This window comes from Lentibacillus cibarius, from assembly GCF_005887555.1.
Lineage (GTDB): Bacteria > Bacillota > Bacilli > Bacillales > Amphibacillaceae > Lentibacillus > Lentibacillus cibarius.
Window position 1 is genome coordinate 1,499,453 of sequence record NZ_VCIA01000001.1, and the last position, 57,671, is coordinate 1,557,123.

Sequence of the window (57,671 nt, forward strand, 5' to 3'; positions counted from 1 at the left end):
ATTAAGAGTATCATATAAAAGTGAACCCTCAAAAATCAGGGTCCACTTATTCATTATCATACTCTTCAGTTATAAAATCTTGTTTTTCTGCCATTGCACCTACATTAATTGGCGGTAATATGATTGGTAAATCGCCGCCTTTTGAACTTACATCAGATACTAATGATCTCATATATGGGTAAAGGATTGCTAAGGAATTTTTCTTATACAAATGATCAACAAATTCCTCATTAGTATCATCAATATTTCCTATACTAAATACACCCAAAATTGTGGCTTTTAAATAAAAAGAGTTTTCTTCAAAACTTTTATCTCCTAACTCAATTGAAAAAAAGAGAGCAGCCTCTGTTCTTTCCTTATCACCATATTTAATATTCAACTTAAAATCAGGGGAAACATTTTCTGACTCTAGATCTATATAAGGATTGTGATAATAAATTGATTCTATTACATCGTAATCATCAAATGATAAAATTGATTCCATATTATGCAACCTCGTCTTTTTTTTCGTCAAAATTAAAATCAAAGTCTTTTGTAAGGTTTTTGTATCTAAGCTTACCACTTGTTTTTTTTATTTCTACATCCATACTTATTAATTCCTGTATTGGTATTTCCTCAGCACTAAAATCTTCAAATAGGTGTGCATACAAACCATCCACATCAAACTTTTCGCCTTTAATATAAAACCCAGGAGTTTCGCTTTTTTTGACAGAAAGGCCATATTTTTTTGCAGTTTCTAATACCCGTTCTTCGGTTAATTTAATATCCATTTCTAATCACACTCTTTCTATTCACTTAAAGTTAACTTCTCTTCTCTTGCGTTTTTTAAAAGGCTTTTTTTTAGACTCAAATATTTCAATTGTGTCTCTACTAATAATTGACGAATCTCTTACACATACTTGTGCACTTTGCATGCTAATACCCATTCTTCCCATTTCAGGCGTATTTAAAACAAACTGTGGCTGCGTAGAAATATAAAAATTTTTTTGTATTGCTTTTATATTGTCTGGAAGCAAATCCATTATAAAACACCTTAATTTAGTATTCCCTACTTGATCGTCCGAATATGACTCAATGCTATACTCGCTACCAAGTTTATTTATTAATTTCTTTAAAGTAAAAATTCCACTTCTACTATTTAAATTCAAAAAAGACGATGAATTAACCACTATTTTTGTGAATAAAACCGTTGCTGTATCGCCCTGTTTTGTTTGATTCATAGCCCAACTCATAGCTTGCTCAGGATCTTCACTAAAGAAGTATATCCCTTGACCCAGCCAATGATCAGATCGTTTTGAATATGTATATGTTTTTTCTTGCTCAATTGCTACTGCTACTTTATTATCTGTACCATGAAAACCATTTATGACAACATCATAATCCATATAATCTTCCTTTAATTATGTGTATTATAAAAGTCGCAAAATTAGAACTAATTTTAAATACAACAATCCTACGATGATACTGAGTAAGTTAAATAATAACATAAAATATTGTAAGTATGTGCCAAACTGTTATATTTGTTATTAAATTGTAATATTCTTTTAACAAGAATGTGATTGACTAATACAATAATTTTAATTCCTATTCGAACTAACTAAACTCCTAGACAAGTTTTGCACGTAATGCGTCTTGCGAGTATTTCCAATTACGGTTGTCTAAATTACGGGAATCCTGCCTTTGTATGCATTATTTTTTCATAAGGAGGTAATGCAAAATCGGAATACCGGGTAACCATTTACCAATATAGGCTTGGCAACACCACCTGGATAAAGTGAGAGCAACTTACGAACCTCAGCATCTACGTCTTTATTTTTTTCATTTTCGAATACGCCCCAGCGATACACAAGTCTCTTTCAGTGTATCAAGATCCCTAATTAGTCTTTCTAAACCTTCTTGTATTCCCACATTCAAATCCCTCCAAAATATTATTTGTCAGACGTGGTTTTGCTATTTGAGAACTATCACAGCAGCGTTTTCCAAATCAAACGTCTGACAAATTATTTACTATCATAATTTGAATTATTGAACGTCAGTATTATAATATGAAAAATTGTCATGGAATTGGATTTTAGGTAACACCAATTCAAAATTTCACTATCCGTTTGTTTATATAATCGTTCATCAACTGTTAAATTTTTATCAGAAAGGTTCTTCTGTGCACTTTCATCTGAATTCAAAACAACATTATAAAATATGAAGCCACCCACTATTAAAAATGCTATCATTCCAATTAGTATTAAGCTGAAAATTTTCTTCTTACCCTACATGATATCCTCCTATTTTATTGTCCCTTTCTCAGTTTTCACATCACTGTCTTACTTTACTAGCAATGGAAAATCGTCTGTTCATTTCACCTGATAATAATCCACATACCAATCAGCAAACTTTTGCAACCCGTCTTCAATGGATGTTTCCGGTTTAAATCCTACCTCGTTATAAAGCAGATCTGTTGAAGCATACGTTGCTGGTACATCACCAGGTTTAATAGGCTCATAGACTTTATTAAACTCCACTTCACGACCTAATGCATTGCTCAACGCTTTTTCCAGGGCGCCAATGAACGTCATAAGCCTCTCCGGGCTGTTGTTGCCGATGTTAAAGACACGGTGCGGTGCTCCCTCTGCCTCCTCAGGCGGATTGCCCAATAGTCGTTGCATCCCATTAACGATATCGTCAATATATGTAAAGTCACGATACAAATCATTATCAAAATCGCCATTGTTAAAGACCTTAATCGGCTCCCCTGCAAAATACTTATCCGTGAAACCGAAGTAAGCCATATCCGGACGTCCCATTGGTCCGAAAACCGTAAAGAAACGAAGACCTGTTGCCGGGATGCTATAAAGGTGGCTGTACGTATGCGCCATTAATTCATTAGACTTCTTCGTTGATGCATACAGCGACACTGGATTGTCAACAAAATCCGATTCTTCAAATGGCACTTTTTTATTCGCCCCATACACCGAACTAGATGACGCATAGACCAGATGATCGACCGGAAAGTGTCTGCAGGCTTCTAGGATATTGTAGAAACCAATGAGATTGCTCTGGATATAGACGTCCGGGTTCTCAATCGAATAACGTACACCAGCCTGTGCAGCCATGTTCACGACAATATCAGGTTTATGTCCTTCAAACGTCTCCATTAGTTTGGATTTATCTGCAATATCCCCTTTAATAAAGGTGAATGTCTCATAGGGCTGCAGCTGATCCAGCCGTGTTTGTTTCAAATTAACGTCATAATAATCATTCAGGTTATCAATGCCAATGACCTTGCAGCCTTGATCCAACAGTTTCTTGGAAAAATAGAATCCTATGAAGCCAGCAGCTCCGGTAACTAGGTAGGTTTTTGCGTTTGGTGAGTGGGAAGTCATATCATTATCTCCTTTCTGTTATAGATTGAATAAACCGGTAGCATATAACACTTAATTACGTTATTTTCTCCGGTAAATCAATCATGTCGCCTAGTTCCCTTAAAAAACTTTCTTTATAACGTGTTGCGAGTCCTGCATCCGGGGTAAACGTCATCTCGCCCAATATAGTCCGACCATTGTAATCATAAAAATCCACCCTTACAAATGGAAAGGGATTTGATAACTTTTCTGCATAAAATATCATTTCTTGTAAAGAATCAGGCTTTTTTGGGGTTATCATGCCATCACTCGTTCTATTTTTTAAAAAATCTATACTATTCCATTCGTTATCAAACATAAATCTTTTTACCCCTATCTCTCTTTCAGTTACTACTAGAATATATTTAGGATTACCATTAAAGCAAAAAATTTTATAATCAATTGGAAGATTACCTTCTTCAGTTTCCATGAATTCCTCACAAATTATTCTCGGTTTCATACTCTGGTAATTTATCTCCCCGACTTTTAAAGCAAAATTTGTTTTAATCCATTTATTTAATTTCTTTTCGACTTTTCTACGATTAATTTTATTTTTATCTTTACATACAATATTAAATCCAGAACCACTTGTTACTTTAAGCACAAATTTATCTGGAAGGGTATTCCACTCAATATTCGATGCATCATCATAAACAGAATGTATATTATTTAGTATATTGGACAACCCCATATCATTTACATAATTTCTCATCTCAAATTTGTCTCCACATTTTGAGACCAGAGGATGTTTCCAATACAACTTCAACCAATGTATTTTCTCATTAAAATTCTTTGGGTTTGTTAAATCTATACTTTTACCCATTGCTCTTTTATATAAATATTTCGTTGCGAGATAGGGTGATATTTTTACAAGTAAAGCCACAAAAAAAGAATGCAATTTACGATAAAATTTTTTAATCAATGTTAACATAAGAATTCCTGCCTTCCTTACATATAACAAATATAAACGAACTAATTGCTTTTATATAATTTCTTACTTATTTTTATTGTACTTAAAATTAACACCGCGTTTAATAAAGCACCTGTAATTCCAAATAAAGCAATTGCAATTACATCACTATCAAAAACCACAAAACCTACAATAAGTGCAGACGATCGAATGATTAATCTTATTATCGAAAAGAATAGGTACAGCCTCTGTAATGCTAAAACAGGTATAGCTCTTACACTAGGCTTGTTCATAAATACTGAAAAGGACGCTAATGAGATCCATCTTGAATACTCACCAGCAACGTTCCATCCTTCCCCAAACACAAATTCAAAAAGCCAGGGACCAAACATAATAACCGTTCCGAAGGGAATGATACCTATAGCACCAAGTGCTAAAGTGGCTTTTATTATAAGTCGATTCAAACTCTCTCCATTGTTTGCTGCTTCTGAAATACGGGGATAGAAAACATCACCTATTGATTGTCCTATCAACCTAGAAGGTAAAGATAGAACTGTCTTACCTATGTTGTAAAACCCTGCAGCTGCTGGTCCAAAAAAAGATGTTAAAAATAATATCGGTATATTCTGTGATATTGCACTAAAAAATTCCTCCGGCGCCCTATATAAAGGAAAGTCTCTATGTTTTTTAGCTAGTTTTTTAACTGAATCACCTCTCTCTTGCGGCTGCATTTCTCCTTTATAATCTGACCTTTTAGCAAAAATTATCATCATAAGGGCCTTTATACCATTTCCAGTTGCTTGTAAAGCGACTAAAACAGTTGCTGTTGGATAAATTAAGCCAATTCCAACTTTACCCCCATTTACAACAACCGATTGCATGAAATTTGCCTTAGCATTTATTGAAAATTGATTTGTCCGAATAAGCCATTGTTCGGATACTTGCATTAGACCAGCAAATATTATAACAAGCGGTATTAAATATAAGAAGGAAGATATTCCCTCTATTTGAAATGCTTCTAGAATACTATTTTTAAAAAATAATAAGATGATTGTTGTAAGAAAAGCTATGATTAAAGTAACAAATATCGACAGTTTTATTAAACCTTTAGCATTTTTATCACTTTTAGGTAATACTATCGCTATAGGGTAAGTCAATGCTGCAACTGGAATAATGATGCTTGTTAAAGCAGTAAATGTACCCATAATGCCAAAAGCTTCAGGGCCATACAACCTTGTTATAATTGGAGATAAAGCGATGGTGATAGCCTGTGCTCCGGCAGCCCCAGTAGCCATAACAGTAACATTTCTTACAAAGTGTGATTTACTTAATTTATTAATGTTTTTTTTCATTTATTGACCTCACAAATCATACAATACACCTAATTATTGACGAGTACGATTTTTCTAAATTTCAGTTTGAAGCAGTAATTTATTGAAATAACTTTCTACAGCAGCTTTAAATAGATCTAAAGCTATACAAAATCAATTTTACTAAGTTCTTCAAAATAGCACTATGATATGGATAAATCTTTACAGCTTCCCACCATTTTTTCATAGCAAATTTACAGCCATATTTAACTGCATAAAATGGTACAACCGTTAATTTTCTTTTACTATGAATTATTGGATGTAATTTAAGATAATCTATATTTAATTCATTAATTTTTTCTTTACCTTGTATTTTATTATCAACATTTTCAGATATCCTTTCGCCTTCATGTATATAATAATTGACTAAAGGGATATCAACATAATTGACTTTATACCCTTTTGAAATTCTTAACCACAAATCATAATCCTGTGATGATTTCAAATCATTATTAAAATACCCACACTGGTCTAGTGCTTCCTTTTTAAGTATGACAAAGGAAGTAGAACCGATAAAATTTTTTTCAATCAATTTATCATATACCATCCCTGAGACTCTATTACTTATGACATTTTTACTTATTTGTTTATTATCTTTTATTGTTATAATATACGCAAAACAATAAACTAATCCAACTTTTTCATCGGAAAATTTTCTTATTTGATATTCTAGTTTATTCGGAAGCCACTCATCATCATCATCCAAAAAGGCTATATAATTACCTCTAGAATTATTAATTCCAGTATTTCTTGCTACACAAGCGCCTTGGTTATTTTCATGTTGTATATAGTTCACACGATTATCATTAAGTGCTTTTAGATTAGACTGAATATCCACTTTATGACTGGATTTTTCAGGATTATCATCAACTATAATTAACTCTAGATTATTATATGTTTGTGTTAAGACACTATTAATTGCCTTTGACAATGTATCAAATGATCTTTTATAAGTTGTTATAATAACACTTACTAACCCCTCCAAATTATTCACACCCTCAAATCTTTTATTATTCTACAGAAATGTGCGCATTCACTTTACCAACAACTAACTCAACTTGTCCGTTACTGTTCTCTGTTATAGATAGCTAAATAATAGTCGTGGTTACACACCAATATAAATATCCCCTTAACTCAACATTCATATTGGATAAGCCCTCTTATTTTTATTATTTTCCAAGCTTAATACGAAGATTAAAAATACTACGCCTATAAATCTTGAACTAAGTATATTTGGTATTAACATAGCCCCAAATAAAATTAAAATGAAAAGATAAAAGTATTTAGAATTGTTATTTAAACATGTCAATAATAAAGTAATAATGAAAATAAAAAGCGGTACAAAATAAATGATTCCACCCTGTGCAAGTGCTTGGAAAAATAAATTATGTGGTAACATACCTCCTATATGACTGTAAGTTGTACTTCCAAACCCTACTCCCATAATTGGATTGTCTTGGAAGATATTAAATGCTATTTCATTTAGTTTTAAACGACCTGAACCACTTAATGATGCTTTGCCCCTTATAGAAAATATTAAAAAAACACTTCCTATAAGTAGTCCAATGTTCATCAAAAGTAATAACAACCCTTTAGGGCTACCCTTATATAAGTACTTATAAAGTTGAAGAAAATTGTAAATACTAAATACTACTAAAAAAGATACAATTCCAGTTCTAGCAGAAGTAATTAAACTCGTTATTAACAAGAACCCTAATATGATGTAATGTAAGTTATTTTTACGAGATAAATACAATATAAATGCGCCTGAAACGAGATACAACGATAAAAGCTATAATCCGAAAATAAATAACCATATGCCTCTCTATAGCCACCTAAAAATTGATAAGTGCCTATTTCAATACCTACAGTCTTTTTTAAAATAAATTGGATAAATACACCAATGCCTGCAATTATTGTAGTAAACACATAATCCTTTTCTAATACATTTGTCTGTTTTTTTGTTATATTTTCTTTTATATAAAAACCAAATAATGCCAAGATAAACGGAACACTATTATTCACTAAGTCATTAAAGCTTTCTATATAGTCCTCACTCGAAATGAAGACAATAGAGGTTATAAGTATCATTATTATAGATATTAATGATAAAGGAGTTTTAAGAATATATCCCTTAAATAAAAAATAAATAGCATTTAAAAATAATACAATTACTACAATAATGTTAAACCATGATATTGGTAATTCACCATAGTCACCACCAAATATATTTATGAAAGAGAATGGTAGAGATAATATTAGAACTCTTGTAATTGCGAAATAAAAACTGTATTTTTTTATCGAATAGGCAAATACAGATGTATAAAATAATAAACATAAAACAAATGTTACAATTACATTATTTATCGTCAAGATATATATAGATAATAAAATAAATAAAATGTAATAGATTATTATTTGCAAAAAAAACATCCTATCTCTGATTGGGTTAAATATAATTAAATTTATTTTATAGATGAATAATGAACTAGTTATTCTAAGGCTAAACACGTTTGTTATACTTCCATACAGACAAAAAGCCAATAGTATAATTTGAGTAAGCCACCATTAAATTCTAGGTTAAATATTGGAGTTAATAGACATTACTTTTATAATAATTATGGAATACCTTAACCGCTTCAATTGTAAATAATATTATTTAATGAATTTAAAAACGTCTTTACCATATATTATTTTTCTATACATCCAAAAAGGAAATAAGCACCTAATTAGTACATCAATCTTCTCTTTTAAATTTAGTTTACCTAAATATTTGATAGCTTCATTTTTGTTCCCGTTTGCAATACATACTTTTGACAATTTATAATTATAGTTTTCACCTAAGTTACTACGTACACTATTAGGGTTTATCCTATAATACAATAAATTTTTATTTAAGTAATAAAATCGACCTTTATTCCTTATGATCCTTAGCCACAGCTCGTGGTCTTGTCCTGTTATATAGTTTTCATCATATAACCCAACATTATAAATCGTTTCTTTTTTTATCATTGTTGATGGGTGAATAATATAGTTGAAATACGGCATTAATTTGATCATTTCATCACTGTTATTCGGCCTCCATGCGTCACACACATGGTTCGATTTATCATTTATTATACATGCATTAGTAAAAACCACATCTACATCTTTGTTCTGTTCAAATACATGTATTTGATTTAAAAACCTGTCTTTACAAGCAATGTCATCGGCATCCATTCTAGCTATTACTTCTCCTGATGATAATGAAATCATTTTATTTAGATTTTTAGTAAGACCTTTGTTTTCGTGATTTTTAAAATATTTTATTCTAGTATCTTTGGGTATAAATTTATATATTATTTCTTCAGTTTTATCAGTCGAACAGTCGTTAACAATTAATAATTCAAAGTTTGAATAAGATTGATTTAATATACTTCTTAGGCATTCATTTAAGTATTTTTCACCATTATAAACTGACATAATTACACTAATTTTCATTTAAATAACTCCTGGTATTTATAGATCATATATTGAATTATCCAAAATATAATAAATTCTAAGTGTTTATTAGAGTATTATATTCCTGTTCCAATCTGTTTACCATTGATTCAATCGAAAACTCCTTAGCACGATTCAAACCATAATTAATTATTTTTGGTGATTTTTCCTCATCTATTAATATGGATCTTACCTTCTTGGCTAACATTTCTGGGTCTCCTTGAGAGAAGATCATATCTTTTCGCTCTACTACATCTCGTAAACCCGTGACGTCACTAACTAAAACAGGAATACCACTCGCCATTGCTTCCACTGCTACTAACCCAAAACCTTCCCAATGTGAAGATAAAACAAAAATGTCGGCAGTTTTTAAAATTTGAGGAATATCTTTTCGAAATCCCAAAAAGGAGACTCTATGGTGTACGCCTTCACTGATGGTGATTAATTTAATATTTTCTGTCCATCCCCCATCTCCAACGAGTATCAATTTGAATGAGTCATCTAAATAACTTAAACTCTTTATCAAAGTTTCGTGATCTTTTTGATGATCAAATCTTGCTATCATAACAATTAATTTATCATTTTTTTTGATGTTAGCGAATAAGTATGATCTATCATAGGGCTTTGCATCAGTATAATCAGATAGATTTATACCATTAGGAATAATTCTTGCTTTCTTATCGGTTGATGGAATCCATTGAATAAGGTTTTGTTTAGTTCCTTCACTTATGCAAAAAATACGTTGATATCTTTTATAGATAATAGATTCAATATGTCTGAAGTAAGACTTATCACGACGACGGTTATGGGTGCTGTGTTCTGTATACACGAGTTTGAAATCTTTATTAACAAATAAACTGCAAAGTGCTACCCAGTAGAGAGCAGGAAATAAATGAACATGAACAATATCATAATCACCTTTCGCAATAACCTTCTTCAATTCATTGATTTGACTGGGGGAATGTAGAGACCTACTATTTGATACATAAACTTGTATGCCTTTAGATTTCACAGTATCTAAATAATGGTTATTTTGTTGGCTCAAAACCATTACTTCCACATCTGCCCCACGTTCTTTCTGACTAAGAACCGTATCATGTAATAGCTTTTCCGCTCCTCCACCCGTAAAGGCATTTATCACGTGCAAAACTCTCATACAATCCCCTATCTTTCCATCATTCAGGTTGTTCTCTTAGTTTAGAATAATTTTTCTCAACCTATTTCCTTTTGTATTTCTTCCATATAAGCATCAACAACAATCTGACGATCAAATTCTTCTTCAATTTTTTTCCGTGCGGCTATTCCCATTTGTCTCTTTTCTTCATGAGAAAGATTTAAAAACATTTCAATCTTGTCTATAAGATTCTGACTGTTCTCTTGTTCAACAACATATCCATTAATGCCGTCATCAACTATTTCCCTGCACCCGCTGCGGTTAGTTGTAATAATCGGACGACCGCTTGCGGCGCTTTCTAATAAAACGTTGGACATACCCTCAGGATAATAAGTAGGATGAATTGTGCAATGAGAGATTTTGTGAAACTCTCTTACATCACTTTGCATACCGTGATACTGGATAATATCCTCGTTTTGTAATTTATTAAGTTCACCTTGATATGCTTCTTCGCAGAATCCTAGTACATGGAACCTGGTATTAGGATACTTTTCCCGTATGAATCTTGCCGCTTTTAGGTATTCGTCAATTCCTTTTTTTTGCATAACACGAGATACAAATAGAAAGTGTATTGGATCATCTTTTGGATAGTCTAATAATCTATAGTGTTTCAAATTCACACCTGAACCCGGTATTAATCTATCGTTACCACTCACAACTGATTTTTCCTTAAAGATATGTTCATTTTCCTTATTTTGAAAAAACACACAGTCGGATCTTTTTAACCCAACCTTATATAAAAGTAAAGTAATTTTCTGCAACAAACCGTTTCCTTCGGCAGCAGTACCAAGTCCTGTAATATTGGTTATATATGGGATTCCTTTCACCCTACAAGCTAGGCCACCATAAACATTGGGTTTTATCGTATATGTTAGAACAGCATCAGGATTAACATTGTTAATGATTTGTAAATAATTAAAGAATAATTTTATGTCAGAAATGGGATTGGTTCCTCGTCTGCTCATAGGGGTATTAATATACTTACAACCCATCTCCTCTAGATCAGGAACTAAATCACCATGGGGTGATGAGACATAAACCTCATAATCCACGAGTAAAGCTTCAATAACTTCCTTTCTAAACTTATATAATCCAACATCATTATTAGCTAGTATTAGAATCCTTGCCATCATTTGCTCCCCTAACTTAAACCTAGAAGTAAATCCCGTAGTGACTACCTAAACGGCTTCCCAAACTACTTTTTATCTAAGTAATAATAGAATTTAATTCATTTAAAGTGTGGATTGAATAATCTTCTTTGATATTACTCAAATAGTTTTTATCTTTATAAACTCCATCTCGGTAAATTCTTATTGTCTTTATGGGGTACATACTGCCTATATAAAAATCTTTTTCAGGATTATCACCAATATATATCATATCATTGAATTTAACATTCAGTTTTTCTTTCATTACTTCAAATGATTTAGGATGCGGCTTCCAGTATTCTTTTCCTAATTCATCTGTTACAATAATTTCATTAAAATAATTAACTGCTTTTACAGCCTTTAGCTTTTGACGTTGTGCACTTGCATAACCATCAGTAATAATACCAATTTTAATGTTTTTTTCCTTTAGTAGTCCCAAGCATGGTAATACGTCATCAAAGAAATCTATATTTGGTAAATGGTTACGGTAGTCTTTTACTAGCTCCATTATATCGCTTTGAGAGTAGGCAACGCCCAGTTTATCAAATAACCTATTAAAAACTTTCTTAGGGCTATCTTTATAAAGATCAATTAACAAATTATATAGTTCTTCTTCATCTTTGCCATAGCTTTTTTTTATTATCTTAGCTATGTGTAGATAACCACTTTCTACATACTTTCTTTCTGAAATTAACGTATCATCCAAATCAAATATAACTGCTCTCGTCATTTACTATAACTCCAAATCCTCATTTAAACAAATGCTGCTATCAAATCTTAAAAAAGTAAGTTTATCCTTGTAATTCTCGTTATACTCTAACTTTTCTCCCATCAGAAGACGAAAAAGATTTTCACAAGAGTCAGCGCCACTCATAATACTCATAGGTGCTCCTCCCCCAAACCTAGGATTTATTTCAATATAATTTATGCCTTTTCTTGTCTTCATTAGTTGAACAGTTATATGCCCAATGGGCTTTAGTACATTCATTAAATCAGTAACATTATCAATGATCTCCCTATCCCTAACAACCTTTCCCTTAGAAATTTCACCGCTACGAGTAGCTATCCTTAAACGGGGAACAATTGAGATAATATTACTTTCAAAATCTAAAAATACATCTACAGTAAACTCTTCGCCTTCCATAAAATCTTGAATTATGGGATCTTTAACAATCCCCTTATATATGTTTAATTCACTAAGGTTATTCACTTTGAAGGTGTTTACACTAGAACTGCCAGATTTAGGTTTTATAAAAATTGGAAATTGCAGATTGCCATCCGCAACCTCTTCGTCCGTATACATCTTGGGGATTCCAAAACTATTCTGCTCTAAATATTTTTGCGTATTGATTTTATCTCTGCATACCTCAACAACCTTATAATCCGAAATCAATACCCTTGCACTTGTTTGTTTCTCAATCAAGTCTTTATTTTCTGCAAGAAGTAACAAATCTGTATCAATGGTTGGAATAACTAAAGAAATTTTTTCATTATTGCATGCATCAATGATAGAATTAATATAATTAGGTTCACTAATACGAGGTAATTCATAAGTTCTATCTGCAAAGTATAAAGCAGGTGCTGTATTGGAGCAGTCACCGGCTACAATATTACTTTTAACATTTAATTTTTCCGCTGCTTGCTGGAAACACTGTACCAGTTCTACGCGTCTTCCTGCACTTAAAATTAATATGTTTATCTCATTCATTTATTGTCCCCTGCCTTACTACCTTCAAAGTATTCCATTGTTGCTGCAGACTCTGAATTAATTCCTTCCCTAACAAAAACCTTTTTTATAGTTAAAAAAATAATTCTCCAATCTCCAACAAAGCTTAAATTATCCACATATTCAACGTCGAAATTAAATCTTTCTTCCCAGCTAATGCCATTCCTGCCGTTCACCTGTGCCAAACCAGATAAGCCAGGTCTAACTTCGTGACGTCGTTTTTGATGAGCATTATAAAGTGGCAAATACTGAACCAATAAAGGCCTTGGTCCAATAACCGACATATCCCCCTTAAGAATATTAAACAACTCCGGCAATTCATCAAGGGATGTAGAACGTAGCAACCTGCCAAATTTCGTTAGTCTAACATTATCAGGTAACAGCTTTCCATTGCTGTCTTTTTGGTCTGTCATTGTCTTAAATTTATACATCGTAAATATTTTCTCATTGAGACCTGGTCTTTCTTGTTTAAATAGAATTGGCTTACCCAATTTAATTCTTACAAGGATAGAAACCATCAAAAAGACTGGGCTGAGAATTATAATAGCAATCAATGAAAGTATGAAATCCATAGGCCTTTTTATAAACTTTTTATAAATACCTACCTTTGATTTCTCCATCACCTTGACCACAATCTTTTAATAATTTCTACAATCCTCTTCAATTCTTTGTCTGTCATTTTCGTATCAGATGGAAGGCAAACACCGTTCTCAAACAACTCTTCCGATACGCCTTCACCAATAAAGTCATACTTCTCAAAAAAAGGTTGCAAATGGAGTGGCTTCCAAACAGGTCTTGATTCAATGTTTTCATGTTCAAGTGCTTCTATTACATCAATCGGTCTAACCCGGCCATTCAAAGTTAGCGAACTAAGCCAACGATTAGGTTCATCCCAATCGTTAGAAGGCATGAATTGAACACCATCTAATCCACCTAACTCTTTTTGGTAATAGTCAAATATATACCGCTTTTTCTCAACTCTTTGATCAAGCACCTTAAGCTGACCTCTACCAATACCAGCGACCACATTGCTCATTCTGTAATTATAACCTAGTTCACTATGCTGATAATGCCTTGCTTGATCCCGTGATTGTGTCGCCCAAAATCTTGCTTTTGAAATACGTTCTTCTTTATTGGAAGTGAGTGCTCCTCCACCGGATGTCGTAATGATCTTATTTCCATTAAAGGAAAAGATGCCATAGTCACCAAACGTTCCTGTGTGTTGACCTTTATAATAAGTACCTAAAGACTCAGCAGCATCTTCTATTAAAGTAACATCATGCTTATTACAAATATTGACGATTTCATCCATATCAGCAGATAGCCCATACAAATGAACAACAATAATTGCTTTTACCTCAGGATATTTTTCAAAAGCTTCTTCTAAGGCTTCCGGAGACATATTCCAAGTTTCTTTATTACTGTCTATAAAAACTGGAATCGCATTTTGATAAATGATTGGATTCGCCGTTGCAGAGAATGTTAGCGTCGGACAAAAAACAATATCTTCTTCGCCAACACCGATCGCTTTTAATGCCAGATGAATTGCTGCTGTCCCGGAACTTAATGCCGCTGCATGTTTACTGCCTACCTTAAGTGCTAGCTCGTTTTCAAACTCATTAACATTCTTACCTAATGGAGCAATCCAATTTGTATCAAATGCTTCTTTAACGTATTCTCTTTCATAGCCTTCATCACTCATATGTGGAGATGAAAGATAAATTTTTTCTCCCACTCTATAAGACGCCCTTTCTTTGTACGCTGTTTTAGTAACATGTTAGTTGCTTAGTACTTCATTGGAATTAATCTCTTTTTCCAACAAACTACTAACCTACTAAATCAAATGATATGGCCGAAACCTCCATTAATAGTTCAGGAGGTTTATCGGCTTTTATTTTATGTTTATAATCCAGATTAACCCTGCAATATCACGTTGCCTTCTTTGGTCTTCTCTAATGGCCTTCCAACTGAGTGATATTCAATGCCAGCTTCTTTCATCTCATCCAATCCAAAACAATTTCGGCCATCAATTACTAAAGGATATGTCATTGATCTAAATACTTCCAAGTCAACATGCTTCACGTCATCCCACTCGGTTACAATCAACGTTGCATCACTATCTTCGACTGCTGCATCCACACTATCAGCATAGAACATACCATCACTCAGGACTGTTTTGGCATTATCCATTGCAATCGGATCATAGCCGACGACTTCAGCACCCTGCTCAATAAGTTTTTCCGTTAGTACAATAGAAGCAGCCTCTCGCATATCATCTGTATTCGGTTTAAAGGCTAATCCGAGCACCGCAATTCGCTTACCTTTCAATGAGGTGAATCGCTCGTATAATTTATCTAATAATAAGGCCTGCTGTTTCTGATTGACTTTCACAACACCTTTTAGCAGTTCAAAATCATAATCAACGTTACCGGCAATCTGAATGAGTGCTTTGGTATCTTTAGGGAAGCAGGAGCCACCATAACCGATGCCGGCATTCAAGAATTTATCGCCGATACGTTTATCCATACCCATTCCTTTGGCAACATCGTCCACATTCGCGTTGACACGATCACAGATATTCGCTATTTCATTGATAAAGCTTATTTTTGTGGCCAGGAAAGCATTTGAAGCATATTTAATCATTTCTGCACTTCTGACATCTGTCTTATATATTGGAACACCAAAGGGCTCGTTAATGTCTTCAATAATTTTTGCTGCAGCGTCACTATCGGAACCAATGACGATACGATCGCCATTGAATGAATCATGAATGGCTGATCCTTCTTTTAGAAATTCCGGGTTTGATACAACGTCAATGTTGACGTCTTTAGACAAATTATTAGTTATGACATCCCTGATTTTATCATTTGTACCAACTGGAACGGTGCTTTTTGTCACAACAACTGTATCTTTTTGGACATGTCCTGCAATGTCAAATGCTACCTGTTTAACAAATGATAAGTCGGCCGTGCCATCTTCCATCTCCGGTGTCCCAACCGCAATATAGGTAACATCGGTATTATTAAGTCCGGTTGTATAATCCGTTGTAAAGTGCAAGCGACTTTCCTCGATGTTATTCGTCATCATTTCAGACAGGCCAGGTTCATAGATGGGTGAAATGCCCTGTTTCATCTGCTCGACTTTCGTCTCATCTATATCTATACATGTTACATAATGGCCTATTTCAGACAGACTGACGCCGGTAACTAATCCGACATAACCAGTACCAACAACAGAAATATTCATGTTATACCACCTGCCTTGTTATATGTTTGCTTTTTCCGTTAATAAGTCTTTCATCATTTGTTCAACATCGTCACTATACGCTTCGTTTTGCAGTGCAAATTCCAGGTTTGTCCGTATGAAACCTAATTTCTCACCAACATCATAGCGCTTACCCTCGAAATCATAGGCATAGACCTGTTGTAACGCATTAATTTTTTGAATGGCATCGGTCAGCTGAATTTCACCGCCGGCACCTAATTCCTGCTTATCCAAATAGGTGAAAATCTCAGGGGTCAACACATAACGACCCATAATCGCCAAGTTAGAAGGGGCATTGCCCTGTTGTGGCTTTTCGACAAAGTTATTCACCTGATACCGGCGGCCTTCCACTGTATTCGGATCAACAATGCCATAACGGTGTGTCTGTTCAAATGGTACTTGCTGAACACCGACGACAGAACTCTCGGTATCTTCATATTGCTGAATAAGCTGTCTGAGTCCTGGTGTCTCAGCTTGAACAATATCATCACCTAACAGAACGGCAAATGGCTCATCACCAATGAACTTACGTGCACACCAGACGGCGTGGCCCAGTCCTTTCGGATCCTTTTGCCGTATATAGTGGATATCGACATTTGAAGCGTAGTTCACTTTCTCAAGCATGTCGAACTTTTCTTTTTTCATCAGGTTATCTTCTAATTCAAAATTGTGATCGAAATGGTCCTCAATCGCACGCTTACCTTTACCGGTCACAATAATGATATCTTCAATTCCGGATTCAATGGCTTCTTCAACGATGTATTGAATGGTTGGTTTATCAACGATTGGCAGCATTTCTTTCGGCATTGCCTTGGTTACCGGCAGAAACCGGGTTCCAAGACCTGCTGCTGGAATGATAGCTTTTTTGACTGTTTGCATCCAATTACCTCATTTCTATATATCTTTTACTTCATAATGAGCCATTAATGTGATTTATTCGCTTCTTCATCCTTCATATATTCTCTCAGGAACACAACACCGACACCGATCATTAATCCCAGTACAACCGAGATTGCTAGATTCAGCAATTTACTCGGGGCGATAGGTGCTTCTGGTACGAATGTATCCGATACAACATCCATGCTAAGATCCATGATGTTCATTGTGCTGACACTGCTTATGTCGTCGTGTTTGCTGTTGTAGAAGTTATAGAGTTCTGTCAGATTCGCGATATTTTCATTGATTTTTTCATACTCGATTTTAGTCTGCTTATCGAGGCTCTGGATGTCGTTCAGTAATGCTTCACTCATTTCAAAGACATATTGGCCGTCGGAATTTGTGTTCTGCTGAAATTGAATTAAGGCTGGGATACCATCATCTGCGCCCATCTCATTGAATTCCTGTACAGCAGTGGTTATTTTCTCGTCTTCCTCTGTCATCTTTTGCTGGTATTCTTCTTCAAGTGATGTTAAGCGTGTTTGAATTTTGTCGCCGATAGCTGCTTTTGTTGTGGACACAGCACTATCAATGATGGATGCGATTTTTTCTCTGTCAGTGCCTTCCATGGAAATCGTTATGATTGAACTGGTGTTTTCGCTGTCTGATGGCAGCTCAATTTGTAAGCCTGATTGGAGACTGCTGACAGTTGTATCCAAATTATTTTCCTCAATAACGTCTGACAAGACATCAGGAGAGGTCATGGTTTGTTGAAATAATTCTGGCTTGGTCATCTCATCTATGTAGGGCTGGATACTCTCAGGTACAGTCGCTACTTTATGGATGGTTACTTCCGATTTCCCCTTATAGACAGGGTCAGCGATGACGAAGCTGTATAGTGAACTAATTAATAGCGCAATAATCGTGATAACTGCTACAATCCATTTGCCTTGCCATAGTGTATTTATAATTTCTTTCAAGCTGATTTCCTCTTCCACTGAACTCACCCCGTGTTTTCTCTATGATTTTGTTTAACTGCCTATCGTTTCGATTGTTTTATGGGTACTTGCTGCTTCTAATAATCTATCTCTTAACGCATCATCAGAGAGGTCGTTAAGTTGTTGGGTGATACGGTTAACCGTTGTGATGTCAACTTCATTTGTTTTGCCGATATAAATCTTTTCAAATACTTGCTCAGGATAAACTTCATCCTCACCAAGCATTTCTTCAAACATCTTCTCACCCGGACGGATGCCACTAAACTGAATCGCGATATCATCTTCGGAATACCCGGACAGATAGATCAGGTTCTTGGCCAGGTCAACAATTTTCACTGGATCTCCCATATCCAGGACAAAAATCTCGCCGCCTCTGGCTAATACGCCTGCCTGGATAACAAGGCGTGATGCTTCCGGGATGGTCATGAAGTAGCGTGTCATCTCCGGATCGGTGACAGTTATCGGGCCACCCTGTTCGATTTGGCGTTTGAATAATGGAATCACACTGCCGCGGCTGCCAAGAACATTGCCAAAGCGGACAGCTACAAATTTGGTGCTGCTTTGCGTGCCTAAGTTCTGAACGACCATTTCAGCAGCACGTTTCGTCGCTCCCATGATATTGGTTGGATTGACTGCCTTGTCAGACGACACGAGGACAAACGTATTCACGCCAAATGAATCGGCTGCCTCAGCCACATTCCGTGTCCCGATGACATTGTTCTTCACAGCCTCGTGCGGGTTATATTCCATTAAAGGGACGTGTTTATGAGCCGCTGCATGATAGATGATCGTTGGTCGATATGTCTCAACGATCTCGAACATCCGCTTACGGTCTTGCACATCGCCAATAACTGGTATGATCTCGACATCATTGGCAGGGTTATTTTGCTTAAATTCCATTTCGATTGTATAAATGCTGAATTCGCCGTGACCGACGAGAATCAGTCTGCTTGGATTAAACCGGATTAACTGCCGGCATATTTCTGAACCGATCGACCCCCCTGCTCCGGTGACCATCATCGTATTGTCTGTCACATAATCGGATATGGTGTTCATATCCATCTCAACAGGGTTACGTCCCAAGAGATCCTCGACTTCAACATTTTTCAGGCTGCTGACAGACACCTTACCGGTCATGATGTCCTCAATTTTGGGAATCATTTGTACCTTGGCATTGGCTTTATGGCATTCCCTGACAAGATCATTCAAAGCGCCATTGGTCAATGACGGAATTGCAATCACAATATGATCAATCGCATGATTATCAACAATCGCTGTGATATCTTGTGCTTTCCCTAGCACAGGAATGCCATAAATTTGCATTCTCTGTTTTGCCGAGTCATCATCAACGAATGCAACAGGCAATAACTCACTACTGCCGGGATTATGTTTTAATTGGCGGACAATCATGCTGCCTGCCGCACCGGCGCCAACGATGAGCGTGCGTTTTTTGTTTTTGCCTGATGTTATGTACCGGTCACGGAATATGCGCCAGATAAACCGGGAACCACCGATTAATATAATATGTAGCATCCATGTGACAACGAGTGCGCGCCGGAAAATCGTGAAATCATTAACAATATATTGAACGGCACCAGCTGCTAAAACCGACAGCGTCACCGCCTTAACAATCGCCATTAACTCACCAACACTGGCATAGGACCAGACTTTGTTATATAGCTTATAGAGTGACGCGAACAGGTGATGAAAAAGTAATAGCGCCACGGCACTTATGAACAATGGTTCTGTATCGACGATGTCCATGTTCGGATAGACGATCCAGGCTGCTGCGAAAATGGCAGCACTTACGATAATAGAGTCTAATGCGATTAATAGGGTTAATCGCGTTCGGAAGGTCATATTGGTAATCCTCCTTTCGTTCGACATATTCCCCGGGAAATACGTGATAAAATCTTTAAAATTATTTGGTATAAATTCAAACTTCAAGCGTTTTCTACAAATTTCGCCATAATGGTAATAATTGAACCATGATTTTCCCATGTATTAGTTTAAACCTCTCCCCGTATATGTGCAACAGGTCCGCAATGGAAAATTCATGAAAATACCATTGTTAGCGAATCGGGCGTCTTGCTGTACGGACCCCCGATTCTGCTAACTTAGTAAATTGCCTGTTCATAGGCTTGTATATAGCTTTGAAGCGTGTTCTGTTTATCTTTGTACTCAGCCAGTTTCGCCTCGTATTTGTCAGATTTGCCCATACGCTCAAGGCTCAACAGCTGCATGGCTGCCACTCTCATCTGTAATTCTTCGTCACCGGAAATTGTTTTCAGTAATTCAATTGCTTTTTGATCATTTTCTAAGATGACGTAGGACTGAGCTGCCAGGAACAGATCGCTGCTATTCATGTTCAGTGTTTTATAATTACCTTTACGGTTGTTTTTATAATACGTGAACCGGTCTTCATACTGCTCGTAATAGCCAGTTGACATCTCAGCATATTCTGTTGCCTGTTCCGGCGCGTTTTGTTGTGCCATTTGAACCGCTTCGCCGGAAGTCAGTCTGATCATCCGTTCATACGTTGACACATTAAACCTGTCGAGTTCAATTGAGCGCTCATAATAGTCCAATGCTTCCTCAACTTCGCCGAATGATGCATGCGCATTACCAGCCTGAGCGATTGCCTGCGGGTTGTATGGTTCTGTATCCAATATACGTTCGCCCAAATCCATCACAGCCTGCTGTTTATTCAGACCGACATTAATCGACGCCAATTGCACCATATAGTCGGTATTATACGGATTATACGCCAAGGCCTGTTCATAAATGGCAGCTGTATCTTCACGTGAGAGATTTTGCTGCTGTTCGGCATCCTCGACGGTTTGATCAGCCAAATAGAAGCGACCCGCATAGATAGTTGAAACTAATACCATCGCAAGCACCGGTATGCTGATGAGCCACTTTCTGTATGACGTGATTTTTTGGACCCATTTCATACGAATGTCGGGCGCCTCTTTCGGTTTCACACCGATGACAAGGAACCAGAGCAACAGAAACCAGGTGGTCCCAAACGTTAAGTCGAAATCCACAGACGCATGCAACAACAGCATCACTGTTGCCGGTACAACAGCTGTCACCCATTTGGAAGCACCTCTTCTCAACTGCTGACCTATGTTGAAATAAAAGTAAGCAAAGACAAGCACGAATACCGCAAATCCTAACAGCCCGACATGGAGCAGTTGTTCAAACAAAACACTATGTACCTGATTACTGATATAAGGCTCACTCTGATATACGTGATACAGGTTTGTCCAGCCTTCACCGCCCCAGCCAACAATAGGTGATGATGCCATTAAATCGACTGAATCCTGATAAAAGGTAAAGCGTCGCTCATCAAAAATCGTCTCCGCTTCAATCGAATCTAAACGATTTTGAAACTGATCCGGCAGTTCCCCGTAGATCATACCCTCATTCAATAAATCGAGTAATAATCCCAGAGATACAACAAGCATTGCTACCGGTACTGCCCAGCGAAGTTTACGCTTTTGCAGCAATGGCTTATCAGTCAGTCGGTGCATGTATTTAACGGCGATAGCAGCCAGTGACATCATTGCAAGTGAACTGATGACTAAAGCTACCCAGAAGCCGTTCGATGCATCCTCCGACGCCCCGGCCATCTGCGTGTAGACGATTAACGATAACCCAAAAGCAGCACCCGTCAACACAATATATTTAAGCTGTTCCTTAAACGTCAGCAGTATCAATCCAATAAACCAGGCCGCCGGAAGTAAAATCAGCGTTGCCCGTGAATAGGATAGAAACAACGTCGACGCATATAGAACCAGTGGCGCTGCATACACAATACTGACCCATAATTGCTGCTTATCCAGCCTGGCTAAAGCAGTCAGATTAAACAGGAGGAAAGCCATCCCCACTGCCGCATATGTATTCGGGTATTGAAACACACTCGAAAAACGATTGCCTAGTATCGCATCTTTATAATCTACTAACCCGCTATACTGAAGAAACGGAAAAAGGATAATCATAAATCCAATTACCTGCAGCATGTGCGGGACAGTCTTCTTAATTGATGGATTATAGTGTTGCAGATTCAACAGCATAAAGAAGAAGACAGCATATGTCGTGTATCTGAACAACTGATTAAAGTTACCATTCACCGTCACCGCATTGATGAAAGCCAGAACATACATGAGCGGCAACAGAAAAATCACATAATCCAATATCCGAAACGGTTCCTTAATAAAAATCAGGCGATAGCCCATATACAAGATAAATAGAATACCGAACACCACATGCCATATGTAAAAGGCCTCATCAAAAAACAGCCCCTGATAAAAGGCCGAAACAATAACAGAACCCGATATAATAATTAATAAAAACCAATGTATAACCTTATGAATCAATCAACTTCCCTCCAACCGAATACAATCCTTGATGTTTAATTATAACATAGAACTATGTCGAATCATGAGGATGACGTAAAATAGTTTAAGGAAATTATCTCAGACAAAAAGAGGTTGGTTATCCTCAGAATTGGACAGAAAACATAGAAAGGAGAACCCTACCATGTCTATACATATAACGGATAATGACTTCATGAATAAACTAAACGGTCTTGTACGTGATTTTGTCAAAAATCAACTTGAAACAATTATGGAGGAAGAAAGGGAGCAGTTCTTTAAGGTGGAACACCCTGAATTGGAACAAGTGAAAAACCGTTATTATACTCGGACGCTTGATACCAAGCACGGTCATATCGACGACCTTGCCTTTCCCCGGGACCGCAACGGTGAATTTCAGACCGAGTTGTTTTATGCCCTACCAGCGTAACCCGTAACTGGGTTGATTTCCATGTAGTAGTTTACCCATTTCCTGTAATGTGCGCAAGCTGTGGCATTAGTCATTTCCTCCTTCAATAACCCAAGTCATTAGAACCTAATAAACGGCAAACATAAATAGTATCTCCATCCTCGTCCACGGTCACCACTCCTAAGTAGTCATCCCCTTCATCTTTAGAGCCGGCCTTCGAAAACCGTATTACTTCCTATGTAGATGGCCTGTTTATGGAAAAATAGAAGTACATTATTCGGCAGTTTGAAAATACACAAACGCCATTATAAAAAAGCCTTACCAGTCGCCCGAAATTCTAGTAACCCCTGCATGGATCTTAGCCCCAATTGTGCTGAAGCTATTCCCTTTTATGATACTAAAATCTTATATATAAAGCAGATATAATCATGTTTATTGCATAACAGTCTGACGGACTGCCCAACCTTTCCTTCCTATATACAGGCTAGAGATTATGACGATTAGGAGACAGGTCTTAATGAAAACCATATACGACTGTCGTAACCGTCGGCACCGTATTTTTAATATCCCATAAATGTACATAATTTCACAGCATTAATTGGGCTGTGACCTGCTCAACACAGCCTGTCCCATATTTTACGACGGTTACGACGGCTGATTAGAACTTTTTAGATATAGGCTACGGATAGTGACAACTACCGGAAAAGACACTAAAAGCCCTGCAGAGCTTTCTCTCTACAGAGCATTTCATTCTTTCTAAGAAGCATGAGAACCGTCCCCATGCTTCCACGAGTAACTCATACGCTTTCACGTCAAAATTGTTAAGCCTAAAAAAGGCTGGCAAGATTCTGCAGTTTTTATTGCATTCTTTATTATTTTTTACTTGAAAATACATTACATTTCAGCTGAAGTGCAAGAGGTTAACCCCCTAAATAATGAACCTTTATGTATTTAAAAATAGAAGAGAATCAGCTGATTTGGTCAACTGATTCTACTCTTCTACTACAAAATCACCCTTAACGGTTTGATCTTTATACTTTACTTCTAATTGATAAGCGCCCGGTCCAAGCTGTTCAAAGATGCTGCCATCAAGCCCATTCATAATTTGATTAGATTCAGGATTCGTGGGAAGCGAGCTACTTGTAACCTTCTCCCACTCGCTTTTATCTGGATTCATAATATTTAACTGAACATCCACCTGCTCTACACCTAAGTTTGATTCAGTTTCAACTAGGAAATTTACTTTCTCTCCTAATTCAAACACATTTATCGCCTCTAGCTCATTTTCACCAACGATTTCTCCAAAGACAATTCCAGCCGTTTTTTCTTCATTTGAACTAGAGCAAGCAGTCATAGTAAATATAAGTATGAGTAAAACTATTAACCTTTTCATCTATGTTTCTCCTTACTTAGTAAAAAAGAGTGAGCGCTAGGCCCACTCTTTTTTTAAAATAAATTACTCTGCATCGTAAACGTCAACAGTTACTTCTTCTTCGGTATCTATATTAACGCTGAATGCATCAACATGGTTAGAATCACCGTAAGAGAAATAGTTATTATTAGTAAAGTCGATTGTTAGTTCTTCTTGACCTTCATCATAACCATATACATAAACACTCACTGTACTTGTTCCATTAAATGCTACACCAGCTTCGTCTTCTGTACCATAAGTAGCATTAGTTACTGATAGTGGTTCACCACCTAAAGTAACTTTAAATTGATCAGCTAAATCACCTGTTTCTGATACCTCTTCAGTAAATGTTAGATCAATTTTATCAACATTATCATCACCAGCAGCTGTATGAGTCGCACTTACACTTGAATTAACAGTAGTAGTAATTCGAAGATCATCTACTGCTATTTCTTTACCACCATTAAGTGTTACTTTTTCAATTGTAAGGGTAGCACTGCCACCAACAACTTCTAATACATCCTCATCGCTTTGAAGTGTGAAGGAAGTAGCACCCCCATCGTTAGCAACACTTTTATTGTTTGATATTACATCAAAAGATTGAATGTTGTCTTTGACCTCACCGTCTTGAGTAACTTCAATGATTTCTTTAATCTTAGTAAAGAGATCATCTTGACTATTAAGTTCTAAGTCACTTTGTGTTTGGCTAACTTCAAACGGAGCTTCAGTGTTAGCGACTTCGATAGTTTCTGTAGCTACTACAAGGGAACCAACTGTAGCTTCAAGAGTGTACGTACCAGTTTTAGTGATGTCTATGTTGCTTCCTTCACCTACAGTCACAGAAGCACTACCTGAAACCTTACTTCCAACTTGATTACCATCTTCGTCATAAAGCTTCCAATCAGCCTCAGTAGCTCCAGCAACTTTTACACCATTTTTATCCACAGGGAATACTTTTACAGTCGTTTCATGGTTTGTAGTGTTTTTATCGTTATCATCATTTGCATAAAGGTCAAGTTCTTGTACACCTTCTAAACTATAACCAGTAATTGTTCCAGCTTCTACAACATTTACTTCGAAAGATTTAGAAATAGAGCCATCATCGTTAGAAACTGTAACCGTAGAAGTACCGAACTCTCCATCAACCGCATTAAGTGTAATGTCTTCAGTGCCTGAAGTTGTAGTTATCTCAGAAGAGCCGCTTGCAAGTTCGATGGAGTCTCCAGCTACTTCAACTGTAAGGGGCTCACTTCCAGAGAAGTCATCATCATACTGGTCTTGAAGCTGTACAGTTACATCAGCACTACCATCAACGGCTGAGTTAAGTGTTAGTGATCCATCTTCTAAGTTATTGTGGTCGAAAGCTAGTCCAGCAAATTCTGCTGCAGCGACTACTTCGATAGTTACAATTTCAGATACATCGCCATTCGTTACTCTAACATCCGCAGTACCTTCTGCACGTGGTGTTAATTGACCACTAGTTTCATCCACAATAAGGACGCTTGGAGTAAGAGATTCGTAAGTAACGTTACTGTTAGAAGCCTTTTCTCCATATTGGTCAAAGAATTGAACATCTAGTTCTTGGCTACTATCCCCAATTGCGATATCGTGATCTACTTCAAAATCTTCAGCTCCCCAATCAGCAACATTTCCAACATTATAAGCTGAAAATTCTGTTGCTTCACTTGCGTTTGCCGTAACTGTAAAGCGATCACTAGTTACTTCACCTGCTGAAATCGTTACAAATGCAGTATCACCATTATTAGGTAATTTGATTGTACCATTTGCAACAGTACCTGTAGTAGTATTAATGGTTGGTTCTGTTACTTCAGTAACATCTAGACCAGTAGTAGTCGTAATTGTATAATCAATTTCTGTAGCTTGACCAGGTTTGATTACTTGGTCTTGAACAGAAATTTCAGCAATATCACCTACTAAGTAATCGAAAGAGTCTGTAAGAGTTTCTTCACCAGCATTGATTGTTACATCATAAGTAGTTTCATCAGTAAGTTCATTGTAAAGATTAAGTGTTGCGGATTGACCATCTTCAGCTAACTCTACAGAGCTAACGAATTCACGGTCTCCATTGCCAGCAGCAACAGTTACGTCATTGCGATCAAAGTCTGCTACTTCGCCGTCAAATGTTACTTCAACACTTGTAGGGGTAATCGCACTTACACTTTCAACCTGCAATTCTGAAGTTGGTAGTTCATTGCCTTGTTCAATAAATTCATTAATGTTTTTCGCACCAGATGCTGACATTTTATCTGCAAGTGCATTATAGTCAACATTTTTGTTATTTACCTCAACTGATGTTGGCAACTTTTTAAAATTACCCTCATCATTGAAGTATGTACTGTAATCAGAATGTGATGAACCTATTGATTTAATATTTGCAAGCTCAGAATTAGAAATGGCTTCTAATTCATCAAAGTGAACATCACCATAACTGACGTCTGCAGCATTTGCAAAGGCTGGCACAGAAACCGCAGAAACTGATAGCGCAGCAGCTAGTGCTCCCGTTGATAAAACCTTGTATGGGACTTTACTCATGATTTTGCCTCCTGTAATTTAGGATTTTAGATGCCCCCCTCTAGTAATCCTGAGTTCTAAGAAAACAAGATTACTAGCAGGGTGCAAATTATTTGTTATTCTACGATTACTTCTGCATTTTCCAATACTTCTTGACTATAAACATTGCTATCAATTTCATTGTTGGTAAATGCATTATCTCCATTGAAACTTAAAGCAACTTGATCGCCATCTTCTGTTTCAAGATATACCGTTGATTCAGAAGTTGCATCTTCATTTATTTTTTGTGCATTATCCAATGTTATTGCAACTGTGTAGTATCCAGTGTTGATTGGGTCCACTACACTTGCACCAAGATCACTTACTGTAGTCACACCATCATCCTCATTTACAGTCACTACAAATTCAACATCCGTAGTTGTTTCACCGTCACTTACTTCGACAGTGAGTGTTGTTTCACCAGCTTCTTCAGCTGTCAGTTCTAGTTCACCGTCAACTACTTCAGCAGAAACAGTTGAGCCGGCTCCTTCTACTGATTCAACAGTCAATTCGTCACCGTCTTCATCAGTTGCAAGGTCGCTGCCTGAAAGTGTTAGTGATCCATCAAGATTCAGCTCTTGATCTTCAGCATCTGCTTCAGGTGCATTGTTAGCCTCTTCTTCATAATCTTCTGGATCCTCAGCATCTTCAACCTTAAGCTGTAGCGCTTCAGCAAAGCGGCTGTTCTTTCCAGTCAATGTTAGGCTAACTTCATCGCCTGCATCGATGTCGCGCAATGATTCAACAGACCAATCGTCTTTGTCATCGTCAGTTGCATCATATACTGCATCAGATGATTGAAGTTCATAAACAGTGCTGTCACCGAAGAACTCAATTTCACGAGCTCCGACACGAACGTCTTTAACGATCATATCTTCAAGTACAGGTTTTTGATCGTCTGATTTACCAGTAACAACTGTTCCAGCATCGTTAACCTCTAGTGTATAGAATTCTCCTTCTTCGACATCAAGGTCAGAATCATCTACATCATAGGTTACTTTCTCACCTTCAACTAGAGCGTCAATGCGTACAACATCGCCATCTTGTACAGCAACGTCAGTAATTAATGCAACAACGTCATTTTCATCAGCAACGACATTTTCGTAGGAGACGATTTGTGTAATATCTCCATCTTCATCATAGTAGATAACTGCATTGCCTTTGTTGATGTCGATTCCGTTCTCTTTTAGGTCGCCCCAAGTAGCTACATCAACATCATCTGTATCAGGGTCTTTTAAGTCATCTGCATCAGAAAGGTCATATACGAGTGTATTGTTATTGATGCGCTGACCATTTGCAAAGTCATCATCTTCATCGATATCTTCATCAAGTAATTCAGAGTTTAGGTTGAATTCTAACTCGTCAACATTACCGTCATCGTCTTCGATTACGTTAAGAATATTTCTGACTTGACCGTCGCCATGGTCTTTAATGTAGTCAATAACATTTACAACTTCTCCAATGACTTCATCATTGTCATCTACTGCAACGATAGATACGATGTTATCTCTTTCTTTAGTTACTACATTACCATCTTCATCAGCAAATTCGAAGTCATCAATTTCTACGTCAGTTCCTGGGAAATCTTTATCTATTTCATACTCAGTTTCTGAGTCATTTCCGTTTTCACCTTTAAGAACTGTGATTTGATCTAATTGACTAAGACCAAAGTCGTAAAGTTTGTTGTTACCGTCTTTGTTTACGCCTTCGATTTCAAAACGTGGGTTATCTAGATTATCGAAGTAGCCTTCAACGCCATCTTGCAAGTATAGATAGTTATCGTTAGTGTCAATACCTTCACGATCACCTTTAACGTATACTGCCTCGCCTCTCTGGTTTAGGTATACTGTTACATCTCCACCTGCCTGAAGTTCAAGCGCTTCATCTTCATCTAATGTTTCAAAGTCCCCATCATCTAGATATCTTGTAACTATATTGCTATTGATAGGTTCATAGTAGAATTTCTCTCCATCAATTTCAAAGCTGTCTTCAAATACATTTTCGATTTCACCAGACAATGTATTGTTGTATACAACAGCCAAACCGTCATCATGAGCATCTTCATTGAAGAAGATTAGATCGCCTTTTTCAATGTCATCAATGGAAATTTGTTTACCGTCTTTTACGATAACATAATCTTCAAGGTCAAGCTCATTATCATCCGCACCGATAGCAATGTCGCCGTCAACTTCGTCTACTAAGACAGGGTCTGCAGCTAAGTCATACGCATAAACACGCGCTACATCGCCATTATCGTCAAAGATGAGTTTTGCGTAGTCATATTTGTTACCTTCCAAATCTTCAACTTCATCATGACCTTTTTTAGTTACTTCGTCATTTTTAGAACCAGCTTCATTGTTAACGAAGAACTGAACATCATCTGCAAGGTCATAATCAATTTCTTCATCGATTGTCTCTACTTCATCTTTATCAGTTACTTCGATAGCATCATAGACTACTTCTTCATGAGTGATTAGGTTGAAGTCTGTAATGTTATCATCTTCATCATACCAGACAGCAATTTCTTGACCCAATGCTTCTTGGAAGTTGAAGTCGCTATCTTCTGGTACGTCTAATGTAACGGATTTTTCCCGATTATTATCATCGACATAAGAAATAGTGGCTTTACGATCTTCAGAATCAACGTCTGTTACACGTGCATCGTCATCATCATCTAAGAATTCTTCACGGACGAATGTCGTTTCAAGATCACCAATTTGCATTGTATATTGAACTAAACGCTCAATTTCATCTTTAGCATTTTCATTCGTGTTGTCATAAAGCAAGATTTCAGCAGACTTGCCATTAGCTGCAAGTTCGACACTTTCAACACCTACACGCTCAAGGCTAGCAGTTTTGTAAATGCTGATGTCAGCCTTATCAATAGAACTCATTGGTTTGTTAAAATCAACAGATAGCACGTGACCATCATCCGTAAGCGCACTTACATCTGTAATTGCTTGCTTAGCAGAATCCGGGTTCAGCGCACCATGAAGCATGGTTGCGAATGCACCACGAGAGATTTCTTCTTTTGGACGGAAATCATCCGTTGCAACTGTTAGGCCAAGATTAGCCAATACTTGTACGTTGGCTTCATGGGATGGACTAACGTTGTCTAAGTTAATGTCTACATCCTCACCATCATCGTACTCGTCAAGGCCAAGTCCGCTTACAAGTACGGAAGCCATTTGTTCACGAGTGATGTCTGCACTCGGATTGAATTCGCCATTGTTACCAACAAAAGCGCCTGCTTCTGTTACGGCAGCAATTTGTTCAGCGTACAGGCTGTCTGCATCAACGTCGTCATATACGGACAGTACACTGTCAACGTCAGCTGGTGTATCAAGTTCCAGCGCATTAGCAAGCATAACGGCTACTTGCTGGCGAGTAACGTTGTCGTAAACGCCGAATGAGCCGTCTTCATAGCCGGCAACGATGCCTTGCTCTGCTAGGGCCATAATCCCTTCGTAGTGTGAGTCACCTTCCTGAACGTCAGTAAAAGATACTGAATCTGCTGATACAGCAGGTGCAACTACTGCTACTGCAGCTGTTGCCGCCAAAGATGACGCAGCAAACTTGCGATAATTTTTCTGGTCTGCCATAAAAATTTATCCTCCCTTTAATTGATCACATTATTAATACTATTTCCCGGATCATATGGAGAAGCATATGTAATACAAGGAAATAGAATTTCACCTAGCAATCTATTGATTCCATTTCAGTATAGGCATTTCCGCGATTTTTGTCAACTATATACTAGGACTTTTTTTAGCTGTTTTGTGCCTCTGATCTGCTATGATTATTGCGTTGTATTAACTAGGTCTGACTGTAAGTTTACTAGAAATGACCTACTAAATGCAAGCTTGTTTCACGCTTTTCATTATTTACCTTCTCTACCATATTTATTATCCTTTTCCAGCGGTCACGGGCTACTTTAACGCTACATTCGTACACTGCCAATCCTTGGGAAGTAGTCAATAAAAAACGAACCACACGATGGGAATATATGTGGTCCGTTCATTGGTTATGACTAATTCTTATTTCGTTTTCGAATGACTTTTAAAAGGAAGGTTGGCAGTACTAACTGCCGTTTCCACCGCCATGGTTCGACAATTAGCCGGTACAGCCACTCCAGGCCAAGTTTGCGCGTCCAGGCGGGGGCTCGTTTTGTATTGCCGGCGATGACATCGAACGAGCCGCCGACGCCTTGGAATACGGACACGTGCAGGCGGGATTGGTTTTTCCTGATCCATTCCTCTTGCCTCGGGCTGCCCATCGCTACAAACAGAATGTCTGCCTGTGACTGGTTAATGGTATCAATGATGTATTCGTTGGATTCGGTATAGCCATGCAGTACACCGGCGACTTGCAAATTCGGATAGTCCTGGATTAGTTGCGCTTTTGCTGCCTCTGCTACACCCGGTTTGGCACCGTACAGGAAGATCCGCTTCTCTTGTTTGGCTGCTTCGCGGACGATTTCCATCATTAAATCAATGCCGGTAATCCGGTTGGTGATTTGTCCGCCCTTCAGTTTGGAGGCAAGCAGCACGCCGACACCATCCGGTATTTGGTAATCGGCTGTGTTGATCAAGTCCCGTAATTCGGGGTTTTGCTCGGCCTTCATGATCTTTTCCGGATTGACGGCAACGATAAAGGCTTGCTGTTTTTCCTTGATACGATGGAACAGTTGCCGGATTAAGCTATCATAGGTTTCATTTGATACATCCACGTTCAATATGGTTTCTTTGTTCGCCATTTTCCGTTCACCTGTTCTTTGTATCTCCTAAACGGATAAAGTCAAATCCGGCTGCGCGCCATTCCGCTTCAGGGAGACAGTTTTTCGTATCGAGAACAATCTTATGCTGCATCGCCCTGGCTATTTCTGCCGGGTTATAGGCCTTGAATTCATCATGGTCGGTTAAGATAACGACGATTGCTGCATCCGCTATAGCTTCGTCAAGGTCGGTCACTTGATGCGGGACGCGGATATCTTGCATATGCGGGTCGTACACTGTATAGTCCATGTGAATCTGATTTAAGTGTTCCATGATTTTCAGTGACGGGCTTTCCCGCATGTCGTCGACGTTTCCTTTAAACGATAGACCGAGAAGCGCGACCTTAGGCTGGGCGAGCTTATATGTTTCATGAAGGATGTGCCAGATTTTATCCGCTGTGTATACCGGCATATCATCATTTGTACGTCGTGCCAGTGCAATCATTCGGGCGATGTCCGGCTGCTGTTCGGCCAGGAACCACGGATCAACCGCGATACAGTGGCCGCCGACACCAGGGCCCGGCTGATGAATGTTGACCCGGGGGTGGTAGTTCGCCAAACGGATCGCTTCCCACACGTTAATGCCTATCTCCTCACTCAGCTTAGCCAGCTCGTTCGCGAAGGCGATGTTGACATCCCGATACGTATTCTCCATCACTTTCGCCATTTCGGCGGTGGTGGCGTCTGTCAGGTGGATGTTTCCTTGCACAAATGTTTGATAAATGGCTTTCGTTCGTTTGCCTGATTCTTCATTAACTCCGCCAACAATCCGGTCATTGGCTTCCAGTTCTTTAAAGATTTTGCCCGGTATCACCCGTTCAGGGGAATGGGCAACGTATAGTTCGCTGCCAATGGACAAGCCTGTCTCCTCCAGTACCGGCAGCATGACATCTTCTACAGTCCTTGGCGGTACGGTGGATTCCAGCACAACGAGATTGCCCGCTTGGACATACGGCACGATGCTTTCGGTAGCGGCTTTTACATAATCGAGATTCGCGGTTTTATTGTCCGTAATCGGTGATGGTACGGCAATAATGAACACGTCTGCTTCGACCGGTGCTGTTGCAAATGTCAGATGGCCACTGTCCACGACTTCGGTAAGTGCTTCCTGGAGCCCCGGTTCCTCGATATGCAATTGTTTATGATTAAGGTTACGGACGACATCCGCATTGACGTCCATCCCATGCACTTGAAAACCATGTTTAGCAAATATAATCGATGTTGGCAGACCGATGTATCCTAACCCTATTACACAGATTTTTTTCACGATGTCTCTTCCTTTCTGTTCGCTGCGGCGGATAGCGATTCACTCCGGCCGCGCTTTACTGTTTCCATCCAGGCAAGTAGTATAAAGAAGAACATAGGGAATACCTGGTTCTCCCACACATTATACACGACACCAACCAATCCGATGAATAACCAGAAAAACAAGGTGACGTGCGCGATAGTCGGATCTGTCTTGCGCATCCGGCCCATCCGGTACGCCATGTTCAGCATAAATATCGCAAACAGGATGGTCCCGATTGCACCGGTCTGGACGATAATCTGAATGTACTGGTTGTCCGAGTAGAAGTCAGTCCCCATATAATCATAAATATCGTTCAGCCCATAGTCATCATAAATCGGTGACGAATAAACCAATGCCGCCGAGTCGCCGAATGTGCCAAAGCCCGTTCCAATCACGGGATAATCCGTCCAGATATCCAAGCCGACTTTAACGAAGAAGATACGGCCGGTGTTCAAGCTCCTCTCGAATTGCTCCTGATCAAACGACGAGCTGAACCTGTCCCCGAGTGTGCCGCTTCCACCTTGCTGCTGCTGACTGCTATCGCCCCACATATCTACAACGAAGCGGTCCAATTGATGCACAGGGGTAAATACAAGCAAGAACCCGGCTAAAGCAGTGATGATTACTTGTTTCGTTATTTGTTTATCTTTTGCCAGGAACAAATAAATGATTCCTGCAATGGCGATACCAAGAATACTGCCTCGGGAATACGTCAAGAGCAGTGTACCGGCCTCTAATACGAGCGGTATGTACCATGCCTTGTTTTTGGTCACCCGGAGCAGCGTGAAGCTGGCTGCTAACGCTACGACCATGTACATGCTCATAGAGTTCGGATTGGACAGCAAGCCATAAATCCGTTCGAAATTGGCCGGCGAAATAAACATCTCTTTCCAAGCCTGCGGAATTAGCCATTGCCGCTGGGATAGTTTTTCCACAAACCCGTGAGCAACCAGCACCATAGCGACACCGGTAATTAACTTCAGCGCGTTCAGCATGTCCGCCCGGTTCCAAGCTAAGCGTTTCACCCCATAATATAGTAGGTACATGGTGAGAAATTTACGCAGCTGAAACACAATAGCGACGAGCGACACCCCGGTTGTCAGCGCCGCAACCGCGCCAACCAGACAGAATAAAAGATACGCCCATTCATACCATTCGAGCCGGAAGATGGATCGATAATCCTTTTGCTTGATCGCATCGGTAAGGACCTTAATGACCAATACGAGGATACCGACATCACCTGCAAATTTCAGCCCATCATTGATCTCCACAAGAAATGGCCTGAACGGGAAATAAAGAATGAGCAGTGGAATGAGCAGCTTTGGTTTATACCACGTCACCGCCGCAAAATAGATTACCGACAGCGCAATGGCAAGACTATCGGGCAAGAATAAGCCAATCGTTAATACTAAAATCGTTGCTATTGTAAATTGAATGATTTGTTTTTGATCGTTCATCGACGTTCAACCCCACAAGTTTTTTAAATTCGTTGCAACCTATACCCCTGTTATCATAAAGGGTGGCAATCTAGTAATGCAAGAGTAAAATTTACGCATTCATTAATCGGCACCCCCATCATTCTACCATAAACAGTCAAAAACAGGGGAGAATCGACAGGAATATGTGGGGAAAAGTATGATTTGTGGGGGCGGGGCTGTCGTGCGGGGGCGGGGCTGTCGTGCGGGGCGAGGCTCTCGTGCGGGGTGGGCCGCGGGACTTTTGGCTCGGGCCGCGTGAGTTTCCTGATTTTCGCGCGACTTTCGGCTTGGACATTCTAAATAAAAAAACCGGCTCGGGGCCGGTTTTTTCAGAGTCTTTTTTTGGTAACGTTCATGAGCTTCAATAGCGGCCGGTAATTTTCACTGATCAGGCCGGTTACTTCGACGACAAGCTCGACAAGGATAATCAGGCCGAATAGAATCAGCGTTGATCCCCATATGGTAGCTTCCGTAAATACAATCGCGGCGGTGCTAAATATTCCGCTTAGCGCGTAAATCATAATGACCGTTTGCCGGTGCGAGAAGCCGAGCCGCAATAAACAATGGTGCAGGTGCAGTTTATCAGGTGCCGATAATGGTTTCTTGTGCAGAAAGCGGCGGATAATCGCAAACAGCGTATCAAGAATTGGTACACCCAAAATCATAATTGGCACAATCAATGAAAAGATGGCGACGTTTTTAAACAGTCCCATTACCGCGAGCACACTGATCATGTAACCGAGAAACAATGCGCCGGTATCACCCATGAATATTTTTGCCGGGTGAAAGTTATAAGCAAGAAATCCGAGGGTGCTTCCAAGCAGCAGGAAGCCTAATAGCGCTACGAGCGGATTGCCCATGGCGATACCGAGCCCGGAAATGGTCAGAAGAACAATGGCAGATACACCTGCAGCAAGTCCGTCCAAGCCATCAATCAGATTAATCGCATTGGTGATGCCGACAATCCATAGAATCGTAATCGGGATGGCGAAGAGACCAAAATCGATACGATCGCCAAATATACCGAATGGCAGCGTGACAAAGTCGATCTGGACGCCGCCTAACACGGTGATAATCGCGGCAACCAGTTGTCCGCCGAATTTAGCTTTTGCCGATAGTTCATATAAATCATCCAACACGCCGACGCCAGTAATGATGATTGCTCCTGCTAGCACCGGCCAAGCATTCATGGTCTCCGGCAGAAATAGGAGAAACCCGAGCAGGAAACTGAAAAATATCGCCAGCCCTCCCAGACGGGGCATGATTTTTTGATGAACTTTCCGATCATTTGGCTGGTCAACCGCCCCAATACGGATGGCTAACTTTTTAACAAGTGGTGTTATGAACAGTGATACAATTATACAGACTGATAGAGCAGCGTATACCATGTCAAGATCCTCCCACCATTTCCCATTAACATCATTGGTACTATTGGTTTAATAATTTTTGCTATTCTTATAGACGTCATAAAAGGTTTACAAGTTTCATTAATTCATATAATTACCCTTTTACATTATACCGTTTATATAAAAGAAATCAATATGTATCATGTTACAATTTTTGTACAAGTATATAACAAAAGCGTCACCGATGTGTTGATGGCCGGTGCTATTCCGTCGATGTTCGCCGATATTCCGTTGATGTTCATCGCTATTCCGTTGATGTCTGCCTCTATTCCGTCGATGCCAGCCGCTATTCCGTTGATGTTCATCACTATTCCGTTGATGTTCACCGCTATTCCGTTGATGTCCGCTGCTATTCCGTTGATGTTCATCGCTATTCCGTTGATGTTCACCGCTATTCCGTCGATGCCCACCGCTATTCCGTCGATGCCCAGCGCTATTCCGTCGATACCCACCACCGCCGCACACCGGCCGACATACGTCGCTATTCCGTCGACGCCCGCCGCCGCTGCACACCGGTCGACGTGCCCTGCTGTATGTTAAAACGAGTCCACGTCGCCTTGGGTGAGCCACCAGTCGCTGTGGTGAATGCCGGTGTTTGCGTCTAGGTCGTGCACGACTAATGGCATCGGGCGGTCTGTTTCCTTCAGGCCGTGGCGTGTGAACATTTGTGCTGCGGTTGTTTCCGGGGTGGTCCACAGCTGGATGATATCTGCGTCGGTGAGGTTGGCCAGTGCGCCTTTGGTAAGAAGTTGCCAAATGGATGCGTCGTCGTCAGCTGCTAGGAAATCTACTATATTTCCGATTACGGCTTGTCCTTTTTTGAATGGTACGGTTTCTGTCTTTAGCACGACGTAGCCTTGTAATTGTCCTTGCTTGGTTAGGGCGAACAATCGGTATGTCTTTTCCGGGTGATGGAGGTAGCGCCATTCCAGATAGGCGGCGTCTCGCTTCAGTATGACTGGTTTCAAGGTTTGCGATGCTACTGCTAGCTCGTCAAATTGTTCATCGCATGTGGTTACTTCGTGAAATTCCCAGCCCTCCGGCAAGAAGTCTCGCTTCGCATGACGCAGTTTCCAGTTTTTCAACCATTTTCCCACCGCTCTGGCTGGTTGAAGCTTTGGGAAGACGGATGCAGCCAGTGCGGCGGGGTCCACAATCATTCGGTGGCGTGCGACATCGCCTGCATGCACGGCATTAGTCGTTCGCAGCAGCAGTTCTTTGGCCCGTACTGCCGGGAATCCGTACAGCAGGTTGACGCCTTGTTCGTTCGCGGTGGTCAGCATGGCGTCGTTCAACTGGCGATAGATGCCTTGGCCTTGTGCATCAGGGTCAACCATCGTATCGACGCGCAAGGCTATTTTTTCTGTGACACCACTGATATACGCGTCCGCTACCCATAATGCAAGATGGCCGAGCAATGTTCCCTTGTCTTCGTATACTAGAATGAAAGGATTTAGCGTGTTCGGATGGGCTTGGAACTTCCATTCCCAAGTCTTGTGCGACCGTTTTTTTCGGAATACCTTTTCATATAGATCTTGTATTTGCTGTTCATCACCGTTCTGATAGGTTCGAACTGTCATCGTTTAAGCTCCTTACCGTTTGCAAACTCTGTGCATACAGTTCCCTTTTCCGCTTTAAGTTTTTATAGATGGCCCATAATAATGTATCGGTCCGGTTGGCCTGTTTAAATAGACTAGGAAACAAGTCTTTATATATTTCAAGGTTGTCACAATGCTGAATAAATGTTGAAATAGATGGTTCGAAAAAGATTTCTGCCGATTGGATGTCCGCGTTCGTCAGGTTTGTTTTTAGCCTGTTCAGCTCCAGAAAGCCGTCAAATGCAATTGCCTGGGATGAGAACTCGCTGATGGCTTGTTCTTTTTCCGGTAAAGTCGCTGATATATCCATGACACAATTAATATAATCAGGAGGAATCGGGCAATTAATTTCATATAATCGGATGGTAATATCGGGCATGTCGTTCTCTTTCAGCACATCGGCTAAGATCTGTGCCGTTTCCGTATGGTCCGGGTGGGCATCAATGAACGATGGGCAATAAATGATGTCCGGTTGCAACGAATTGATTTGTTCATAAAATTTATCTTTTGCTTCACCGTTGCTTGTGACCTTTCCATCGGGCAGTCCTAAATAATGAATTCGGTTGATACCTAGAATGTCTTGCACTTGCTCCATTTCCTGCATACGCAGCGTCATGAGGTCTTCTTTACTCAGTTCACTGACACTATTGGAACCGTCTGTCACAAATACACAGTGTACATCGGCGCCTTCATTAGCGTGCAGCCGAATGGCGCCCCCCGGTCCAATGGTTTCATCATCCATGTGGGGCGCCAGTACGAGTACACGTTTGGCCTGTTTTGTATCGGACAGTGTTTTCGAGCCGCTGTAATGGCGCCGCAACAGCAATCGTGTCAGCGGAATGTTTATTGGTTTCAGGATTGTCATCAATAATTCTTTTGCCTTCATTTAAGAGACCCCTTTATGCCTTTCTCTTTTTCTTAAACAGATGATTAAGAAGAAACCGCAAAGCCTGGGAATGGAGCACATATGCACTGATAAAATAGACGATGGCGCCCGTGAGCGCAATAACGATGATCTGTAACATATCATGCCAGCCGCCAATCAGTTGCAGTATTGGGTAAACAACAGCGGCCATGATGCCGGTAGCTGCCGTTATTTTGATACATTCGACGGCGAGATATTTTAATTGCAAGCCGTTTACCAATTTGTAGAACACGACAAACTGTGCACCGACATAGCCAAACGCCATCAAGGAAGCAGCGAGCGGGATACCACGATAGCCGATCCAAGCTGTCAGGATAAAGTTAAGGACCATATTCAATAAGATGGACAGGCTGCTGATTATCAGGATAAGGTGTCCCTTCTTCAAGGAATAAAAGCCTTTGTTGATAATATTATTCAGACTAAAGCATAAAACAGATCCAACATACATGTAAGCAACTTGGGTCGTCGCCATCGTCGCACCGGCTGTAAATTCCCCGCGTTCATACAAGAGCGAAATGATATTCGGCATCAAGACGAGCATACCGATCACTGATGGCAAGAGAATCAGATACATCGACGTCAGCCCTTGTTCAATACCGCGTTTAAATAATTTCCGGTCATCCGTCGTAATCGCTTTGGAAAGCAATGGAAAAATAATCGTTCCAATCGTTACGCCGAATATCCCCTGCGGCATGTGGACAAGATTTTTAGCATAGTTAATGTAGGTAACCGCACCTTCCTGAAAATGACTGGCAAACATCGTACCGACCATTAGATTGATTTGACCAACCGCTACCGTCAGCCCAACCGGAATAAACACCCAGTAAAATTGCCTTACCTCCAGCCAATCCAATTTGCGCCGGAATGTCATCACTTTCTGCGGTATGACGGAAAACAGCATCACGAACAAGGCAATAACCGCACCGGCAACATAACCGATGGCCAAGGAATAAGCACCAATCCGATTCGCAAACAAAAACGCACTCCCGATGGACGTCACGATCACAATGATTTGCGATATCATCGACATGGTGAAGCGGTTTTGCGAATCAAAGAAAGCCTCGAGCACCGCATTCATGCCGATAAATAGGATGGCCGCAAAGAAAATAGCGGAAATGCGGATGGCGATGTCAGTTGCTTGCCCGCTAAACTCCGGATAAAACAACGGAATATAAACAGGCGCCAGTGCCACGCCAAGCAGCGCAATCACCAGACTAATGACGATGGTCCCTTTGAATACTTGTCCAAAATGCCACTCGCCCCGCTGTTTGTCTAAAGCTTCTATATAACTTGGTACAAAGGCATTCTTCATACCATTTCTCATAAACAAGATAAACATATTCGGAATAATGAATGCAGCCAGATACGCATCCGCTACAAAACTATCACCGAAATAATATGCAATCACCATGTCCCGGATAAGCCCGGACACTTTTAACAAAAGCGATGCCCCGATAAAAAGAACACTTGCTAATCCCAGTTTCGACTTCAAACAACATACCTCTTTTTAGGTTATAGTCATATAACAATTATTCTACCATATTTTTTAGCGATTCATAAGAGAAAATGAACAAGTAAAAAGCGGAAGCACTCTTATATGGGGGAACCGCGACGTCCTGGCCGGGTGCGGTGGTGCAGGCCGGGTGCGGTGCGTGGGCCGGGGTGCGGTGCGTGAGGTGGCCCAGGGGGACAGGCTCCTCGCCGGGCGTGCGGTGCGTGGGGTGGCCCAGGGGGACAGGTTCCTCGCCGGGCGTGCGGTGCGTGGGGTGGCCCAGGGGGACAGGTTCCTCGCCGGGCGTGCGGTGCGTGGGGTGGCCCAGGGGGACAGGCTCCTCGCCGGGCGTGCGGTGCGGGTGCGTCCTGGCTGGGTAGGTGAGCAGGCCCGGGGTGCGGGTGCGCGGGCCCGGGTGCGGTGCGTGGGGTGGCCCAGGGGGACAGGCTCCTCGCCGGGCGTGCGGTGCGGGCGCGTCCTGGCTGGGCGGGGCGGTGATCCGCGGGGGTGGTCCTGGCCGAGCGCCCGCGCGCCGCGAGTGGGGTAGCGACGTGTGGGGGGTGCCGCTGATGTGTCGATGTTCCACGCTATTCCGTCGATGACCGCTGCTATTCCGTCGATGTTCGTCACTATTCCGTTGATGTTCGTCACTATTCCGTCGATATCCGCCACTATTCCGTCGATGTCCGCCACTATTCCGTCGATGTCCTCCTCTATTCCGTCGATGACCGACACTATTCCGTTGATGTCCGCCACTATTCCGTCGATGTCCTCCTCTATTCCGTCGAAGACCGACGCTATTCCGTCGATGTCCTCCTCTATTCCGTTGATGTTCCTCGCTATTCCGTCGATGGCCGACACTATTCCGTTGATGCCAGCCACTATTCCGTCGATGTCCGCTGCTATTCCGTTGATGTCCGCCACTATTCCGTCGATGCCCACCTCTATTCCGTCGATGTCCTCCTCTATTCCGTCGATGACCGACGCTATTCCGTCGATGTCCACCTCTATTCCGTTGATGTTCCTCGCTATTCCGTTGATGTCCGACGCTATTCCGTCGATGCCAGCCACTATTCCGTTGATGTCCCGCTGCTATTCCGTTGATGTTCACCGCTATTCCGTTGATGCCAGCCACTATTCCGTCGATATCCGCTGCTATTCCGTTGATGTTCACCGCTATTCCGTCGAGGCCACCGCCGCACTCCGGTCGATATCCGCTGCTATCCAATCGATACGCGCGGCTATTGTGTGGATGTTCACCTCATACCGGGTGCCGGCTTTTTATTCCACAAAAAAGCAGGGGGCATATCCACATGGACTGCCTCCCTGCTCATTCGGGACGCCTGTTCGGGGTATGTTAGCGGCTTAGGCTCCCGAAGTAGGCATCCGACCATTCGTATAATTGCAGTATATGTTCATAGTCGTCTTCGAAATATTCCATTGGGTCGGATAAGTCGTCAAACTGTCCTCCCCCTTCCATGTCATAGATTCGGACGTCGTGCCTCACTGTTTCCGGAATAAACAGGACATCATTATTGAAAAAGGCGCCGGACGATAGATAGTACCGCATGCCGAGCAAGTTGCTGTCATATTGCAGCAGGTCGTGGCCGAAATACAGTCCTTTTGGCTTGACGCCCAGCATATTCAGAAGTGTCGGCATCATGTCGAGTTGTCCGCCGACTGTATCAATCCGCTCGCCGTTCTCCGCTGTTATGCCGGGGGCTTCGATGATGAACGGAATATTGAACCGATTAAGCAGTGAATAAGGATGGCCGAGAAGATCATGCAGCAGCTGCACGTCTTCGTCCTTGACAAGCTGCCCGTGCACACCGGAGTGATCGCCATACAATGCGATAACCGATTTATCCCAAATACCTGCTTGCTTGAGGTCATCGAAAAATTTTCCAAGTACTTTATCCGCATAATGGACAGATTGTAAATAGTTACCTGTCAGTGTGCCTTGGAATTTTTCCGGGAGATCGAGCCCACGCCTAGCTTCCGGCATTTTAAATGGGGTATGACTGGTCAACGATACTACGTGTGCATAAAATGGCTGCTCCTGCTCCGCGAATGCGTTTAATTTTTCCATCGTTTTATCATAAAAATACCCATCAGAGGGGCCAAACCCGACAACATCTTTTTCCTCATAAAAGTTATCCAGGCTGTAGTAATCGTCAAAGCCTAATACCGGATACATCGTACTTCGATTCCAATAATCGATGTCACCAGCATGAAAGGTTGCTGTCCGGTACCCCTGTTCATTCAACAACTTAGGCAGGGAGGGAATGGCTTTGTCCGCTAATTGATCCGATGTCGGTGTATCGCCAACCGGGTAGATCGATGTATTCATCATGAACTCGGCATCGGATGTATTCCCAGCGCCAATCTGCTGATACACATTGTCGAAATAAAGGCTCTCGTCCAGCCAAGCATTGATATTAGGCGTGATCTCCTGGCCATTTACTTCTAAATTAATAACAAAATCCTGTAGTGACTCAATTTGCAACACGATTAAGTTCCGATCTTTGGCAACGTTATAATGCGTATGCTCCGAAAATGGGACCGGTTCATTCCCTTTCATTTGAATGATGTCGTCGACTGTGACATCATTTAACACTTCGCCAGGATCAACCTCACCGACCGTATCCGAATATAGTTTAATCGCTTGTGCGTTCAGCACACCATGGTCCTCGGAAAACAGCGTCTGATCCAATATACGCTTATCTTTGTTCGTTACGAAATCGACGGAAACGATCATTAGACAAGCTACGAGCACAGGAAGCAGAAACTTTTTCGGAAGCCGGACATTTGCCGGATAGATAAAACCTTTTCGGAATAAAAGCAACACACCCAGAATAAGAAAGTCCACAAAATATAGCATGTCCTGGCGTTCCAGGAGCATTATAATACTATCACTAACCGAACCAACCTGATTCATCTGCCCCAAATCATGATATGTTGGAACAGTTCCGAAATAGCGTTCATAGACGGTCATACTGAAAAACAGGACGGATAATAACAAGTCCAGTACCACATATCCAAGTAATTTACCTTTACCACATACCAAGTCAATGAAAATGAAAAGGATAAAAACAACACTCAGTTCATACCAAAATGTGTGGAGTATATTCGAGTCACCAAATAAATGATAGCGAAGAAAGAAAAATTTCAAAGCAATCACAACGGCGAAAAAAACAAAATATGATTTCAAAACCTTTTTTACCTGCACCATGTCAAAAGTCACCTCTACTGAATCATAATAGCACGTAACAGATTTGTAAAGCCGCATATGAGTCCCAGGCACGGGGGCGGGGCGGTCCGCGGGGACAGGCTCGTTGGTCCAGCTTCCTCCCGGTTGCGGGGACGCTGTCGCTCGACTTTGGGGGCGTGTCGCTCGAGTTTGGGGGCGTGTCGCTCGAGGATTGGATGGTGCCAGGCACGCACACAATTCAGAATTGTCTCGGTGCCTGGCACCCCGCACACGAAGTTTCAGGATGTGCTACAATCGGGTTGATTATGTAAGCCCTATCAATTTAGCGAGGGGGATTTTTGATGAATAAAATCAGCTTAGGTAATAGTGATTTTGAAGTAAAGAGGTGGATAATATGACTGAATCAAAATGGAAGGTACTCATTCAAGGTGTGCCAGCCTATTACCAATACCCGGAGCTGCCAACCGGATGTGAGGCGACGTCACTAGCGATGCTGTTGAGTTGGGGACTTGGTCGGGATGTGAGTAAATATGACGTAGCGGATACATTACGCAAGGGTGCCAAAGTTCGATTAGTCGATGGCGAGCGTACAGGAGCGAATCCGAATAAATCGTTTGTCGGCGATCCGTACACCGACTCGGATGATGGTAGTTATGGTGTGTTTGAAAGGCCAATTTTAGAAGCGCTTGATGTGTTCATGTCCGGCCGCGGTGTTGACTTGACCGGTACGTCGTTTGATGCGCTGCTTGATGTCATTCGTTCCGGGAAACCGGTGCTCGCATGGACGACGCTTGAGCAGCGGGAAACATTTTACGGATTGTCGTGGACCGATGCTGATGGCGACGTGATTGACTGGTATGAAAATGAGCATGCCGTAGTGATTATCGGGATTGACGGGGATGATGTCATTGCACATGATCCGCATACCGGGAAAGCGGAACATTACGAACGGGACCTTTTTGAACGGAATTGGCGCTCGATGGGCAAGCGTGCCGTGACATTGGACGCGTAAGGATCTATAGTTGCAAATTTAGGAGCAGAGCCGAGCGCTTCGTATGGTCGCGGAAATACATGCAGGCGTGCGGCTTAGGATGCGCGAGCTCGGTCCAGGCTGGGCTGCGCGACTTTTCCATTCTCGCGAGCGTTTCACTCCGGGCCGCGCGACTTTTCCTGTTTTCGCGTGAAATTGAGAAAGTAAACCTGTCCCCATGTCCATTTACTTCAATAGCTTTTTTAAATTCTCAAGTTCTTCTTCAGTCATTGTGATGCCTTTGCCCATTTTTTCCTTATCTGGGGACCAGTCTCGTAAATCATATTTGGGTTCCCGGTCATTCCAGCTGACGATATTCAGTTCTTTCGTCCAGCCTTTAGGTGATTCGGATAGAACGCCAATCGTTTCTTTGATTTCATAGTTAATGTTAGCCATGTTTCTGTCTCCTTTTATCGATTATACTTTTTCGGAACCGTTCAATGAATGCTTTCTGATATATAGAACCCACCATCAATTTTCCTGCCTTAACCTCTCAATTTCTTCTTCACTTAGCTGTGTTACCTTTGCAATAAATGCTGTTGACGCTCCTTCGCTTATCATGGCAAGTGCCATTTCCTTGATCGCTTTTTCTTTTCCGATTTCCTTTCCAATTTCCTTTCCCTTTTCCTCATATGAAATTGGCAGCTCCATGATTTTCTCCACATCGGGGGATTTTTTAACCTCTTTCATCAAGGTTGCTTCCTCCTCTTCATTTAATGCGAGATACCTTTCGAAAAAGCCGTAAATGACAAAATGACATGGAACCCACCATCAATTTTTCTGCCTCAACCTATCAATTTCTTCTTCACTTAGCTGTGTTACCTTTGCAATAAATGCTGTTGACGCTCCTTCGCTTATCATGGCAAGTGCCATTTCCTTGATCGCTTTTTCTTTTCCTTTTTCCTTTCCCTTTTCCTCATACGAAATTGGCAGCTCCATGATTTTCTCCACATCGGGCGATTTTTTAACCTCTTTCATCAAGGTTGCTTCCTCCTCTTAATTTAATGCGAGATACCTTTCGAAAAAGCCGTAAATGACAAAATGACATGAAACCCACCATCAATTTTTCTGCCTCAACCTCTCAATTTCTTCTTCACTTAGCTGTGTTACCTTTGCAATAAATGCTGTTGACGCTCCTTCGCTTATCATAGCAAGCGCCATTTCCTTGATCGCTTTTTCTTTTCCGATTTCTTTTCCTTTTTCCTTTCCGATTTCTTTTCCGATTTCCTTTCCAATTTCTTTTCCTTTTTCCTTCCCTTTTTCCTCATACGAAATTGGCAGCTCCATGATTTTCTCCGCATCGGGCGATTTTTTAACCTCTTTCATCAAGGTTGCTTCCTCCTCTTCATTTAATGTGAGATACCTTTCGAAAAAGCCGTAAATGAGTCTTGTTCTAGCCGGGTCAAGTTCCATTCGGGCCATCATCCGCAAAAATTCTAGTTTCACCTGCACCTTTTCCTTTTCCGTGTAGCCCATTTTACTTAACAGGGCTGCTGCCGCCGGATTGTCGGATAGAATATAGTCGCGCCAGTGTTTTTTTCGCAATTCGAGCATGAGAAAGTTAAATGTCAATACATGAAAGAAAGGAAAAGACATTTCAAACGTGTGTTGTTCGTGTCGTTTTTCATCGTAACTAAACACAGCAATCGGGATAATTGGTTTTCTATACTTATTATAAAGCATGCTGAAATAGTGATACATTCGTTCATGGAAATGGGGCTGGCTTGAGCTTTGTGGTTCGACATGGATGATTAGAACTGCATCCTCATCTTTGCCTTTTGTTTCCATAACGATATCGAGTCTTTTTGCCTCTCCCTCATGCATGTCGGAAAAAACTTCTTCGGACAGCGGTTTGATGTGTTGAAAATCAATATGTTCATGCACCTCCGGGAAGAAGGCACGCAAAAATTCCTCGAAAAATGTGTGGATCAATTCCTTGAATAAGTGATCGTGGTGAATATACGTGGTTGTGTTTGATTCTTCTCGTACAAGTGTAGCTGCTTGCATTTTAACACATCCTTTATGGGGGAATGAAGAGAGTCAGGATGTATGGTCTAATGATAATATAACACAAAAGAACATCAGGAACAAGTGTTCTAGTAAAATTTTTTTATAATTTTTCGAGCCTGCTCTACAAATGAACCCCCGGCGCCACTGTACCGGGGATTCCTTCTAATTATATTTGGTTTTTTGCTCGGATTTGTTTGTTTCCAGTGATGAGATAGTTGAGTTCTTCTTTTGGTATATTGCTCAGTTCGGTCCGGTTGGAGAGATAAAACGCGACACCAAGTACAATCCAGATGACGAGTGCGATTATTGATTCCACGCCGAGTGCTGCCGGTGATCCTGGAATTAACAAGAGGCCCAAGAACGTGATACTAGCCAGCATTCCTAATCCGGCAAATGCTTTCTTTAATGGTGCGACAACTTGTGTATCTGGATTGAACTTTTTTGTCCGCGACCAAGTAAACAACGTGAATGCTGTGTAGCATGTATAAAAATATGCAATCGTTACACCAATGGATGACATATCAACCACCCACGTGAGCGCTTGCCGTCCGAACCATGGCGCGATAGCTGCAACAATGACTGTAAACAGGATGCCGATATATGGCGTCTTATATGTCGGGTGTAATTTGGAAAAGATTTCCGGAATAATTTTTGCCCGTGACATGGCGAATAGCAGACGGCTCGATGAAATAATGAATCCGTTCAATCCGGTGAAAATTCCCATCGTTAGTGCGGTCACAAGAATAACGAGTCCGATCGTGCCGAGCAAGCCTTGGATGGCGGCTCCGGTACCCCATGTCTTTTCTTGGGCGACGAGCTGTTCCCATGGCGCAATCATGGAGGTTGCAACGATCATCATGCTGTACAAGACAGCTGCGAAAAAAATAGCTAGGATAATGAGCGTAAATGCTTTTCTGGAGGAAAAATGAAATTCCTCCGCTGCCTGTGGAACATTATCAAAACCGACATAAGCCCACGGCGCGATGGCCACGATCGAAATAATCGCGGCAAATGCAGGTGTGTCAGTCGGAAAAAGCGGTGCGACATTGGAAAGCCCTGAACCAGGATGCACCCCTACCATCGACGTAATAACGACAACACCAATGACCATGATAGTGCAAAATATAAACTGCATGCGGCCGGAAAGTCCGGTCCCTCTCATATTAAAATAACCAAAAATGCCTAGAATGGCGGATGCAATGATCACTTCCATCAAATACACATTCCAGCCGGCAATTGTGTATAAATGGAATGTTTCGAGAATCGTCGGGAAAACAAATTTAACCATTAATGCGAAGGCGGACGCGTTCAAGGCAACAATGCACAAATAGCCGAGTGTCAAAAACCACCCGCAGATGAATGCGTGTACGCGTCCGAGGCTGATATACGAATAAGCGAACTCGCCGCCTGAAACGGGAAAGCTTTTAATGAGGAATCCATAGCTGATGGCAATCAGCATCATTAAAAGCGCGCCGATGCTGAGTCCAATCATCACACCTAAAGGGCCGGCTGTAGACATCCAAGTTGTCGGCTGCACAAACGCCCCCCAGCCAATCGATGATCCAAGCGCAATTGCCCAGACCCAATGCGGCTTCAATGTTTGCTTCAATGTCGTACGTTCTTCCATGCTTCGTCTCCTTTTTGCAATGGGGTGGCCCGCGGGGACAGGCTCTTTGGGCCAGGTGGTCGCGCGGGTTTCCTGATTTTCGCGCGAATTCCACCCCGGGCCGCGCGACTTTTCCCGTTTTCGCGCGACTCTCACCCCGGGCCGCGCGACTTTCACCATATTCCCCGCGTTCCTTATTGTGAAACTTCTTTAGGTAATTTTTGGTTTAGTTCATTTAAATATTCCACTAGTGGTCCGCGCAGGTCGTCGCGTGTGAGGGCGATTTCAATTGTTGTCTGGATGAAGCTGAGCCGCTCGCCGACGTCATAACGATTCCCCTCAATCTCTAGGGCGAACACACGCTGATTTTTATTCAATTCCTGAATGGCGTCAGTCAGCTGTATTTCACCACCGGCACCAACTTTTTGTCCTTCCAGAAAGTCAAAAATTTCTGGTGTCAAAATATACCGTCCGATGATCGCCATATTGGATGGTGCGGTTCCTTGTTCAGGTTTCTCCACAAAATTTTTCACCTGGTGTAGCTTATCGGCTGTCCCGGTGGGGTCGATGATTCCGTAACGATGTGTTTCGTCGTCCGGAACACTTTTCACGCCAATAATGGAGGATTTTGTTTTGTCGTGTTCAGCTATCATTTGCTGCAGGCCCGGTGTTTCGCTCTGAATAATATCGTCACCAAGCAAGATGGCAAATGGATCGTCCCCGATAAATTTTCGGGCGCACCAGACGGCATGTCCGAGGCCTTTTGGTTCTTTTTGTCGAATGTAATGAATATCGACATTGGCTGATTTGCGGATCCGCTCGAGCTGTTCAAATTTTTCCTTTTGCATCAGGTTGTCTTCCAGTTCGAGGGAGTGGTCGAAATGGTCTTCAATTGCTCGCTTCCCTTTTCCAGTGACAATGATGATGTCCTCAATGCCCGATTTAATCGCTTCATCAACGATATATTCAATCGTCGGCTTGTCCACAATCGGGAGCATCTCTTTTGGCATCGCCTTTGTCGCGGGTAGAAATCGTGTGCCAAGACCGGCTGCTGGTATAATTGCTTTCTTAATAGGTTGCATAAGTCCCCTCCTCTATTCTTTATTGTATATGAAATTAGTTTCGGATGCATCGATTGATTGTAGCTGGATAGTATCCGTGAGTTTTGCAGGTTACATTATAGCGGACCGATAGTAGGCAGAGCAAATCGGGATGGTATGAATTGTGCGGTCCTTGTCCTGAAAATGAGAGCATGAATGTTTTTCCACGAACATATATATGAATGGGATCTATTGTTAATCGGGAGGCTAGGACATGCAATTTTATTACGGAAACCAGATGCCGCTTCGGGTGCTGGATGAGGCCGAATTTTGGAAGGAAAATGGAGCAGAACATACGGTTGTCATGCGCGAGTTGGTGACAAATTTAGAAGAATCGTTTGCCGAGACGCTGAAACAATGGGAAAATGTGCTGGAGACGACGCATCAGCATGTGAAACGATTTATCGAATCGGTCGTCAGGAGCAACAACCACGTATCTCCCGCGCTTTATAAGCAAGTGCTGGATCTTGTGTCCTTTTGTTTGCAGGAATCTCAAGCATTTATCCAATTTTGCAGGCAGCTAAAACGAGAAAGTGCGGCGATTTCGGGTAACCATACCGCAAAAGTCGTGATTGACCACATTATTGACGAATCTGAATATTTTATCGGCGTCGCACAGACCATTTTGTACGAGCAATACTAATGATAAAGATACCCTCGCCCAGGGTGTCTTTTTTATTGGATAAACTTGGTACGGGGCGGGCGCGTCGCTCGAGTGCGGGCGCGTGTCGCTCGAGTTGAGGGTGCTGTCGCTCGAGTGCGGCGGGCTGTCGCTCGAGTTGGAGGGCGCGTCGCTCGAGTTGGACGGGCTGTCGCTCGAGTGCGGCGGGCTGTCGCTCGAGTTGGCGGGGGCGTCGCTCGAGTGCGGGCGCGTGTCGCTCGAGTGCGGCGGGCTGTCGCTCGAGTTGAGGCCGCTGTCGCTCGAGTGCGGCGCGTTGTCGCTCAAGTTGACTTTGTCGCCTTAATCCTACCTTTGTGTCGCGCTGCTTCCCAAAATCATTTGGACGCTTTATAATGTGATAGGAAGGTGGTGCGGTTATGATGGATCGGGTTCTGATTGCGAGGGTGAGCATGCTTGCTGGTAAGATTATGCTGGAGAGTGGTGCGGAGACGTATCGTGTGGAGGATACGATGAATCGTATTGCGTCTGCATTCGGGCTGGAAAATGTCCAGAGCTATGCGACGCCGACCGGTATACATTTTTCGGTAGATTTTGCAGAGGTAACGAACTTTATCCGTATCCAAAACCGGGCAACGGACTTGCATAAAATTGCGGAAGTTAATAGTATCTCTCGTGATATAACGTCTGCGAAAATTTCAATTAACGAGGCGCTGGTGAAACTGAATGACGTCGATCGGGCGCGGCTGGCGTTTCCGTTTTGGATGCAAATCATTGCGGCGGCGCTTGCAAGCGGAAGTTTTGCCATTATGTTTGGTGGAGACTGGCCCGATCTTTTCCCAGCCACGATTGCAGGTGGGGTGGGATATGCTGCGATGCTTGGTGCGGCAGCTTTGGTTGAAGTCAGTTTCGTTGCACATTTTGCCGCATCGTTCATTTTGGGGATTTTGGCCGTGCTATTTATCTCGAATGGGTTCGGTGCGAATGTGGATAAAGTGATTATTGGCGCCGTCATGCCGCTCGTGCCGGGACTGCATATCACCAATGCTGTGCGCGATCTGATGGCAGGGCACCTCGTCGCCGGCGTTTCCAAAGGGGTTGAATCCGTGCTGACCGCGTTTGCCATTGGTGCTGGCGTGGCAGTTGTGTTTGCGTTTTAAATCGGTAAAATCGCTTGTCAAATGTCGTCTGATTTTTGAAAGGAAGAATGCTTATGTTATTCACACAAATGGTGACGAGTTTCATTGCCGCAGCAGGTTTTGGGGTGATTTTCAACGCACCAAGACGGGTAATCATTCAGTGCGGCGCTGTCGGTATGGCCGGCTGGATTTTATACTATTTGCTATCGGATGGCGGGATGGATGTCGTTCCCGCGACGTTATTCGGGGCGATGCTTGCGGGAATTCTCAGCCAAATTTGCGCCAAGCTATTCAAAGTACCGGTCATCACGATTAGCGTATCCGGGATTATTCCGCTCGTACCAGGCGGGGCGTCCTATGATGCGATGCGGCATTTTGTTGAAAATGATTACCATATGGCTGTGCAGCTATCGGCCAAAGTCATGCTGCTGGCTGGAGCGATTGGCATGGGACTCATGTTTTCAGAAGTTGCCAATCAAACGATTAAAAAAATCCACGCAGCACGATCCCGGTCTACCTGACTTATAACCGCAGTCAAGCCCGGCCGTTTAGGCGAAAAATTGCCTGCTATTCCTCATGGGTAATGGCATCAATCAGCAGAACAATTGCCGTAATAATATGCATGGTTATACCGACGAATGGAATGACAGCAATAAATGACGTCACCATGCCTAAGATGCTTCCCGCCATACTTCCCTTGGCGTTGCGCGCAATCAGCAATGTAATAAAATGAGCAATGAACATGACAAACAAAATGCCCCAGGACGTGCTGAAAACAAACGCAGCACCAACGAATGGGATGCCCAGAAAAGCCTCACTACCGCCAGTAATAAACTTCATGATTCGTGATAATGACATGAATTCACCCCCCAATGAACAATCCTTTCCCTAAGCATAGCATATTTTTATGCAAAAAAACGAATGCTTTTGGCTACGCTCGCCACCGGGCCGCGCGACTTTTCCCGTTTTCGTGCGACTTCCACCCCGGACCCGGAAAACTACAAATGATTCCAGGGAAAAGTGTTTCCTCCAAAGAAAAACGGGCGGCTCAGCTTGGCAATCAGCTCACCCGTCCGCTTATATTGCATATCGAATGTTTGCCGGGATGTATTGACATATAACCCTGTTCCATCATGGAAGGAAACGTATGTTCTATCATCACGCTGTTCATAATAATCGATGTGATAAAACGACAGCCAGACATTATCTTTTTTCTTGGACGAGGCTGTTGGCAGCATGTAAACGCCTTGTTCTTGGATAACCGGTACAGGTACTTTACTGCATACATTCAACAGCCTCTTTACCGATCCACGCCTGCCTTCCAGCGTCGCGCCATTTAGCACGCACGTATTATCAATGATTCTCTCCGGGTGGTACACCGAATGTCGCCGTCGGGAAACCTCCAAAATGAGTGAGCGATAATACGATGCGTCTTTCGCTAAAATAGCCTTCGTCTGCTGTGAGATAATATAAACCATGTGTCTTCCCCCTGGCTGGTGTGGTTAATGAGAAAATAGCCGCTTCCTTTAAAACAATTAAGCCTATTGTACTACGATTCCCATGGATAATCTATTCTCATTTTGAAAAATGCATCAATTTTTTACAGCAGACAGCTGAGAATGTCCATATAAAAAATCCCCTCGTACTGAAGGGGATTTTTGCCAAACGTGTACTATTGATTGTTATTATTATCGTTGTCGTCATTACCCAGGTTGACGTCATTCTCGTTATCATTATCATCTTCATTCAGATCGACGTCATTATCATTCATGTCGGCGTCATCATCATTATCAAGCTGTGGATCGTCCTGATTCTCACCATTCATATCAGGATTATCTTCCTCCTGATTCAGTGGTGCTTCATCATCACCATCAACCGGGTCATCTTGGTCATCAGTCCCACACGCAGCCATCAGTGACAATGCCAAAATTGGTGCACCGATTTTAAAGAGCCATTTTTGTCCCATGTGCAAATTCCCTCCTTTGTATTTATTATCGCTTATAGCTTTACCATCAACGGAACAAGTGATACTTAAATTTTTATAATAAAGAAGTCTCTGCTCCTTTGCTCAGCCGCCCCGGGAAAAGGTCCATTAGACAATAAAAAATCCGAACCGGTGCAACATCTAGCGTGAGCATGTTGCATCGTCGTTCGGATTTTTCTTAAGCCTTTGTCCCAGTTTCATTTTTACATGGTGGTTGAACGGTAGCGGGGGTCCTGTACATACGTTTATTTTATCGCGAACGTAATCTCTGCTTCACAGGCCACCTCGCCATCAACGGTCGCAACGCCTTTCCCTTTGCCAACCGAACCTTTTACCCGGACAATGTCCACCTCCAGCTGCAACTGATCTCCAGGTTTAACTTGACGCTTGAAGCGGCATTTATCGAGCCCGGCCAGAAAGCCAATTTTTCCTTGGTTTTCTTCCATCCCGAGTACGCCAATCGCCCCGGTTTGTGCAAGTGCTTCAACAATAAGGACACCTGGCATCACCGGATAATCTGGGAAATGCCCTTGAAAATAAGGTTCATTTGCCGTTACATTTTTCACTGCGGTCACACGCTTGCCTTCTTCCATCTCCGTCACTTTATCGACAAGCAAAAAGGGATAGCGGTGTGGAATGGTTTCTTTAATCTGGTCAATATCCATCCGAATCTCTCCTTATCATATGTATCATGCGCTCATTATAGCAAAAAAAGCACAATAAGCGCCAAAGCTTTAGACGCGGACAACTGCCTCGTTGCATTTATTACTGATTCAACATCTAACGGGGAACATTTGAATCACTTTTCGGATTTCGCTTGGATGCTACATTTTTGTCCCGGCTATTATCCTTCTTTCGTTACAATATCGATAATGTGCTGCCATGTTTCCCATTTGAGTGCGTCAATCGGGGTGCCATCTCCAATCACGCCATAACCAATCATGGATCCGGCAACGAGCGCCACTACAGAACATACGAATACAACAATTAGACGGAGCCAGATTGGAAATATGCGGCGGCGCGGCTTTGGCTGTTTATGTTGCCGTTTTTCCTGTTTCCGCTTTTGTTTCTGTTCTTTCCGGGTCATATGATCAGCCGATTGCGCGAGTTCTTTCCGCTGGTTTTTCTTTGATTCACCGGCTTGCCGTTGCTGTTTCCGCCTGGTGCGTGTTGCTTTCGGTTGCGGTTGCTTCGCCGGTTCTGCGGCTGCCGCCCCACTCGATGGCTCACGTGCTTCTGGTTGCAGTTGCTCCGCTTGTTCCATCACTGATTCGTCGCTGTTTTGCTGTTTCCTTTCCGCTTCCCCGGACACGGATTGTTCTTGATCGCGTTCTTTTTCCAGCACTGTGACGGCTTGCTCGTCGTTTCGTGTCTGTTTGTTTTCCGCTGTCCGTTCGCTCTGATTCGTTGGCATGACTCGTTTCTCCTTACTCCGTTTGTTGCTTACTGTAGCGCACCGGCCCGCTCCCAAGACCGGCCGCCTCATCTACCGGCCGGATGTTCACACCTGTTACCGGTATTTGTCCTTCAGGTTATCGCAGCTGGTTAATTAATCCTTGCATTTGATCGGTCATCGTTATGGTTCTGGCGTTGAACTGGTATGATCGCTGTGTGGAAATCATATCAGTCATTTGTTTGGCAACATCAACGTTCGACTTTTCCAGTGCATTGTTTTTCAACATGGGCTCGCCTGTGCCCGCCGCTTGCATCACTTCATCAGCTGTAAATCCGAGTTCGCCCAAGTCTGGCAGCCGAAACTGATTGTCCCCTGCTGCTTCCAGTAATTGTGGCCGGATAGCTTCGGTAATTGCAAGCGTTCCGACATGCTCAGACGTGTTCCCGCGTTTGACCGTGACCCCGCCATCCGGTTGAATGGTAATGCTATCAAAATCATCACGAAAGACAATCCGCCCGTTTTCACCAAGTACCGGGTGGCCGTCTTTTGTTGTCAGCATTACTTCCTCATTATTATTCACAGGGCTTAAATAAAATGACCCATCACGGGTGTAACGGGTTTCTGTTCCGCCATTTTCCGTCACCTGCATTTGATAGAGGTGATTTTTCCCGAGCAGTGCGGTGTCCAGTGCACGACCGGTTTCTTGAATGGCGCCCTGTGTGAAATCCATATCAATCGAACCAAGCTTCGCCCCTGAACCGACTCGAATACCGTCTGGTGTCAGTCGCCCTTGTGCGTTAGCAGGGGCTGTCATGTTATCGATCTCTTGGAATAGCAATGAGGAAAATTCTGCCTGACGATTTTTGTAACCGGTCGTCTGACTATTGGCTAGATTATTCCCGGTGATATCCAGTTTATTTTGTAGCTGGTTCATCGTAACTGCCGCCTGGATCATTGTTCGCGACATGCCAACCCCTCCTAGCGTAATCGGGCAATTTCACTAACAGCCTTGCCCATACTTTTGTCATAAGCTTTCAGTACGCGCTGGTTCGTTTCAAACGTCCGGTACGACTCCATCATTTGCGTCATGGCTTGCGTCGCATCGAGATTGGAACGCTCAAGCGCACCCTGACGAACGGTATAGCCCGCTCCGGCCGGGATTCCACCCGCCTCGCCCCTGAACAAGCCACTGCCTTCTTTGGTAAGTGTGTTGGCGTTGTCCGTGTAGGCTATCCCGAGGGGTGTCGCTTGCCCGTCAGCCTGTACAACGCCCTGTTCAGTGACGTCGAAATCCATGCCGCCCGTCTGAACCGGTGCGCCCGCTTCATCAAGCACGTAATACCCCTGCTGCGTCGTGAGAAAACCGTTCCCGTCAACGGTAAAGTTGCCGTTGCGTGTATAGCGGCGTTCTCCGTCTGCATTTTGAACGGTGAAAAATAAGCTACCCGTCTCATCCGGAAGCGATTCGTTACGTAAGGCTAAATCGGTTGAATTACCGGTATCGCGGACATCCCCTTGCCCGTAATTCGGTACATTTTCCTGGACATAAACGCCCGTATGTAGCGACCCGATTGGATCTTGGACAGGGCGCTCGATCGGGACGTGCTGCTTACCCATCCGGTACATCAGCATTTCCGGAAATGCTCTGACGACAGGCTGATCTGCTTTATAGCCCGGCGTGTTAGCATTGGCGATATTGTTGGACAGCGCCTCCTGCCGTCGCTGCTGGGCAATCATTCCACTGGTTGCTGTATAAAATCCTCTCAGCATAAGCCTTCCCCTTCCCTTTAATGGATATTTTCAGGCGATAGCGGTGCGCCGGCGCCTATCGTTCAAAGGCACATGTTTATCGTGCAAGCATGAAGGGTAATGCTGCTTTACACGATTTTTTTCCGTTCGACTTTATCGACATTTTCCAGCATGATGCCCGTTCCCTTGGCAACACAGTTCATCGGTTCGTCTGCCAAGAATACAGGTACTTTCAATTCCTCAGCCAGAAGTCGGTCTATACCGTGCAAGAGCGCGCCGCCACCGGTCAGCGTAACCCCGCGATCAATGATGTCAGCAGACAATTCCGGCGGTGTACGCTCCAGCACCTGCTTGGCACCCTGTGTAATCAGTGCTACCGACTCACGCAAGGCTTCTTCAATTTCCTCCGAGTGAACAGTGATCGTCCGCGGCAACCCGCTAACCATATCTCGGCCGCGAATATCCAGCTCCTCGTGGCGGGAATCTTGGAAAACGGTCGCTACATTAATTTTTATATCTTCAGCTGTCCGTTCCCCAATCAGCAATTTATATTTCTTCTTAATAAACTGTAGAATTTCAACATCAAATTTATCCCCAGCCATTTTGACCGATTCCGCTGTAACAATATTGCCCATCGATAAAACGGCTACATCTGTCGTTCCTCCACCGATGTCAACAATCATGTTACCGCTCGGCTGGAAAATCTCCATCCCGGCACCAACCGCTGCAACTTTTGGTTCTTCCTCCAGATAAACCTTCTTGCCACCGGATTTCTCTGCCGCTTCCTTAATCGCCTTTTGCTCGACCTTCGTAATGTTTGTCGGGCAACAAATCAGCATTTTTGGCTTCGACAGGAATCCCTTCACATTTATTTTATTAATAAAATATTTTAGCATCGCTTCAGTCACATCAAAGTCAGCAATCACCCCATCCTTTAACGGGCGGATCGCTTCTATATTTCCAGGTGTTCGTCCGACCATGCGGCGTGCTGCTTCTCCGACTTCCAGCACACGACCGGTATTGCGATCCATTGCCACAACAGCCGGCTCGTTCAAAACAATTCCTTTTCCTTTCACATGAATCAACACATTGGCCGTCCCAAGGTCGATCCCGATATCCCTAGCAAACATGCATGAAAGCCTCCCTGAATATCAAATACTTTCCGTACCTATAAAAAGACATATTCCTACTAATATTATATTTTACCACAAAAAACAACATGTAACTGCAAATTTCGAAAAAAATATTAGAAAAAAAAGGAAGAAGGACCCGCGCGCCCTGTGCGGTGCAGATCCGTCGATGTGCAGTGCTTTTCCGTCGATGGGCGCTCCTATTCCGTTGATGTGCGGCGCTGTTCCGTTGATGTGCGGCGCTATTCCGTTGATGGGCGGGGCTGTTCCGTTGATGTGCGGCGCTATTCCGTTGATGTGCAGTGCTGTTCCGTCGATGTGTGGCGCTATTCCGTCGATGGGCAGTGCTATTCCGTCGATGTGCGCTGCTATTCCGTCGATGTGCAGTGCTATTCCGTTGATGTGCAGTGCTATTCCGTCGATGGGCGCTCCTATTCCGTTGATGTGCAGTGCTGTTCCGTTGATGTGCGGGGCTATTCCGTTGATGTCCGGCGCTGTTCCGTCGATGTGCAGTGCTATTCCGTCGATGGGCGGGGCTATTCCGTTGATGTCCGGCGTTGTTCCGTCGATGGGCGGGGATATTCCGTTGATGTGCAGTGCTATTCCGTCGATGGGCGGTGCTGTT

At 42.0% G+C, this 57,671-nt stretch carries 55 protein-coding genes and 1 pseudogene (2 of these 56 running past the window's edge); 10 read left to right on the forward strand and 46 right to left on the reverse strand.

Features of this window, described 5'->3' with window-relative positions:
* A protein-coding gene (locus FFL34_RS07190; protein WP_138602802.1) for a hypothetical protein crosses the window boundary here: on the forward strand, window positions 1-5 show its 3' portion. Its footprint begins 328 nt before the window's first position; only the last 5 of its 333 coding nucleotides appear in the window; its start codon lies off the left edge, out of view; its stop codon occupies window positions 3-5.
* A 41-nt stretch (window positions 6-46) separates the two neighbouring features.
* Here the strand turns inward: FFL34_RS07190 and FFL34_RS07195 are convergent, their stop codons facing one another.
* From FFL34_RS07195 to FFL34_RS07295, 21 genes are all read right to left on the reverse strand, one after another.
* Window positions 47-484, reverse strand: a complete 438-nt coding sequence (locus tag FFL34_RS07195; RefSeq protein WP_138602804.1) for a protein-export chaperone SecB — start codon at window positions 482-484, stop codon at window positions 47-49.
* 1 nt (window position 485) lies between these two features.
* On the reverse strand, window positions 486-770 hold the full coding sequence (locus FFL34_RS07200) for a hypothetical protein (RefSeq protein ID WP_138602806.1): 285 nt from the start codon (window positions 768-770) through the stop codon (window positions 486-488).
* 21 nt (window positions 771-791) lie between these two features.
* Window positions 792-1,385, reverse strand: a complete 594-nt coding sequence (locus FFL34_RS07205) for a hypothetical protein (RefSeq protein ID WP_138602808.1) — start codon at window positions 1,383-1,385, stop codon at window positions 792-794.
* 963 nt (window positions 1,386-2,348) lie between these two features.
* On the reverse strand, window positions 2,349-3,377 hold the full coding sequence (locus FFL34_RS07210) for an NAD-dependent epimerase/dehydratase family protein (RefSeq protein ID WP_138602810.1): 1,029 nt from the start codon (window positions 3,375-3,377) through the stop codon (window positions 2,349-2,351).
* Between the two features lie 55 nt (window positions 3,378-3,432).
* Window positions 3,433-4,326 carry an ATP-grasp fold amidoligase family protein gene (locus FFL34_RS07215; protein ID WP_138602811.1) on the reverse strand — a complete coding sequence of 298 codons (894 nt, stop codon included), beginning with the start codon at window positions 4,324-4,326 and terminating at the stop codon, window positions 3,433-3,435.
* Between the two features lie 41 nt (window positions 4,327-4,367).
* Window positions 4,368-5,657, reverse strand: coding sequence for a lipopolysaccharide biosynthesis protein (locus tag FFL34_RS07220; RefSeq protein WP_138602813.1), 1,290 nt, complete (start codon window positions 5,655-5,657; stop codon window positions 4,368-4,370).
* Window positions 5,658-5,763: 106 nt separating this feature from the next.
* On the reverse strand, window positions 5,764-6,660 hold the full coding sequence (locus tag FFL34_RS07225; RefSeq protein ID WP_171046316.1) for a glycosyltransferase family 2 protein: 897 nt from the start codon (window positions 6,658-6,660) through the stop codon (window positions 5,764-5,766).
* A 156-nt stretch (window positions 6,661-6,816) separates the two neighbouring features.
* Window positions 6,817-7,458, reverse strand: coding sequence for an O-antigen ligase family protein (locus FFL34_RS07230; RefSeq protein ID WP_138602817.1), 642 nt, complete (start codon window positions 7,456-7,458; stop codon window positions 6,817-6,819).
* A complete protein-coding gene (locus FFL34_RS07235; RefSeq protein WP_138602819.1) occupies window positions 7,389-8,099 on the reverse strand; it encodes a hypothetical protein in 711 nt (236 codons plus the stop codon). Before FFL34_RS07235 ends, FFL34_RS07230 begins: the two co-directional genes overlap by 70 nt.
* A 231-nt stretch (window positions 8,100-8,330) precedes the next feature.
* Entirely contained in the window at window positions 8,331-9,155 is an 825-nt protein-coding gene (locus FFL34_RS07240) for a glycosyltransferase family 2 protein (RefSeq protein WP_138602821.1), read from the reverse strand.
* Between the two features lie 58 nt (window positions 9,156-9,213).
* On the reverse strand, window positions 9,214-10,296 hold the full coding sequence (locus tag FFL34_RS07245) for a glycosyltransferase (protein WP_171046318.1): 1,083 nt from the start codon (window positions 10,294-10,296) through the stop codon (window positions 9,214-9,216).
* Window positions 10,297-10,367: 71 nt separating this feature from the next.
* A complete protein-coding gene (locus FFL34_RS07250; protein WP_138602824.1) occupies window positions 10,368-11,459 on the reverse strand; it encodes a glycosyltransferase family 4 protein in 1,092 nt (363 codons plus the stop codon).
* Between the two features lie 76 nt (window positions 11,460-11,535).
* Window positions 11,536-12,207, reverse strand: coding sequence for an HAD family hydrolase (locus FFL34_RS07255; RefSeq protein WP_138602826.1), 672 nt, complete (start codon window positions 12,205-12,207; stop codon window positions 11,536-11,538).
* A 3-nt stretch (window positions 12,208-12,210) separates the two neighbouring features.
* Complete coding sequence (locus FFL34_RS07260) at window positions 12,211-13,185, reverse strand: ATP-grasp domain-containing protein (protein ID WP_138602828.1); 975 nt, start codon at window positions 13,183-13,185, stop codon at window positions 12,211-12,213.
* Window positions 13,182-13,823 (reverse strand): sugar transferase, encoded by a 642-nt coding sequence (locus FFL34_RS07265; protein ID WP_325053267.1) that lies wholly within the window; start codon window positions 13,821-13,823, stop codon window positions 13,182-13,184. Before FFL34_RS07265 ends, FFL34_RS07260 begins: the two co-directional genes overlap by 4 nt.
* Window positions 13,823-14,938, reverse strand: coding sequence for a DegT/DnrJ/EryC1/StrS family aminotransferase (locus tag FFL34_RS07270; RefSeq protein ID WP_138602830.1), 1,116 nt, complete (start codon window positions 14,936-14,938; stop codon window positions 13,823-13,825). The genes FFL34_RS07265 and FFL34_RS07270 overlap by 1 nt, the downstream gene beginning before the upstream one ends.
* 179 nt (window positions 14,939-15,117) lie before the next feature.
* Window positions 15,118-16,449 carry a UDP-glucose dehydrogenase family protein gene (locus tag FFL34_RS07275; protein ID WP_138602832.1) on the reverse strand — a complete coding sequence of 444 codons (1,332 nt, stop codon included), beginning with the start codon at window positions 16,447-16,449 and terminating at the stop codon, window positions 15,118-15,120.
* A gap of 18 nt (window positions 16,450-16,467) precedes the next feature.
* Window positions 16,468-17,346, reverse strand: a complete 879-nt coding sequence (galU, locus tag FFL34_RS07280; protein ID WP_138602834.1) for a UTP--glucose-1-phosphate uridylyltransferase GalU — start codon at window positions 17,344-17,346, stop codon at window positions 16,468-16,470.
* 44 nt (window positions 17,347-17,390) lie between these two features.
* Complete coding sequence (locus FFL34_RS07285; RefSeq protein ID WP_171046319.1) at window positions 17,391-18,323, reverse strand: Wzz/FepE/Etk N-terminal domain-containing protein; 933 nt, start codon at window positions 18,321-18,323, stop codon at window positions 17,391-17,393.
* 51 nt (window positions 18,324-18,374) lie between these two features.
* The gene (locus FFL34_RS07290; protein WP_138602838.1) at window positions 18,375-20,201 is read right to left on the reverse strand and encodes a polysaccharide biosynthesis protein; all 1,827 of its coding nucleotides are present in this window, start codon (window positions 20,199-20,201) and stop codon (window positions 18,375-18,377) included.
* A gap of 257 nt (window positions 20,202-20,458) precedes the next feature.
* Entirely contained in the window at window positions 20,459-22,723 is a 2,265-nt protein-coding gene (locus FFL34_RS07295; RefSeq protein ID WP_138602840.1) for an O-antigen ligase family protein, read from the reverse strand.
* A gap of 163 nt (window positions 22,724-22,886) precedes the next feature.
* Between FFL34_RS07295 and FFL34_RS07300 the strand changes: the two are divergent.
* A pseudogene (locus FFL34_RS07300) lies at window positions 22,887-23,132 on the forward strand (transposase); the annotation flags it as partial.
* Between the two features lie 988 nt (window positions 23,133-24,120).
* Here FFL34_RS07300 and FFL34_RS07305 read toward each other — a convergent pair.
* From FFL34_RS07305 to FFL34_RS07335, 7 genes are all read right to left on the reverse strand, one after another.
* Window positions 24,121-24,522, reverse strand: a complete 402-nt coding sequence (locus FFL34_RS07305; protein ID WP_138602842.1) for a putative periplasmic lipoprotein — start codon at window positions 24,520-24,522, stop codon at window positions 24,121-24,123.
* Between the two features lie 63 nt (window positions 24,523-24,585).
* Window positions 24,586-27,093, reverse strand: coding sequence for an Ig-like domain-containing protein (locus FFL34_RS07310; RefSeq protein WP_138602844.1), 2,508 nt, complete (start codon window positions 27,091-27,093; stop codon window positions 24,586-24,588).
* A 95-nt stretch (window positions 27,094-27,188) separates the two neighbouring features.
* Window positions 27,189-30,713 (reverse strand): S-layer homology domain-containing protein, encoded by a 3,525-nt coding sequence (locus tag FFL34_RS07315; RefSeq protein WP_138602845.1) that lies wholly within the window; start codon window positions 30,711-30,713, stop codon window positions 27,189-27,191.
* A gap of 428 nt (window positions 30,714-31,141) precedes the next feature.
* On the reverse strand, window positions 31,142-31,867 hold the full coding sequence (locus FFL34_RS07320) for a WecB/TagA/CpsF family glycosyltransferase (RefSeq protein WP_138602847.1): 726 nt from the start codon (window positions 31,865-31,867) through the stop codon (window positions 31,142-31,144).
* Between the two features lie 7 nt (window positions 31,868-31,874).
* A complete protein-coding gene (locus FFL34_RS07325) occupies window positions 31,875-33,155 on the reverse strand; it encodes a nucleotide sugar dehydrogenase (RefSeq protein ID WP_138602849.1) in 1,281 nt (426 codons plus the stop codon).
* Window positions 33,149-34,630, reverse strand: coding sequence for an O-antigen ligase family protein (locus FFL34_RS07330; RefSeq protein ID WP_138602851.1), 1,482 nt, complete (start codon window positions 34,628-34,630; stop codon window positions 33,149-33,151). Before FFL34_RS07330 ends, FFL34_RS07325 begins: the two co-directional genes overlap by 7 nt.
* 350 nt (window positions 34,631-34,980) lie before the next feature.
* The gene (locus FFL34_RS07335) at window positions 34,981-36,039 is read right to left on the reverse strand and encodes a glycosyltransferase family 4 protein (protein ID WP_138602852.1); all 1,059 of its coding nucleotides are present in this window, start codon (window positions 36,037-36,039) and stop codon (window positions 34,981-34,983) included.
* Window positions 36,040-36,192: 153 nt separating this feature from the next.
* Between FFL34_RS07335 and FFL34_RS07340 the strand changes: the two genes are divergently transcribed.
* Window positions 36,193-36,597, forward strand: coding sequence for a hypothetical protein (locus tag FFL34_RS07340; RefSeq protein ID WP_138602854.1), 405 nt, complete (start codon window positions 36,193-36,195; stop codon window positions 36,595-36,597).
* Here FFL34_RS07340 and FFL34_RS07345 read toward each other — a convergent pair.
* Genes FFL34_RS07345 through murJ form a run of 3 tightly spaced genes read right to left on the reverse strand, consistent with a single transcriptional unit; the run spans window position 36,594 to window position 40,072 of the window.
* Window positions 36,594-37,637 carry a GNAT family N-acetyltransferase gene (locus FFL34_RS07345; protein WP_138602856.1) on the reverse strand — a complete coding sequence of 348 codons (1,044 nt, stop codon included), beginning with the start codon at window positions 37,635-37,637 and terminating at the stop codon, window positions 36,594-36,596. The genes FFL34_RS07340 and FFL34_RS07345 overlap by 4 nt on opposite strands.
* Window positions 37,609-38,541 carry a PIG-L deacetylase family protein gene (locus FFL34_RS07350; protein WP_138602858.1) on the reverse strand — a complete coding sequence of 311 codons (933 nt, stop codon included), beginning with the start codon at window positions 38,539-38,541 and terminating at the stop codon, window positions 37,609-37,611. The genes FFL34_RS07345 and FFL34_RS07350 overlap by 29 nt, the downstream gene beginning before the upstream one ends.
* A 13-nt stretch (window positions 38,542-38,554) precedes the next feature.
* Entirely contained in the window at window positions 38,555-40,072 is a 1,518-nt protein-coding gene (murJ, locus tag FFL34_RS07355) for a murein biosynthesis integral membrane protein MurJ (protein ID WP_138602860.1), read from the reverse strand.
* Between the two features lie 571 nt (window positions 40,073-40,643).
* Between murJ and FFL34_RS07360 the strand changes: the two genes are divergently transcribed.
* Window positions 40,644-41,441, forward strand: coding sequence for a ribosomal eL19 family protein (locus tag FFL34_RS07360; RefSeq protein ID WP_138602862.1), 798 nt, complete (start codon window positions 40,644-40,646; stop codon window positions 41,439-41,441).
* Here FFL34_RS07360 and FFL34_RS07365 read toward each other — a convergent pair.
* A complete protein-coding gene (locus tag FFL34_RS07365; protein WP_171046320.1) occupies window positions 41,430-43,304 on the reverse strand; it encodes an LTA synthase family protein in 1,875 nt (624 codons plus the stop codon). The two genes, FFL34_RS07360 and FFL34_RS07365, sit on opposite strands and share 12 nt — an antisense overlap.
* 373 nt (window positions 43,305-43,677) lie before the next feature.
* Between FFL34_RS07365 and FFL34_RS07370 the strand changes: the two genes are divergently transcribed.
* Complete coding sequence (locus tag FFL34_RS07370) at window positions 43,678-44,295, forward strand: C39 family peptidase (RefSeq protein WP_138602866.1); 618 nt, start codon at window positions 43,678-43,680, stop codon at window positions 44,293-44,295.
* Between the two features lie 204 nt (window positions 44,296-44,499).
* Here FFL34_RS07370 and FFL34_RS07375 read toward each other — a convergent pair whose 3' ends face one another.
* The 6 genes from FFL34_RS07375 to galU (FFL34_RS07400) all read right to left on the reverse strand — a co-directional run bounded on the left by FFL34_RS07375 (window position 44,500) and on the right by galU (FFL34_RS07400) (window position 49,011).
* Window positions 44,500-44,709, reverse strand: a complete 210-nt coding sequence (locus FFL34_RS07375) for a YdbC family protein (RefSeq protein WP_138602868.1) — start codon at window positions 44,707-44,709, stop codon at window positions 44,500-44,502.
* A gap of 75 nt (window positions 44,710-44,784) precedes the next feature.
* Window positions 44,785-45,006, reverse strand: a complete 222-nt coding sequence (locus tag FFL34_RS07380; RefSeq protein WP_138602869.1) for a hypothetical protein — start codon at window positions 45,004-45,006, stop codon at window positions 44,785-44,787.
* A 78-nt stretch (window positions 45,007-45,084) separates the two neighbouring features.
* Window positions 45,085-45,294, reverse strand: a complete 210-nt coding sequence (locus tag FFL34_RS07385) for a transposase (RefSeq protein ID WP_325053268.1) — start codon at window positions 45,292-45,294, stop codon at window positions 45,085-45,087.
* A 78-nt stretch (window positions 45,295-45,372) separates the two neighbouring features.
* Complete coding sequence (locus FFL34_RS18205) at window positions 45,373-46,320, reverse strand: RpnC/YadD family protein (RefSeq protein WP_171046321.1); 948 nt, start codon at window positions 46,318-46,320, stop codon at window positions 45,373-45,375.
* Between the two features lie 169 nt (window positions 46,321-46,489).
* The gene (locus FFL34_RS07395; protein WP_138602870.1) at window positions 46,490-47,950 is read right to left on the reverse strand and encodes an APC family permease; all 1,461 of its coding nucleotides are present in this window, start codon (window positions 47,948-47,950) and stop codon (window positions 46,490-46,492) included.
* Window positions 47,951-48,123: 173 nt separating this feature from the next.
* Window positions 48,124-49,011: a UTP--glucose-1-phosphate uridylyltransferase GalU gene (galU, locus tag FFL34_RS07400; protein ID WP_138602871.1), complete on the reverse strand. Its 888-nt coding sequence runs from the start codon at window positions 49,009-49,011 to the stop codon at window positions 48,124-48,126.
* A gap of 232 nt (window positions 49,012-49,243) precedes the next feature.
* Here galU (FFL34_RS07400) and FFL34_RS07405 point away from each other — a divergent pair, with 232 nt between their 5' ends.
* The 4 genes from FFL34_RS07405 to FFL34_RS07420 all read left to right on the forward strand — a co-directional run bounded on the left by FFL34_RS07405 (window position 49,244) and on the right by FFL34_RS07420 (window position 51,308).
* Complete coding sequence (locus FFL34_RS07405; RefSeq protein WP_138602872.1) at window positions 49,244-49,672, forward strand: DUF2935 domain-containing protein; 429 nt, start codon at window positions 49,244-49,246, stop codon at window positions 49,670-49,672.
* A gap of 82 nt (window positions 49,673-49,754) precedes the next feature.
* On the forward strand, window positions 49,755-49,994 hold the full coding sequence (locus FFL34_RS07410) for a hypothetical protein (protein WP_138602873.1): 240 nt from the start codon (window positions 49,755-49,757) through the stop codon (window positions 49,992-49,994).
* A gap of 73 nt (window positions 49,995-50,067) precedes the next feature.
* Window positions 50,068-50,808, forward strand: a complete 741-nt coding sequence (locus tag FFL34_RS07415) for a threonine/serine exporter family protein (RefSeq protein WP_138602874.1) — start codon at window positions 50,068-50,070, stop codon at window positions 50,806-50,808.
* A gap of 53 nt (window positions 50,809-50,861) precedes the next feature.
* Window positions 50,862-51,308 carry a threonine/serine exporter family protein gene (locus FFL34_RS07420; protein ID WP_138602875.1) on the forward strand — a complete coding sequence of 149 codons (447 nt, stop codon included), beginning with the start codon at window positions 50,862-50,864 and terminating at the stop codon, window positions 51,306-51,308.
* A gap of 46 nt (window positions 51,309-51,354) precedes the next feature.
* Here the strand turns inward: FFL34_RS07420 and FFL34_RS07425 are convergent, their stop codons facing one another.
* From FFL34_RS07425 to mreB, 8 genes are all read right to left on the reverse strand, one after another.
* Window positions 51,355-51,645, reverse strand: coding sequence for a hypothetical protein (locus FFL34_RS07425; protein WP_138602876.1), 291 nt, complete (start codon window positions 51,643-51,645; stop codon window positions 51,355-51,357).
* Window positions 51,646-51,785: 140 nt separating this feature from the next.
* Complete coding sequence (locus FFL34_RS07430) at window positions 51,786-52,265, reverse strand: competence protein ComK (protein ID WP_138602877.1); 480 nt, start codon at window positions 52,263-52,265, stop codon at window positions 51,786-51,788.
* A gap of 194 nt (window positions 52,266-52,459) precedes the next feature.
* Complete coding sequence (locus tag FFL34_RS07435) at window positions 52,460-52,753, reverse strand: hypothetical protein (RefSeq protein ID WP_138602878.1); 294 nt, start codon at window positions 52,751-52,753, stop codon at window positions 52,460-52,462.
* A gap of 263 nt (window positions 52,754-53,016) precedes the next feature.
* Window positions 53,017-53,436: a 3-hydroxyacyl-ACP dehydratase FabZ gene (gene fabZ / locus FFL34_RS07440; protein WP_138602879.1), complete on the reverse strand. Its 420-nt coding sequence runs from the start codon at window positions 53,434-53,436 to the stop codon at window positions 53,017-53,019.
* Between the two features lie 179 nt (window positions 53,437-53,615).
* On the reverse strand, window positions 53,616-54,185 hold the full coding sequence (locus tag FFL34_RS18915; protein ID WP_318279612.1) for a DNA-directed RNA polymerase subunit beta: 570 nt from the start codon (window positions 54,183-54,185) through the stop codon (window positions 53,616-53,618).
* Window positions 54,186-54,303: 118 nt separating this feature from the next.
* A complete protein-coding gene (locus tag FFL34_RS07450) occupies window positions 54,304-55,134 on the reverse strand; it encodes a flagellar hook-basal body protein (protein ID WP_138602880.1) in 831 nt (276 codons plus the stop codon).
* Window positions 55,135-55,145: 11 nt separating this feature from the next.
* Window positions 55,146-55,937, reverse strand: a complete 792-nt coding sequence (locus FFL34_RS07455; protein ID WP_138602881.1) for a flagellar hook-basal body protein — start codon at window positions 55,935-55,937, stop codon at window positions 55,146-55,148.
* A 107-nt stretch (window positions 55,938-56,044) separates the two neighbouring features.
* Window positions 56,045-57,046, reverse strand: coding sequence for a rod shape-determining protein (gene mreB / locus FFL34_RS07460; protein ID WP_138602882.1), 1,002 nt, complete (start codon window positions 57,044-57,046; stop codon window positions 56,045-56,047).
* Window positions 57,047-57,215: 169 nt separating this feature from the next.
* On the opposite strand from mreB, the gene FFL34_RS07465 reads away from it, so the two are divergent.
* A protein-coding gene (locus FFL34_RS07465) for a ribosomal eL19 family protein (protein WP_138602883.1) crosses the window boundary here: on the forward strand, window positions 57,216-57,671 show its 5' portion. It continues 357 nt past the right edge of the window; the window shows 456 of its 813 coding nt (coding positions 1-456); its start codon is at window positions 57,216-57,218; the stop codon falls past the right edge of the window.

Coding starts and splice junctions, on each gene's coding strand:
- FFL34_RS07425 (WP_138602876.1), bottom strand. CDS start 51,645: ATGTCATTATCACGAATCATGAAGTTTATTACTGGCGGTAGTGAGGCT.
- FFL34_RS07435 (WP_138602878.1), bottom strand. CDS start 52,753: ATGGGACAAAAATGGCTCTTTAAAATCGGTGCACCAATTTTGGCATTG.
- FFL34_RS07250 (WP_138602824.1), bottom strand. CDS start 11,459: ATGGCAAGGATTCTAATACTAGCTAATAATGATGTTGGATTATATAAG.
- FFL34_RS07365 (WP_171046320.1), bottom strand. CDS start 43,304: ATGGTGCAGGTAAAAAAGGTTTTGAAATCATATTTTGTTTTTTTCGCC.
- FFL34_RS07275 (WP_138602832.1), bottom strand. CDS start 16,449: ATGAATATTTCTGTTGTTGGTACTGGTTATGTCGGATTAGTTACCGGC.
- FFL34_RS07340 (WP_138602854.1), top strand. CDS start 36,193: ATGTATCATGTTACAATTTTTGTACAAGTATATAACAAAAGCGTCACC.
- FFL34_RS07240 (WP_138602821.1), bottom strand. CDS start 9,155: ATGAAAATTAGTGTAATTATGTCAGTTTATAATGGTGAAAAATACTTA.
- FFL34_RS07305 (WP_138602842.1), bottom strand. CDS start 24,522: ATGAAAAGGTTAATAGTTTTACTCATACTTATATTTACTATGACTGCT.
- FFL34_RS07260 (WP_138602828.1), bottom strand. CDS start 13,185: ATGAATGAGATAAACATATTAATTTTAAGTGCAGGAAGACGCGTAGAA.
- FFL34_RS07205 (WP_138602808.1), bottom strand. CDS start 1,385: ATGGATTATGATGTTGTCATAAATGGTTTTCATGGTACAGATAATAAA.
- FFL34_RS07210 (WP_138602810.1), bottom strand. CDS start 3,377: ATGACTTCCCACTCACCAAACGCAAAAACCTACCTAGTTACCGGAGCT.
- FFL34_RS07195 (WP_138602804.1), bottom strand. CDS start 484: ATGGAATCAATTTTATCATTTGATGATTACGATGTAATAGAATCAATT.
- FFL34_RS07290 (WP_138602838.1), bottom strand. CDS start 20,201: ATGACCTTCCGAACGCGATTAACCCTATTAATCGCATTAGACTCTATT.
- FFL34_RS07310 (WP_138602844.1), bottom strand. CDS start 27,093: ATGAGTAAAGTCCCATACAAGGTTTTATCAACGGGAGCACTAGCTGCT.
- FFL34_RS07215 (WP_138602811.1), bottom strand. CDS start 4,326: ATGTTAACATTGATTAAAAAATTTTATCGTAAATTGCATTCTTTTTTT.
- FFL34_RS07450 (WP_138602880.1), bottom strand. CDS start 55,134: ATGTCGCGAACAATGATCCAGGCGGCAGTTACGATGAACCAGCTACAA.
- FFL34_RS07455 (WP_138602881.1), bottom strand. CDS start 55,937: ATGCTGAGAGGATTTTATACAGCAACCAGTGGAATGATTGCCCAGCAG.
- FFL34_RS07370 (WP_138602866.1), top strand. CDS start 43,678: ATGACTGAATCAAAATGGAAGGTACTCATTCAAGGTGTGCCAGCCTAT.
- FFL34_RS07220 (WP_138602813.1), bottom strand. CDS start 5,657: ATGAAAAAAAACATTAATAAATTAAGTAAATCACACTTTGTAAGAAAT.
- FFL34_RS07320 (WP_138602847.1), bottom strand. CDS start 31,867: ATGGCGAACAAAGAAACCATATTGAACGTGGATGTATCAAATGAAACC.
- galU (WP_138602871.1), bottom strand. CDS start 49,011: ATGCAACCTATTAAGAAAGCAATTATACCAGCAGCCGGTCTTGGCACA.
- FFL34_RS07200 (WP_138602806.1), bottom strand. CDS start 770: ATGGATATTAAATTAACCGAAGAACGGGTATTAGAAACTGCAAAAAAA.
- mreB (WP_138602882.1), bottom strand. CDS start 57,046: ATGTTTGCTAGGGATATCGGGATCGACCTTGGGACGGCCAATGTGTTG.
- fabZ (WP_138602879.1), bottom strand. CDS start 53,436: ATGGATATTGACCAGATTAAAGAAACCATTCCACACCGCTATCCCTTT.
- FFL34_RS18205 (WP_171046321.1), bottom strand. CDS start 46,320: ATGCAAGCAGCTACACTTGTACGAGAAGAATCAAACACAACCACGTAT.
- FFL34_RS07375 (WP_138602868.1), bottom strand. CDS start 44,709: ATGGCTAACATTAACTATGAAATCAAAGAAACGATTGGCGTTCTATCC.
- FFL34_RS07315 (WP_138602845.1), bottom strand. CDS start 30,713: ATGGCAGACCAGAAAAATTATCGCAAGTTTGCTGCGTCATCTTTGGCG.
- FFL34_RS07430 (WP_138602877.1), bottom strand. CDS start 52,265: ATGGTTTATATTATCTCACAGCAGACGAAGGCTATTTTAGCGAAAGAC.
- FFL34_RS07265 (WP_325053267.1), bottom strand. CDS start 13,823: ATGGAGAAATCAAAGGTAGGTATTTATAAAAAGTTTATAAAAAGGCCT.
- FFL34_RS18915 (WP_318279612.1), bottom strand. CDS start 54,185: ATGCCAACGAATCAGAGCGAACGGACAGCGGAAAACAAACAGACACGA.
- FFL34_RS07255 (WP_138602826.1), bottom strand. CDS start 12,207: ATGACGAGAGCAGTTATATTTGATTTGGATGATACGTTAATTTCAGAA.
- FFL34_RS07345 (WP_138602856.1), bottom strand. CDS start 37,637: ATGACAGTTCGAACCTATCAGAACGGTGATGAACAGCAAATACAAGAT.
- FFL34_RS07330 (WP_138602851.1), bottom strand. CDS start 34,630: ATGAACGATCAAAAACAAATCATTCAATTTACAATAGCAACGATTTTA.
- FFL34_RS07335 (WP_138602852.1), bottom strand. CDS start 36,039: ATGGTATACGCTGCTCTATCAGTCTGTATAATTGTATCACTGTTCATA.
- FFL34_RS07350 (WP_138602858.1), bottom strand. CDS start 38,541: ATGAAGGCAAAAGAATTATTGATGACAATCCTGAAACCAATAAACATT.
- FFL34_RS07415 (WP_138602874.1), top strand. CDS start 50,068: ATGATGGATCGGGTTCTGATTGCGAGGGTGAGCATGCTTGCTGGTAAG.
- galU (WP_138602834.1), bottom strand. CDS start 17,346: ATGCAAACAGTCAAAAAAGCTATCATTCCAGCAGCAGGTCTTGGAACC.
- FFL34_RS07395 (WP_138602870.1), bottom strand. CDS start 47,950: ATGGAAGAACGTACGACATTGAAGCAAACATTGAAGCCGCATTGGGTC.
- FFL34_RS07420 (WP_138602875.1), top strand. CDS start 50,862: ATGTTATTCACACAAATGGTGACGAGTTTCATTGCCGCAGCAGGTTTT.
- FFL34_RS07405 (WP_138602872.1), top strand. CDS start 49,244: ATGCAATTTTATTACGGAAACCAGATGCCGCTTCGGGTGCTGGATGAG.